Annotated in this window: 61 protein-coding genes (2 of these 61 cut by a window edge); 36 read left to right on the forward strand and 25 right to left on the reverse strand. The window is 60.0% G+C overall.

Features of this window, described 5'->3' with window-relative positions; translation table 11 throughout:
• The 5 genes in view from BB029_RS07095 to BB029_RS07115 are tightly spaced (each overlapping or abutting the next) and all read left to right on the forward strand, a layout consistent with a single transcriptional unit that may run on beyond the window.
• A protein-coding gene (locus BB029_RS07095; RefSeq protein ID WP_065938687.1) for an aspartate aminotransferase family protein crosses the window boundary here: on the forward strand, positions 1-727 show its 3' portion. Its footprint begins 668 nt before the window's first position; the window shows 727 of its 1,395 coding nt (coding positions 669-1,395); the start codon falls outside the window, past its left edge; the stop codon is at positions 725-727.
• Positions 724-1,713 (forward strand): carboxylesterase, encoded by a 990-nt coding sequence (locus tag BB029_RS07100; RefSeq protein WP_083236346.1) that lies wholly within the window; start codon positions 724-726, stop codon positions 1,711-1,713. Before BB029_RS07095 ends, BB029_RS07100 begins: the two co-directional genes overlap by 4 nt.
• Positions 1,710-2,834, forward strand: a complete 1,125-nt coding sequence (locus BB029_RS07105; protein ID WP_065938688.1) for a GNAT family N-acetyltransferase — start codon at positions 1,710-1,712, stop codon at positions 2,832-2,834. The genes BB029_RS07100 and BB029_RS07105 overlap by 4 nt, the downstream gene beginning before the upstream one ends.
• Entirely contained in the window at positions 2,834-4,603 is a 1,770-nt protein-coding gene (locus BB029_RS07110) for a HAMP domain-containing sensor histidine kinase (RefSeq protein ID WP_065938689.1), read from the forward strand. Before BB029_RS07105 ends, BB029_RS07110 begins: the two co-directional genes overlap by 1 nt.
• Positions 4,593-5,990 (forward strand): sigma-54 dependent transcriptional regulator, encoded by a 1,398-nt coding sequence (locus BB029_RS07115; RefSeq protein ID WP_065938690.1) that lies wholly within the window; start codon positions 4,593-4,595, stop codon positions 5,988-5,990. Before BB029_RS07110 ends, BB029_RS07115 begins: the two co-directional genes overlap by 11 nt.
• Positions 5,991-6,114: 124 nt before the next feature.
• Here the strand turns inward: BB029_RS07115 and BB029_RS07120 are convergent, their stop codons facing one another.
• The 11 genes from BB029_RS07120 to BB029_RS07170 form a co-directional block, all read right to left on the reverse strand.
• Positions 6,115-6,453 carry a GlpM family protein gene (locus tag BB029_RS07120; protein ID WP_065938691.1) on the reverse strand — a complete coding sequence of 113 codons (339 nt, stop codon included), beginning with the start codon at positions 6,451-6,453 and terminating at the stop codon, positions 6,115-6,117.
• Entirely contained in the window at positions 6,453-7,790 is a 1,338-nt protein-coding gene (locus BB029_RS07125; protein WP_065926532.1) for a sigma-54 dependent transcriptional regulator, read from the reverse strand. The genes BB029_RS07120 and BB029_RS07125 overlap by 1 nt, the downstream gene beginning before the upstream one ends.
• Complete coding sequence (locus BB029_RS07130; protein ID WP_065938692.1) at positions 7,787-9,688, reverse strand: sensor histidine kinase; 1,902 nt, start codon at positions 9,686-9,688, stop codon at positions 7,787-7,789. The genes BB029_RS07125 and BB029_RS07130 overlap by 4 nt, the downstream gene beginning before the upstream one ends.
• A gap of 66 nt (positions 9,689-9,754) precedes the next feature.
• Complete coding sequence (locus BB029_RS07135; protein ID WP_027604602.1) at positions 9,755-10,489, reverse strand: amino acid ABC transporter ATP-binding protein; 735 nt, start codon at positions 10,487-10,489, stop codon at positions 9,755-9,757.
• Positions 10,486-11,157, reverse strand: a complete 672-nt coding sequence (locus BB029_RS07140; protein ID WP_027604601.1) for an amino acid ABC transporter permease — start codon at positions 11,155-11,157, stop codon at positions 10,486-10,488. The genes BB029_RS07135 and BB029_RS07140 overlap by 4 nt, the downstream gene beginning before the upstream one ends.
• Entirely contained in the window at positions 11,157-11,903 is a 747-nt protein-coding gene (locus tag BB029_RS07145; protein ID WP_024073702.1) for an amino acid ABC transporter permease, read from the reverse strand. The genes BB029_RS07140 and BB029_RS07145 overlap by 1 nt, the downstream gene beginning before the upstream one ends.
• A 194-nt stretch (positions 11,904-12,097) precedes the next feature.
• Positions 12,098-13,024, reverse strand: a complete 927-nt coding sequence (locus BB029_RS07150; protein ID WP_027604600.1) for a glutamate/aspartate ABC transporter substrate-binding protein — start codon at positions 13,022-13,024, stop codon at positions 12,098-12,100.
• Positions 13,025-13,336: 312 nt separating this feature from the next.
• Entirely contained in the window at positions 13,337-14,875 is a 1,539-nt protein-coding gene (gene glpD / locus BB029_RS07155; RefSeq protein WP_065938693.1) for a glycerol-3-phosphate dehydrogenase, read from the reverse strand.
• A gap of 235 nt (positions 14,876-15,110) precedes the next feature.
• On the reverse strand, positions 15,111-15,866 hold the full coding sequence (locus BB029_RS07160) for a DeoR/GlpR family transcriptional regulator (protein WP_027604598.1): 756 nt from the start codon (positions 15,864-15,866) through the stop codon (positions 15,111-15,113).
• A 95-nt stretch (positions 15,867-15,961) separates the two neighbouring features.
• Entirely contained in the window at positions 15,962-17,467 is a 1,506-nt protein-coding gene (glpK, locus tag BB029_RS07165) for a glycerol kinase GlpK (RefSeq protein WP_027604597.1), read from the reverse strand.
• 76 nt (positions 17,468-17,543) lie between these two features.
• Complete coding sequence (locus BB029_RS07170; RefSeq protein WP_027604596.1) at positions 17,544-18,398, reverse strand: MIP/aquaporin family protein; 855 nt, start codon at positions 18,396-18,398, stop codon at positions 17,544-17,546.
• A gap of 326 nt (positions 18,399-18,724) precedes the next feature.
• Between BB029_RS07170 and ybaK the strand changes: the two genes are divergently transcribed.
• A complete protein-coding gene (ybaK, locus tag BB029_RS07175) occupies positions 18,725-19,195 on the forward strand; it encodes a Cys-tRNA(Pro) deacylase (RefSeq protein ID WP_027604595.1) in 471 nt (156 codons plus the stop codon).
• A gap of 63 nt (positions 19,196-19,258) precedes the next feature.
• Here ybaK and BB029_RS07180 read toward each other — a convergent pair whose 3' ends face one another.
• Together BB029_RS07180 and argF are read right to left on the reverse strand one after the other, a co-directional pair.
• The gene (locus BB029_RS07180; RefSeq protein WP_065938694.1) at positions 19,259-20,368 is read right to left on the reverse strand and encodes an ABC transporter ATP-binding protein; all 1,110 of its coding nucleotides are present in this window, start codon (positions 20,366-20,368) and stop codon (positions 19,259-19,261) included.
• Positions 20,365-21,285, reverse strand: a complete 921-nt coding sequence (gene argF, locus BB029_RS07185; protein ID WP_065938695.1) for an ornithine carbamoyltransferase — start codon at positions 21,283-21,285, stop codon at positions 20,365-20,367. Before argF ends, BB029_RS07180 begins: the two co-directional genes overlap by 4 nt.
• 431 nt (positions 21,286-21,716) lie before the next feature.
• Between argF and BB029_RS07190 the strand changes: the two genes are divergently transcribed.
• Together BB029_RS07190 and grxD are read left to right on the forward strand one after the other, a co-directional pair.
• Positions 21,717-23,825: a molybdopterin oxidoreductase family protein gene (locus BB029_RS07190; protein WP_065938696.1), complete on the forward strand. Its 2,109-nt coding sequence runs from the start codon at positions 21,717-21,719 to the stop codon at positions 23,823-23,825.
• An 86-nt stretch (positions 23,826-23,911) separates the two neighbouring features.
• Entirely contained in the window at positions 23,912-24,250 is a 339-nt protein-coding gene (grxD, locus tag BB029_RS07195; protein ID WP_027604591.1) for a Grx4 family monothiol glutaredoxin, read from the forward strand.
• Positions 24,251-24,321: 71 nt separating this feature from the next.
• On the opposite strand, the gene bfr is transcribed toward grxD, so the two are convergent.
• Both bfr and BB029_RS31865 read right to left on the reverse strand, forming a co-directional pair.
• The gene (gene bfr / locus BB029_RS07200; RefSeq protein WP_012722487.1) at positions 24,322-24,792 is read right to left on the reverse strand and encodes a bacterioferritin; all 471 of its coding nucleotides are present in this window, start codon (positions 24,790-24,792) and stop codon (positions 24,322-24,324) included.
• Between the two features lie 201 nt (positions 24,793-24,993).
• Positions 24,994-25,212 (reverse strand): bacterioferritin-associated ferredoxin, encoded by a 219-nt coding sequence (locus tag BB029_RS31865; RefSeq protein WP_074844072.1) that lies wholly within the window; start codon positions 25,210-25,212, stop codon positions 24,994-24,996.
• A gap of 244 nt (positions 25,213-25,456) precedes the next feature.
• Here BB029_RS31865 and BB029_RS07205 point away from each other — a divergent pair, with 244 nt between their 5' ends.
• On the forward strand, positions 25,457-26,059 hold the full coding sequence (locus BB029_RS07205) for a peroxiredoxin (protein WP_003172097.1): 603 nt from the start codon (positions 25,457-25,459) through the stop codon (positions 26,057-26,059).
• Positions 26,060-26,124: 65 nt separating this feature from the next.
• Here BB029_RS07205 and rnt read toward each other — a convergent pair whose 3' ends face one another.
• Positions 26,125-26,799 (reverse strand): ribonuclease T, encoded by a 675-nt coding sequence (rnt, locus tag BB029_RS07210; RefSeq protein ID WP_027604590.1) that lies wholly within the window; start codon positions 26,797-26,799, stop codon positions 26,125-26,127.
• Positions 26,796-27,842 carry a dihydroorotase gene (gene pyrC / locus BB029_RS07215; RefSeq protein WP_027604589.1) on the reverse strand — a complete coding sequence of 349 codons (1,047 nt, stop codon included), beginning with the start codon at positions 27,840-27,842 and terminating at the stop codon, positions 26,796-26,798. The genes rnt and pyrC overlap by 4 nt, the downstream gene beginning before the upstream one ends.
• A 156-nt stretch (positions 27,843-27,998) precedes the next feature.
• On the opposite strand from pyrC, the gene BB029_RS07220 reads away from it, so the two are divergent.
• The 3 genes from BB029_RS07220 to BB029_RS07230 all read left to right on the forward strand — a co-directional run bounded on the left by BB029_RS07220 (position 27,999) and on the right by BB029_RS07230 (position 31,482).
• The gene (locus tag BB029_RS07220) at positions 27,999-28,907 is read left to right on the forward strand and encodes an OmpA family protein (protein WP_065938697.1); all 909 of its coding nucleotides are present in this window, start codon (positions 27,999-28,001) and stop codon (positions 28,905-28,907) included.
• Between the two features lie 129 nt (positions 28,908-29,036).
• A complete protein-coding gene (locus BB029_RS07225; RefSeq protein ID WP_012722490.1) occupies positions 29,037-30,254 on the forward strand; it encodes an argininosuccinate synthase in 1,218 nt (405 codons plus the stop codon).
• 595 nt (positions 30,255-30,849) lie between these two features.
• A complete protein-coding gene (locus BB029_RS07230) occupies positions 30,850-31,482 on the forward strand; it encodes a response regulator transcription factor (protein WP_027604587.1) in 633 nt (210 codons plus the stop codon).
• An 84-nt stretch (positions 31,483-31,566) separates the two neighbouring features.
• Here BB029_RS07230 and BB029_RS07235 read toward each other — a convergent pair whose 3' ends face one another.
• From BB029_RS07235 to metG, 4 genes are all read right to left on the reverse strand, one after another.
• Positions 31,567-31,749 (reverse strand): PA3496 family putative envelope integrity protein, encoded by a 183-nt coding sequence (locus tag BB029_RS07235; RefSeq protein WP_027604586.1) that lies wholly within the window; start codon positions 31,747-31,749, stop codon positions 31,567-31,569.
• A 107-nt stretch (positions 31,750-31,856) separates the two neighbouring features.
• On the reverse strand, positions 31,857-32,495 hold the full coding sequence (gene nth / locus BB029_RS07240) for an endonuclease III (protein WP_027604585.1): 639 nt from the start codon (positions 32,493-32,495) through the stop codon (positions 31,857-31,859).
• Positions 32,496-32,577: 82 nt separating this feature from the next.
• Complete coding sequence (gene rsxB / locus BB029_RS07245) at positions 32,578-33,540, reverse strand: electron transport complex subunit RsxB (RefSeq protein ID WP_065938698.1); 963 nt, start codon at positions 33,538-33,540, stop codon at positions 32,578-32,580.
• 114 nt (positions 33,541-33,654) lie between these two features.
• The gene (metG, locus tag BB029_RS07250) at positions 33,655-35,706 is read right to left on the reverse strand and encodes a methionine--tRNA ligase (protein ID WP_027604583.1); all 2,052 of its coding nucleotides are present in this window, start codon (positions 35,704-35,706) and stop codon (positions 33,655-33,657) included.
• Between the two features lie 172 nt (positions 35,707-35,878).
• On the opposite strand from metG, the gene apbC reads away from it, so the two are divergent.
• Positions 35,879-36,973: an iron-sulfur cluster carrier protein ApbC gene (apbC, locus tag BB029_RS07255; protein ID WP_065938699.1), complete on the forward strand. Its 1,095-nt coding sequence runs from the start codon at positions 35,879-35,881 to the stop codon at positions 36,971-36,973.
• A gap of 496 nt (positions 36,974-37,469) precedes the next feature.
• Here the strand turns inward: apbC and fdxA are convergent, their stop codons facing one another.
• From fdxA to BB029_RS07275, 4 genes are all read right to left on the reverse strand, one after another.
• On the reverse strand, positions 37,470-37,793 hold the full coding sequence (gene fdxA, locus BB029_RS07260) for a ferredoxin FdxA (RefSeq protein WP_065938700.1): 324 nt from the start codon (positions 37,791-37,793) through the stop codon (positions 37,470-37,472).
• 142 nt (positions 37,794-37,935) lie between these two features.
• Positions 37,936-40,527, reverse strand: a complete 2,592-nt coding sequence (mutS, locus tag BB029_RS07265) for a DNA mismatch repair protein MutS (RefSeq protein ID WP_065926522.1) — start codon at positions 40,525-40,527, stop codon at positions 37,936-37,938.
• Positions 40,528-40,741: 214 nt separating this feature from the next.
• A complete protein-coding gene (locus BB029_RS07270; RefSeq protein ID WP_065938701.1) occupies positions 40,742-41,068 on the reverse strand; it encodes a DUF2388 domain-containing protein in 327 nt (108 codons plus the stop codon).
• A gap of 134 nt (positions 41,069-41,202) precedes the next feature.
• Positions 41,203-41,418, reverse strand: coding sequence for a hypothetical protein (locus BB029_RS07275; protein ID WP_065938702.1), 216 nt, complete (start codon positions 41,416-41,418; stop codon positions 41,203-41,205).
• Between the two features lie 261 nt (positions 41,419-41,679).
• Here BB029_RS07275 and BB029_RS33160 point away from each other — a divergent pair, with 261 nt between their 5' ends.
• From BB029_RS33160 to BB029_RS07380, 23 genes are all read left to right on the forward strand, one after another.
• Entirely contained in the window at positions 41,680-41,832 is a 153-nt protein-coding gene (locus tag BB029_RS33160) for a hypothetical protein (protein WP_168166799.1), read from the forward strand.
• Between the two features lie 90 nt (positions 41,833-41,922).
• A complete protein-coding gene (locus BB029_RS07280) occupies positions 41,923-42,657 on the forward strand; it encodes an XRE family transcriptional regulator (RefSeq protein WP_005785382.1) in 735 nt (244 codons plus the stop codon).
• 597 nt (positions 42,658-43,254) lie between these two features.
• A complete protein-coding gene (locus tag BB029_RS07285) occupies positions 43,255-43,599 on the forward strand; it encodes a phage holin family protein (protein WP_027604569.1) in 345 nt (114 codons plus the stop codon).
• A gap of 20 nt (positions 43,600-43,619) precedes the next feature.
• On the forward strand, positions 43,620-44,135 hold the full coding sequence (locus BB029_RS07290; protein WP_065938703.1) for a hypothetical protein: 516 nt from the start codon (positions 43,620-43,622) through the stop codon (positions 44,133-44,135).
• 3 nt (positions 44,136-44,138) lie between these two features.
• Positions 44,139-44,750, forward strand: a complete 612-nt coding sequence (locus BB029_RS07295) for a phage baseplate assembly protein V (protein WP_065938704.1) — start codon at positions 44,139-44,141, stop codon at positions 44,748-44,750.
• A 9-nt stretch (positions 44,751-44,759) separates the two neighbouring features.
• The gene (locus BB029_RS07300; RefSeq protein ID WP_065938705.1) at positions 44,760-45,092 is read left to right on the forward strand and encodes a phage baseplate protein; all 333 of its coding nucleotides are present in this window, start codon (positions 44,760-44,762) and stop codon (positions 45,090-45,092) included.
• Positions 45,089-46,084 carry a baseplate J/gp47 family protein gene (locus BB029_RS07305; RefSeq protein ID WP_065938706.1) on the forward strand — a complete coding sequence of 332 codons (996 nt, stop codon included), beginning with the start codon at positions 45,089-45,091 and terminating at the stop codon, positions 46,082-46,084. Before BB029_RS07300 ends, BB029_RS07305 begins: the two co-directional genes overlap by 4 nt.
• A complete protein-coding gene (locus BB029_RS07310; protein ID WP_065938707.1) occupies positions 46,081-46,719 on the forward strand; it encodes a phage tail protein I in 639 nt (212 codons plus the stop codon). The genes BB029_RS07305 and BB029_RS07310 overlap by 4 nt, the downstream gene beginning before the upstream one ends.
• Complete coding sequence (locus BB029_RS07315) at positions 46,716-47,258, forward strand: phage tail protein (RefSeq protein ID WP_065938708.1); 543 nt, start codon at positions 46,716-46,718, stop codon at positions 47,256-47,258. The genes BB029_RS07310 and BB029_RS07315 overlap by 4 nt, the downstream gene beginning before the upstream one ends.
• A gap of 68 nt (positions 47,259-47,326) precedes the next feature.
• Positions 47,327-48,079 carry a hypothetical protein gene (locus tag BB029_RS07320; RefSeq protein ID WP_065938709.1) on the forward strand — a complete coding sequence of 251 codons (753 nt, stop codon included), beginning with the start codon at positions 47,327-47,329 and terminating at the stop codon, positions 48,077-48,079.
• A gap of 9 nt (positions 48,080-48,088) precedes the next feature.
• The gene (locus BB029_RS07325; RefSeq protein ID WP_065938710.1) at positions 48,089-48,325 is read left to right on the forward strand and encodes a tail fiber assembly protein; all 237 of its coding nucleotides are present in this window, start codon (positions 48,089-48,091) and stop codon (positions 48,323-48,325) included.
• Between the two features lie 83 nt (positions 48,326-48,408).
• Positions 48,409-48,600, forward strand: a complete 192-nt coding sequence (locus tag BB029_RS07330; protein WP_065938711.1) for a hypothetical protein — start codon at positions 48,409-48,411, stop codon at positions 48,598-48,600.
• Positions 48,601-48,602: 2 nt separating this feature from the next.
• The gene (locus BB029_RS07335; protein ID WP_065938712.1) at positions 48,603-49,769 is read left to right on the forward strand and encodes a phage tail protein; all 1,167 of its coding nucleotides are present in this window, start codon (positions 48,603-48,605) and stop codon (positions 49,767-49,769) included.
• Positions 49,769-50,275: a phage major tail tube protein gene (locus BB029_RS07340; RefSeq protein ID WP_065938713.1), complete on the forward strand. Its 507-nt coding sequence runs from the start codon at positions 49,769-49,771 to the stop codon at positions 50,273-50,275. The genes BB029_RS07335 and BB029_RS07340 overlap by 1 nt, the downstream gene beginning before the upstream one ends.
• 50 nt (positions 50,276-50,325) lie before the next feature.
• A complete protein-coding gene (locus BB029_RS07345) occupies positions 50,326-50,898 on the forward strand; it encodes a phage tail assembly protein (RefSeq protein WP_065938714.1) in 573 nt (190 codons plus the stop codon).
• A complete protein-coding gene (locus BB029_RS33645) occupies positions 50,895-51,020 on the forward strand; it encodes a hypothetical protein (RefSeq protein ID WP_017844653.1) in 126 nt (41 codons plus the stop codon). The genes BB029_RS07345 and BB029_RS33645 overlap by 4 nt, the downstream gene beginning before the upstream one ends.
• 5 nt (positions 51,021-51,025) lie before the next feature.
• The gene (locus BB029_RS07350; RefSeq protein WP_065938715.1) at positions 51,026-52,489 is read left to right on the forward strand and encodes a hypothetical protein; all 1,464 of its coding nucleotides are present in this window, start codon (positions 51,026-51,028) and stop codon (positions 52,487-52,489) included.
• On the forward strand, positions 52,489-52,872 hold the full coding sequence (locus BB029_RS07355; RefSeq protein ID WP_065938716.1) for a phage tail protein: 384 nt from the start codon (positions 52,489-52,491) through the stop codon (positions 52,870-52,872). Before BB029_RS07350 ends, BB029_RS07355 begins: the two co-directional genes overlap by 1 nt.
• Positions 52,865-53,077 (forward strand): tail protein X, encoded by a 213-nt coding sequence (locus tag BB029_RS07360; protein WP_027604555.1) that lies wholly within the window; start codon positions 52,865-52,867, stop codon positions 53,075-53,077. The genes BB029_RS07355 and BB029_RS07360 overlap by 8 nt, the downstream gene beginning before the upstream one ends.
• A gap of 9 nt (positions 53,078-53,086) precedes the next feature.
• On the forward strand, positions 53,087-54,097 hold the full coding sequence (locus tag BB029_RS07365; RefSeq protein WP_065938717.1) for a contractile injection system protein, VgrG/Pvc8 family: 1,011 nt from the start codon (positions 53,087-53,089) through the stop codon (positions 54,095-54,097).
• A gap of 22 nt (positions 54,098-54,119) precedes the next feature.
• Entirely contained in the window at positions 54,120-54,677 is a 558-nt protein-coding gene (locus tag BB029_RS07370; RefSeq protein WP_065938718.1) for a glycoside hydrolase family 19 protein, read from the forward strand.
• Positions 54,665-55,165, forward strand: coding sequence for a lysis system i-spanin subunit Rz (locus BB029_RS07375; protein ID WP_065938719.1), 501 nt, complete (start codon positions 54,665-54,667; stop codon positions 55,163-55,165). Before BB029_RS07370 ends, BB029_RS07375 begins: the two co-directional genes overlap by 13 nt.
• An 81-nt stretch (positions 55,166-55,246) precedes the next feature.
• On the forward strand, positions 55,247-55,390 hold the 5' portion of the coding sequence (locus BB029_RS07380) for a CinA family protein (RefSeq protein ID WP_027604550.1). It continues 357 nt past the right edge of the window; only the first 144 of its 501 coding nucleotides appear in the window; the start codon lies at positions 55,247-55,249; its stop codon lies off the right edge, out of view.

Here is a 55,390-nt window from a genome sequence, read left to right on the forward strand (position 1 = left end):
GAGTGAGTACGCCGCGTTCTACGTCGAGCCGATCCAGGGCACCGGCGGCTACGTGATCCCGCCGATGAACTTCTATCGCGAACTCAAGCAGGTACTGGACCAGCACGGCATCCTGATGGTGTCCGACGAAATCCAGATGGGCTTCTACCGCACCGGCAAACTCTGGTCCATCGAGCACTTCGACGTCCAGCCGGACGTGATCGTGTTCGGCAAGGCGCTGACCAACGGCCTCAACCCATTGGGCGGCATCTGGGCCCGTGAAGAGTTGATCAACCCGAAGATCTTCCCGCCAGGTTCGACCCACTCCACGTTCGCCTCCAACCCATTGGGCACGGCGGTGGGCCTGGAAATGTTCAAGATGACCAACGAAGTCGACTACGGCGCGATGGTCATGGCCAAGGGCAAATTCTTCCTCGAAGGCCTGCAGGACCTGCAGAAACGTTTCCCGATCATCGGCGACGTCGACGGCCTGGGCCTGGCCCTGCGCTGCGAAATCTGCGGCCCGGACGGCTTCACGCCGGACAAGGCGACCCTGGACTACATGGTCGAAGAAGGCATGAAAGGCGACATGGTCGTCGATGGCCGCAAACTCGGCCTGATCCTCGACGTGGGCGGCTACTACAAAAACGTGATCACCCTGGCACCGTCCCTGGAAATCAGCTACCCGGAAATCGAACTGGGCCTGAAGCTGCTCGAGCAACTGCTGGTACGGGCGACCCAACGGTGAGCGCCGCCGGGATCGACCTCGGTGAAGGCAGCGCCGGTTTCGTTCTCGGTGAAGGTCCGGTCGGGATCCTGTTGATCCACGGCCTGACCGGCACCCCGACGGAATTGCGCCAGGTCGCCAAGGGACTGGCCAAGGCGGGTAACTGCACGGTGTACGTGCCCACCCTGGCCGGGCACTGCGGTGACAACAGCGACCTGCAGGCCACCGGCTGGCTGGACTGGTACGAGGGCGTGCGCAAGACCTTCGTGCAGGTCAGGCAACGCCACGAGCAGGTGTTTGTCGGTGGCTTGTCCATGGGCGCGGTGATGTCGATGTACGTGGCTGCCGAGCACCCTGGGCAAGTTGCCGGGCTGTTGATGTATTCCACCACCCTCAAGTACGACGGCTGGAGCATCAACAAGCTGGCATTCCTCACGCCGTTGCTGATGAAGATTCCGTTCGGCGTGCACATCTGCCGCTTCGAAGAGAAGCCGCCCTACGGCATCAAGAACGAACGCCTGCGGGCAATCGTCGAGCGGCAGATGAAGGAAGGGCAGAGCAGCGAAGCCGGTTTGCTGACCATGGAAGGCATCACGGTGCGCGAATTGCACCGCATGAACGCCGTGGTCAGGAAACGCATGCCCAAGGTCAAGGTGCCGGCCCTGGTGCTGCACTCCCTCGAGGACGACATCACCAGCCGCTGGAATGCCGATTACGTGGAGCGTCACCTGGGCGGCCCGGTGACCAAGATCCTGCTGGACAACTGCTACCACATGATCACCGTCGACCTGCAATACCGCCGGGTGATCGAGTTGAGTGCCGACTTTGTCGAACGGCACACCGCGTTTGTGGACGCCGGCTTACTGGGTGGCGAGCGTGCTTGTTGTGTTGAGCTGGCTTGCTGTTGTGGTGAGCGTGCTTGTTGTGGTGAGCGGGGCAAGCCCGCTCACCACAATGAGCCGCTCACCACAGCAAGCTCGCCAGCCATAACAAGGGAAACGATGTGATCACCACCCAAGCCTTCCCGACCATCCGGGCCCTCCAGCGTAGCGCCTGGAACGACTGTTTTCCCGGTGCCCTGGAAGACTGGGATTATTACGTCGCCGTGGAAAATGCCGCCATCGATGATTTCCAATGGCGCTACCTGGCGGTTTATGACAATGGAACGCTGGTGGCCGTGGCTGCCGCGTTCATCACCCATTATCGCCTCGACACCACGGTGTCGGGCGCCGGCAAGCGTTTGGCCGAACGTGTGGAGCGGCTGTGGCCGGGTGTTTTGCAATTGGGCCTGTATGCCATTGGCTCCCCGGTGGCCGAGCGTTGCGACGCCGGGGTGGCCAGTGGCGTGCCCGAGTCGCGTCGCCCGTTGTTGCTCAAACACTTGCTGGAGGCCGCGCGCCGGGATGCCGATGATTTCGGTATCGGCCTGCTGGCGGTCAAGGATGCACCCAGCCAGGACCCCCATTGGCTCGACAGTTGCCGGGTGGCGGGTTTTCAAAGCATGCCGGGATTGCCCACCGGGGTGTTGCCGCTGCCATACGGCTCGGTGGACGCCTACCTCGGCTCGCTGGGCAAATCCACCCGCAAGGACTTGCGCCGCAAGCTGCGTGCACCTGGACCGCGGGTGGAGTGGCGCGGCAATATCAATGACGTGCTGCCCGAGATCATGCGCCTGTATGAAGCCACGCTGACGCGCGCCGAGTTGCAGTTCGAACGCCTGCCTGCCGGCTATTTCACCGGCGTGCTGGAACGTCTTGGCGATCGCGCCGTCTGTGTTCTTTACTGGGTCGACGAGCAGTTGGTGGCGTTCAACCTGCTGCTGCTGGACGAGCACCGGCTGGTGGACAAGTTTTTCGCCCATGACGTTGCGTTCACCCGTGACTACAACCTGTACTTCCGCAGCTGGCTGACCAACGTCGACTACTGTATTCAACACAATATTGCGGTGTATGAGTGCGGCCAGGCCGGCTATGCCAGTAAGCTGCGCCTGGGCTGCGAGTTCCAGGGCAACAGTGTGTTTTTCCGCCACCGCAACCGGCTGGTCAACGGCCTGCTCACGCTTGTAAAACTGTTTATTCGACCGGATCGTTCCGACCCTGCCATGGCTGCTGCGATAAGCGAAACCTGATGATCACCAAGACCCGCCAGAAAGCCCGCCCCTTTGCCATTTCGCGCTGGAGCGTCCAGCGCAAGCTGGTGCTGGCGTTCTGGCTGGTCAGCGTGATTCCCACCATGATCGCGGCGGAGCTGGCGGCGACCACGCTGTCGCAGATTTTCGACAGCAACGTGCGTATCTGGCTGCAGGAATCGACCAAGATCGTCAAGGACGAGATCGGCGACATCCTTCACGACAACGCGCGCATGGCCAAGCTGTTCCTGCGCTACACCAGCCCGCCCTCGAGCCGGCAGGCGGCCAAGCATGACCGGCTGACCGCGGACATCGCCGATGCCACCGACATCGACGTGGTGGCGCTGATCCGCACCAGCGATCAAAAGGTGGTGTTCAGCACCGCCTCCGATGACATCGTGAAACAGATCAGCCTGACCAGCAATGCGGTGCTGCAGACCGTACAAGTGGCGGGGGTGAGCACCGGGATTGTGGTCTCGACCTTCGAAACCAGCCAGGACGGGGTCGACTACCGCCTGTTGGTGGCGACCTACCTGGACAGCAGCTTTCTCACCAGCGTGGCCGATGTGCATTCCCTCGACCTGCGCCTGTACCTGGCCAACCCCGAGGGGTTCTCGGAGATATTTTCGACCCAGCGCTTCGTGGACCATCCTGCGCGCATTCCGAAAAGTGTCGAGACCGCGATGCGCAGTACCAAGCAGCCCAGCGAGCAGTTCACCAACAGCTACAGCGGGTTGTACTGGCCGATCTTCAATGACGCTGGTGACCTCCAAGGCGTGATTTTCAGCGGCCTGCTGCGCCATACCAGCCTGGTGGGGCTGGTGAACCAGAGCAATCTGTTCGTGCTGATTTTCCTGCTCAGCTCGGCGCTGTCCCTTGCGGCGGGGGTGCTGGTGTCACGGCGCCTGACCAAGCCGTTGCGGGACTTGTCCGAAGGCGTGGGCGCGGTGATCTCAGGCAACTACACGCACCGCGTGCTGGTCAGTGGCGGCGATGAACTGGCGCAATTGAGCAGCACCTTCAACCATATGACCGAGCGCCTGGGCGAGCTGCACCACCTCGAAGCCCAACTGCGCCGGCGCGATCGCCTGCATGCCCTGGGTGAAGTCGCCATGGGCCTGGCCCATGAGATCCGTAACCCGTTGGGTATCATCAAGACGGCCACCCAGTTGTTGCACCGCCGCGCAGACTTGCCGGACGCCGACAAGCGTCACCTGGAATATGTGATCAGCGAAGTCAGCCGCATCAATGACTTGATCACCGAGTTCCTCGACTTTGCCAAACCCAACCCACCGTTGCGCGTGCTGCAGCCGGCCCGTCCGCTGGTGGAGGAGATCCTGGGCTTCTGCGCGCCGGAACTGGCCAGCCATAACATCGACGCGCAGATCGACGACCAGGCGCCGGGGGCGACGATCTACGCCGACGCCAAGCAACTCAAGCAGGCCTGCCTCAACCTGATTCTCAACGCCATCGATGCCATGCCTGAAGGCGGGCGCCTGACCCTGGGCATCCGCAGCGTGGGCGACAACACCGTCATCGCCATCGCCGACACCGGCCAGGGCATCGCACCGGAGATGATCGAGCGTATCTTTACGCCATTCGTCACCACCAAGGCCTCGGGCACGGGCCTGGGCCTGGCCAAAGTCTATTCGATCATGGAAAGTCACGACGGCAGCATCGAATGCGCCAGCGAAAACGATGCCGGCGCCACCTTCAGCCTGTACATTCCAGCGACAGGCGAAGACGACGAGGACAGTCATGACGCATAACATTCTGGTAGTCGACGACGAACCCAAACTCTGCGACCTGCTGGCGTCGGCCCTGGGCCAGAACAACGTGCAGGTGTTCATTGCGGGCAACGGCCTGCATGCGCTCAAGGTGCTGGAACAGGAAGACATCGACCTGGTGATCAGTGACTGGCGCATGCCGGGCATGGACGGGCCGGCCTTGCTGGCCGAGATCAAGGTGCGTTACCCCCACGTGCCGGTCATCGTGATGACCGCCTACAGCACGGTAAAAAACGCCGTGCAGTCGATGCGCAACGGTGCCTACGACTACATTGCCAAACCGTTCGATATCGACGAGCTGGACATCACCGTGGCCAAGGCCCTGCAGTTTCGCGACATCATGCGCGACAACGCGCGCCTGCGCGCCGAGCTGGATGAGCAGGCGCAGTTCGACAGCCTGGTGGGCGACAGCCCGGCGTTTCGCAAAGTGCTGCAGGCGGTGGATTCGGTGCGCGACAGCAGTACCACCATCCTGCTGACCGGCGAAAGCGGCACCGGCAAGGAAATGGTCGCCCGCGCCATCCACAAGCACGGCAGCCGTGCCGACAAGCCGTTTGTGGCGGTCAACTGCGCGGCGATCCCCGAAGGGTTGCTGGAAAGCGAAATGTTCGGCCATCGCAAGGGCGCGTTTACCGGCGCCGTGTCTGACCGGGTCGGGCGCTTTCAGCAGGCCGACAAGGGCACGCTGTTTCTCGATGAAGTGGGCGATATGCCCCTGGCATTGCAGGCCAAGATCCTGCGCGCCTTGCAGGAGCGGGTGATCGAGCCGGTGGGCGACCCCCGCGAGCGCAGGGTGGATGTGCGGGTGATCGCCGCCACCAACAAGAACCTGCTGGAGGCGGTGGCCAACAAGGAGTTTCGCGAAGACCTGTATTACCGCCTCAATGTGTTCCCGATCCCGCTGCCGGCCCTGCGTGAACGCGTGGAAGACATCGCGCCCCTGGCCCGTCACTTTGCCCGGACCCTCAGCGCCACTGCCGGCAAGCGTATTACCGGCTTCAGCCCTGAAGCGTTGCAGGCCATGGCCGCGTATCACTGGCCGGGCAATATTCGTGAGCTGCAAAACTGTGTGGAGCGCGCGACCATCGTGGCAGCCACGCCCGTGATCGAAGACGTTGATTTGCCAGGTTATCTGTTTGCTTCCAAACCCAGCGAAGGCGGCGTGACCGCGATCCTCAGCGACGGGCCGGGGATTCCCCAGGACCTGGATGCGGCGCTGGCGGAGGTGGAGAAGGCGTATATCCTGGCCGCCTTGCAGGAGAGCAACGGCGTGCAGGCTGCGGCGGCGGCGAAGATCGGGATTTCCGAGAGAAGCTTCTGGTATCGGTTGAAGAAGCTGGGCATCCAGGTCGACAAAATAGTCCGCTGACACGCCTCGATTAAAAGTGTGGGAGGGGGCTTGCCCCCGATAGCAGTGGATCAGTTAAAGATGAGCGGACTCACACACCGCTATCGGGGGCAAGCCCCCTCCCACATTGTTTGACCGAGTCGGGTCAGGTATGGATGCGTACCCAGATACTCACCAGGATCGTCGCGGCCATCAGCCACGCTACCGCCGCGACGGCTAAAGAGGCCTCCAGCCGCATGCGGTCCACCATCACATACAACGTCCCCAAATACACAAAGTAGGGAATGATCGACCACATCCCGAACAGGATGGTGGTCTTCAAATCGTCCAGCGAGCGGCCCTTGCCGACGATGTAATGGGCGATCAACGCAAAGGTCGGAAACAGCGGCACCAGCCCGGCGATGTAGTAGTTCCTGGTCTTGGCCAGCGCCGCCAGGATCAGCACCACCGCCGCGCCCAGGGCGGCTTTCAAAAAAAGATCCATCAGTGGCTCAACCCGTATTTCTTGACCTTGTCGAACAACGTGGTCTTGGCCATGCCCAGTTCCTGGCTGGCCTGGGTCAGGTTGCCGCCGCTGCGTTGCAGGGCATCGCTGAGCAGGTTGCGTTCAAAGGCTTCCACCGCTTCGGTGAACGCCAGGCCTTGGCTGCCGCTGCTGGCACCGCTTTTCTTGAAGGCGGGCAGGCCGAGGGCGAAGCGTTCGGCGACGTTGCGCAGTTCGCGTACGTTACCGGGCCAGTCGTGGCTCATCAGGCTGGAGAGGGTCTGGTTGTCCAGTTCCGGCGCGGTGCGGTCAAAACGCAGGGATGACTGCTGCAGGAAGTGTTCGAACAGCTGCAGGATGTCTTCGCGGCGCTCGCGCAGGGGCGGCAGTTCCAGGGTCACCACGTTGAGGCGGTAGTACAGGTCGCTGCGGAACTGGCTGGCGCGACTCAGTTCGTCGAGGTCGGACTTGGTGGCGGCGATCACCCGGCAATCCACGGCCACGCTCTGGTTCGAGCCCAGGCGTTCCAGGGTGCGCTCCTGCAGCACTCGCAGCAATTTGATCTGCAGGTTGATCGGCATGCTTTCCACTTCATCGAGGAACAGCGTGCCTTCATGGGCGTGTTCGATCTTGCCGATACGCCGCTTGCCGGCGCCGGTAAAGGCATTGGCTTCGTGGCCGAAAATCTCGCTTTCGAACAGGTTCTCCGGCAGGCCGCCGCAGTTGAGGGCGACGAACTGGTGGGCGTGCCGGCGGCTGAAATCATGCAGGCAACGCGCGACCAGCTCCTTGCCGGTACCGGTCTCGCCTTCGATCAGCACGTTAGCCGAGGTGTCCGCGACGTTGGCGATCAGCTCGCGCAGGTTCTGCATGGCCGGCGAGCGACCGATGATGCGGCCTTCCAACGAATCCCGCTCAGCCAACTGGCGGCGCAGCGACCAGACTTCCCGCGCCAGCCCGCGTTGTTCCAGGGCGCGGCGTGCGACGTCGACCAGGCGCTCGGGGGAGAAGGGTTTCTCCATGAAGTCGTAGGCGCCATTGCGCATGGCGCCGACGGCCATGGAGATGTCGCCATGCCCGGTGATCAGCACCACCGGCAGGCTTTTATCCAGGGCCTTGAGACGGGTGAGCAGTTCCAGGCCGTCGATGCCCGGCAGGCGAATGTCGCTGATCACAATGCCGGCGAAGTTCTCGCCGATGCGTTTCAACGCTTCTTCGGCACTGCCCACGCCCACGCTGGGGATATCTTCCAGCGCCAGGGCCTGTTGGCAGCCGAGCAGCACATGGGGGTCGTCTTCAACGATCAGCACGGTGAGGTCTTGAGGATCAATATTCATGTCGACTCAGCTTGTTGAGCGCCCACCAGCGGCAGGCTCAGGACAAAGGCAGTGCCACCGCCGGCCGGGTGCTCCACGGCCAGGGTGCCGCCGGTGGCCGCCGCGAGGCTGGCGGAGAGGGTCAGGCCCAGGCCCAGGCCTTGCTCGCCGGGTTTGGTGGTGAAGAAGGGTTCGAACAGATGCTTGCGCGCCTCGGCGTCGATGCCGTGGCCGTTGTCGCGCACCAGCAGGCGGTATTTGCCCTCGGCGACGCCGCCTTCCAGCCACAACTCGGGAGCCGGTTGTGCCTGCATGGCGTCGAGGGCGTTGCCGATCAGGTTGACCAGGATCTGTTCCAGGCGGGTCTGGTCGATCTGCAATTGGGCCGGGGCAAAGTTGCAGTGCAGGCTCAGCGGCAGGCTGTCCAGGCGTGGGCCGAGGACCTGGAACGCGGCGTCCACGGCCTTGGCCAGGCTGGCTTCGCCCTGGTCATCACCGCGTCGGGCAAAGGAGCGCAGGCTGGCGGTGATACGGCCCATGCGGTCGATCAGCTCGTTGATGGTCTTGAGGTTGGCGCTGGCGGTGTCCAGCGCGCCGCGTTCGAGGAAGCGCACGGTGTTGCCGGACAAGGTGCGCAGCGCGGCCAACGGCTGGTTCAGTTCATGGGCGATGCTGGTGGACATCTGGCCGATGGCCGCCAGCTTGCCGGCCTGTACCAGTTCATCCTGGGCGCGGCGCAGGGTTTCCTCGGCCTGGCGCCGTTCGCGGATCTGGCCCTTGAGCCGCTCGTTGCTGGCGCGCAGGTCGGCGGTGCGTTCGGCGATCCGCCGTTCCAGCTGGCTGTTGGCTTCCTGCAAGGCTTCCCGCGCAGCGAGGCGGGTGGCGATAACTTTGCGCCGCTCGTTCCAGGCAATCAGCAAAAACGCGACGAGGCCAAACGCGACTGCCACCAGGATGCCCTGGTTGATCGCCGCGCGGCGCAGGTCGTTGAGCGGGGTGAGCAGGGTGAAATTCCACGGTGTGTCGTTGAGTGGACGGGTTTGCGCCAGGTAGCTGACTTCGTGCTCGTCGTTGACCACTTCAGTGTTGGCCGGGAAGGTCAGCTTCTCGCTGCGTTCATTCAAGCGCTCACGGGCCAGGGGTTCCAGTTCGTTGAGCGTGGCCCAGTAATATTGCAGGCTGTGGGCCAGGCGATCCTTGGTCTCGTCGCTCAGCGGTCGCACCGCCTTGAGGCGTCGAGCCGGGTCGCTGGAGAGAATGATGATGCCGTTCTCGTCGCTCACAAAGGCTTCGAGGCGCGCGCGTTGCCAGCGCTCTTCCAGGGCTTCGAGGCGCACTTTAACCACCGCTACGCCGATGATCTTGCCGTGTTCTTCCAGGCCATGGGCCAGGTAGTAGCCGGGTTCGCCGTTGGTGCTGCCGATGCCGTAGAAACGCCCGGGCTGGCCGCGCACGGCATTCTGGAAATAGGCGCGAAAGGACAGGTCTTCACCCTGGTAACTGTCGGCATCGCGCCAGTTACTGGTGGCCAGCACGCGGCCGGTGGTGTCCATCACGTAGATGGCCCGACTGCGACTGCGTCGGTTCAGGCCTTCGAGGTAGTCGTTGACCGTTTTGCGGGTTTCCTGGTTCGGCTCGGCCAGCAGCTTGGAGACGCTCGACTCCAGCTCCAGCAGGCTGGGCAGGTAGGTGTATTTGCTGATTTCACTTTCGACGGTGCGGGCATGCAGCTCCAGCTGGCGTTCGCCGTTGTCGCTGAGGGTGCGGATGCCGTAGTACTCACTGATCCAGAAGCCGATATAACCCAGGCCGATCATCAGGGCGATGATCAACGGCGGCAGGAACAGTTGGCGAATCAGACGAGGTTTCACGGCAAGTGATGGCGGTGCGGCGCGATAGAGGTTGGGGTCGCATTTCATCACAGATGCCTTGGGTCAACCAGTTGTGGCGAAGGGGGGCGCCCCTTCACCACAGCTGGGTGGTACTTAGTGCTGCAGGATTTTCTCAAGGAAGTGCTGCGCGCGCTCGGAGCGGGCGCTGATGTCGCCGAAGAACTCTTCCTTCGGGCAGTCTTCGATGATCTTGCCGGCGTCCATGAAGATCACGCGGTCGGCCACTTTGCGGGCAAAGCCCATTTCGTGGGTGACGCACATCATGGTCATGCCTTCCTGGGCCAGTTGCACCATCACGTCCAGTACTTCGTTGACCATTTCCGGGTCGAGGGCCGAGGTCGGTTCGTCGAACAGCATGACGATCGGGTCCATGGCCAGGGCGCGGGCGATCGCCACACGTTGCTGCTGGCCACCGGAAAGCTGGCCCGGGTGCTTGTGGGCGTGCGCCGACAGGCCGACGCGCTCAAGCAGTTGCAGGCCTTTCTTGGTGGCTTCTTCCTTGCTGCGGCCGAGCACCTTGATCTGTGCGATGGTCAGGTTTTCGGTGATGGTCAGGTGCGGGAACAGCTCGAAGTGCTGGAACACCATGCCCACGCGCGAACGCAGTTTCGGCAGGTTGGTCTTCGGGTCGGCGATGGAGGTGCCGTCGACGATTATGTCGCCTTTCTGGAACGGTTCCAGCGCGTTGACGCACTTGATCAGGGTGGACTTGCCCGAGCCCGATGGCCCGCACACCACGATCACTTCGCCTTTTTTAACCTCGGTGCTGCAATCGGTCAGCACCTGGAAGTCGCCATACCACTTGTTGATGTTCTTGATCGAGATCATACGGCAAACCTTTTTTGCAGACGCTTGACCAGCAGCGAGGCGGAAAAGCTGATGATGAAGTAGACGACACCGGCGAAGATCAGGAACTCATTGGAGCGCCCGATGATGTCGCCGTTGGAACGGGCGGAGTTGAGGAAGTCCACCAGGCCCACGGTGTAGACCAGCGAGGTGTCCTGGAACAGGATGATCGACTGTTGCAGCAGCAACGGGGTCATCTTGCGGAACGCCTGGGGCAGGATGATCAGGCGCATGGTCTGGCCATAGGTCATGCCCATTGCCTGTGCCGCCGCCATCTGGCCCTTGGGGATCGACTGCACGCCGGCCCGCACGATCTCGCAGAAGTACGCCGCCTCGAACATCATGAATGCCACGACGCAGGAGGTGAACGCGCCGATCGGGGTGTCTTCGCCGGTGATCCAGCGCAGCACGAACGGCACCGCCAGGTAGAACCAGGTGATCACCAGCAGCAGCGGGATCGAGCGGAAGTAGTTCACATAGGCGCCGGCCACCCGGGACAGCAGTTTGCTGGACGAAAGGCGCATCAGTGCGAGGATCGTACCCAGCGCGATACCGCCGATCACGCCCATGACCATCAGCTTCAAGGTCATGACCATGCCGTTCCACAGGCCCGGGATGGCGGGGATGATGCCGCTGAAATCGAGTTCCATTATTTACCCCCCACGGAGATCAGGCCGGGCACGGCGACTTTCTTCTCGACCACGCGCATCAGCAGCATCAGGCTCATGTTCAGGGTGAAGTAGATCAGGGTGGCCAGGGTGAAGGCTTCAAACAGGTTGGCCGAGAACTCGGCGGTCTGTTTGGTTTGCGCCAGCAGTTCCATCAGGCCGATCAAGGACGCCACGGAGGAGTTCTTGAAGACGTTGAGGAATTCCGAGGTAAGCGGCGGAATGATGATCCGGTAGGCCTGGGGCAGCAGCACGTTCCAGTAGATCTGCGGCAACTTGAAGCCCATGGCACGTGCAGCGGCCTCTTGGCCCCGTGGCAGCGCCTGGATACCGGTACGCACTTGCTCGCACACACGGGCAGCGGTGAACAGGCCCAGGCACACGACAACGCTCAGGTAGGCCGAGGTGGTCGGGTTGAGGTCCTGCTTGTACCAGTCCTGCAGGTTCTGCGGCAGCAGGTCGGGTATCAGGAAGTACCAGATGAACAGCTGCACCAGCAGCGGCACGTTACGAAACAGCTCCACGTAGCAGGTCGCGATGCCTGATACGAGGCGGTTTGGCACGGTGCGCATGACCCCCAGAATGGAGCCCAGCAGCAAGGCGATAATCCATGCCACGACAGCGATGGCGATGGTCCAGCCCAGGCCGGCGATGTACCAGTCGAGATAAGTCTCGCTGCCCACGCCGGTGGACTTGAAGAACACGCCCCAGTCCCAGTTGTAATTCATTAGGGTCTCCCCTCGAGATCGATCGATGTACAAGCACCCGCTTGGGGAAAGTCCATTCCCGCCCGGCGATGAACGCCAGGCACACGCGATCGGCTCGAAAACCGCCCGGTCGAGTGTTCCAAAGTATAGCCAGCAGGTAGTAACAGACGCCTGAGGGAGGGTAGGCTCCCTCAGACGATAAGGTTAGTCAGGAATCAGATTTTTACTTCAGGCGCCGGCTTGTCGGTCGGGTTCTTGATCAGTTCCTTAACCTTGTCGCTCATTGGGAAGTTAAGGTTCAGGTTTTTTGGTGGGATCGGGCTTTCGAACCACTTGGCGTAGATCTTGTTGATTTCGCCGGACTTGTACAGGCCAACAATGGCGTCATCCACCGCTTTCTTGAAGGCAGGGTCTTCTTTGCGAACCATGCACGCGTAGGCTTCGAAGGACTGTGGAGTACCGGTGATGACCCAGTCATCCGGCTTCTTGGCCTTGGCTTCTTCACCGGCCAGCAGGGCGTCGTCCATCATGAAGGCTACGGCACGGCCGCTTTCCAGCATCTGGAAGGACTCGCCATGGTCTTTGGCGGAGATGACGTTCATGCCCATCTGCTTGTCAGCGTTCATCGCCTTGATGATGCGCTCGGACGTGGTGCCGGCGGTGGTCACGACGTTCTTGCCTTTCAGGTCGGCGAAGTCGGCGTAGCTAGGCTTGCCTTCCTTGTCTTTCTTGACCAGCAGGCGAGTGCCGATTTCGAAGATGTTGGTGGTGAAGGCGACTTGCTGGGCGCGTTCGGCGTTGTTGGTGGTGGAACCGCACTCGATGTCGACGGTGCCGTTCTGAACCAGCGGAATACGGGTCTGCGAGGTGACCAGGTTGTACTTGGCCTGCAGATCGGGTTTGTTCAGGTCTTTTTTCAGGGCTTCGACGATGGCCAGCTGAATGTCGTGGGAGTAGCCCACAGGTTTGCCCGAACCATCCGCAATGTAGGAAAACGGAATGGAGCTGTCGCGGTGCCCGAGGGTGATGGTGCCGGAGTCGTTGATTTTCTTCAGTGTGCCGGTGAGTTCGGCGGCAAAAACTGGAGTGCTGATCAGAGCAGCAGCGATAGCTGCGCCCAGGATATGGGGAACGATGCGCATCAATACTTCCTCGACATTTGTTTTTTTTATGAAGCCGGCTAGACGGCTCTCTTGTACAGCGAATGCCCGTGACGGCTCCTGAAGCGTCCCAGGCAATCGTCTGGGAGTGTAGAGCATGAGTCGTGCCAGACCGAAAATAAAAGCTTAACAAGTTGATTTATATGAGGATTAATTTTGTATGACGACAAATATGTAACCGTTTGATCCGGTAAACCGAATAGGCTTGCCTGTGGCGTTCGGAAAACCGAATGCCTGGCGCTACAAAAAAGCCCCTGGGCCTTACGGCGCAGGGGCTTTTGTGCGATGGGCCTGTCAGGCCGCTTCGATCTTGCTGCGGGTCTGCTCAACCTTGGACAGGTAGCGTTGCACGTTATCCTGTTCCTGTGGGGTGGTGAACAGGCCGAGTTTGGTCCGGCGCCACAGCACGTCCTGGGGCTGGGTTACCCATTCCTCGGCACACAGGTAGTCGACCTCGCGGGTGTACAGGCCGCCCCCCAAATGTTCACCCAGGTCAGCCAGCGACTGCACGCCTTCGAGCAGGCGCCAGGTGCGGCTGCCATAGGTGGTGGACCAGCGGCGCGCGATCTCGTTCGGCAACCAGTCGAATTTGCTGCCAATGGCCTCGGCCAGGGCTTCTGGCGTGGTCATGTCCTCGCCGCCGGGCAGGCTGGCGGTGGCGGTCCAGCTGGGACGCATCTGCGTGAAGTACGGGGCCAGTTGCGCCATCGCCGATTCGGCGAGCTTGCGGTAGGTGGTCAGCTTGCCGCCGAACACCGACAGGATCGGCGCCTCGCCCGTACCACCGGACAGCGACAGGGTGTAGTCACGGGTGATGGCCGACGGGTTGTCCGACTCGTCGTTACACAATGGACGCACACCTGAGTAGGTGTGGACGATGTCGTCGCGGCTCAGCTGTTTCTTGAAGTGCGCGTTGACCACCTTGAGCATGTAGTCGGTTTCACCTTCGGTGATCGCCACTTTCGCCGGGTCGCCGGTGTATTCGCGGTCGGTGGTGCCGATGATGGTCAGGTGGTTCAGGTACGGAATGGTGAAGACGATGCGCTGGTCTTCGTTCTGCAAGATGTGCGCGTGGGCGCCTTCGTACAGTTTCGGCACGATCAGGTGGCTGCCCTGGATCAGGCGGATACCGTAGGGCGAGTCCAGCTTCAGGTCGTCCTTGATGAACTTGGCGACCCACGGGCCGGCGGCGTTCACCAGGGCGCGGGCACGGATCGAGAACAGGCTGCCATCGGCGCGTTCCATGTTCATGTCCCACATGCCATTGCTGCGATGGGCACTGATGCAGCGGGTCTGGGTATGGATATGCGCACCCTTTTCACGGGCGGCCATGGCGTTGAGGACGACCAGGCGGGCGTCGTCGACCCAGCAGTCGGAGTATTCGAAGCCTTTGGTGATTTCGCTTTTCAGCGGGCTGTCAGGGCCGAACTTGAGGCTCTTGGAACCGGCGAGTTTCTCGCGCTTGCCCAGGTGGTCATAGAGGAACAGGCCGGCACGGATCATCCACGCCGGGCGCAGGTGGGGGCGGTGTGGCAGGACGAAGCGCATCTGCTTGACGATGTGCGGGGCCTTGGCCAGCAGCACTTCACGTTCAGCCAGGGCTTCGCGTACCAGGCGGAATTCGTAATGTTCGAGGTAGCGCAGGCCGCCGTGGATCAGCTTGCTGCTGGCGGAGGAGGTGTGGCTGGCCAGGTCGTCCTTTTCGCAAAGGAATACCGACAAACCGCGACCGGCTGCGTCTGCTGCAATGCCGACGCCGTTGATTCCGCCACCGATTACGGCAACGTCATAGACTTCGGCAAGCGGTGGAGCAGGCAAGGTAGAAGGGTTCATCGACTGGCCTCGGGAGCTTTTTCGTATTGGAATTCGAACATTAATGTTCATTTGCGAAAATGGTAGCTGATAAACGTGGGCACAGCCAGTCGACTTCGATTGAAAAAACTCATCGAAGGGCGGGAAAAGGAAAATTTGTGAACATGAAACCGCGGCAGGCTTAAGAAATGGCCTGTCAGACAGATCGCCATCGGGGGCAAGTCGGATCGTCGCCCCGATGGCGTCAGTGCAGGCGCTATACGACTTCCAGGCGAACCTTGTGCTGGTTCAACAACTGCACCAGGGCCGGCACCGGCTCCTGATCCGTCACCAGGCAGTCCACCAGGCTGATCGGTCCCAGGCGAATCATGGCGTTGCGCCCGAATTTGCTCGAGTCCGCCGCCAGGATCACCTGGCGCGCATTGGCGATGATCGCCTGGGAAACCCGCACTTCCTGGTAGTCGAAGTCCAGCAGGCTGCCGTCCTCGTCGATGCCGCTGATACCCACCAGCGCGAAGTCGACCTTGAACTGGTTGATGAAGTCGACACTGGCCTGGCCCACCACGCCGCCGTCACGGCGCACATTACCGCCGGTCAGCAACACATCGAAGTCGTCCTTGGCGCTGAGCATGGTGGCGACGTTGAGGTTGTTGGTGATGATTTTCAGGTGGTTGTGGTTGAGCAGCGCACGGGCAATGGATTCCGTGGTGGTGCCGATATTGATGAACAGCGAGGCGTGATCGGGAATTTGTGCCGCGATGGCTTCGCCGATGCGTTGTTTCTCATCGCGCATCTGGTCGGCGCGCATGGCATACGCGGTGTTCTCGACGCTGGAGTCATAGGCCGCGCCGCCGTGGTAGCGGCGCAGCAGATTGGCGTCCGCCAGCTGGTTGATGTCGCGGCGGATGGTTTGCGGGGTGACAACGAATAGCTGCGCCATTTCCTCGATACTGACGTAGCCGCGTTCGCGGACCAGTTCGAGGATTTGCTGCTGGCGGGGAGGCAGATTCATGGGGCGTCCTTTGGGCTGCCATACAAAAGTGGCCCATGATGACGCAGGAATCTGCTCCCTGCCAGTTTCAACCCGATATAGGGCTGGCGCTTGGCTTATTCGGCGCCTTCGTGGGGCTCCCAGTCACGGGTGCGGCTCACCGCTTTTTGCCAGCCGGCGTAGAGTTTTTCCTTGGCGGCTTCTTCCAGTTGCGGTTCGAATTCGCGCTCGATCACGGCCTTGCCGCGCAGCTCGTCCAGGCTACCCCAGAAGCCGCAGGCCAGACCGGCCAGGTAGGCGGCGCCGAGTGCCGTGGTTTCACGCATTTGCGGACGTTCGACCTGGGTGCCGAGGATATCGGCCTGGAATTGCATCAGGAAGTTGTTGGCCACCGCACCGCCGTCCACACGCAGGGCCTTGAGGCGTTCGCCCGAGTCCTGTTGCATGGCGTCGAGTACGTCGCGGGTCTGGTAGGCAATCGACTCCAGGGCGGCACGAATAATGTGATCCACGCGTACGCCGCGGGTCAGGCCAAACAGTGCGCCACGGGCATACGGGTCCCAGTACGGGGCGCCCAGGCCGGTGAAGGCCGGGACCAGGTACACGCCATTGCTGTCCTTGACCTTGCCGGCGAAGTATTCGGTGTCGGTGGCATCGGCGATGATTTTCAGCTCGTCACGCAGCCATTGCACGGTGGAGCCACCGTTGAACACTGCGCCTTCCAGCGCATAGGCCACTTCGCCACGGGGGCCACAGGCGATGGTGGTGAGCATGCCGTGCTTGGATTTCACTGCTTTATCACCGGTGTTCATCAGCAGGAAGCAGCCGGTGCCGTAGGTGTTCTTGGCCTGGCCGGCCTCCACGCACATCTGGCCGAACAGTGCCGCTTGCTGGTCACCGGCGATACCGCCGATGGCGATGCCGCTTTTGGTGCGGCCGTAGATCTCGGAGGAAGACTTCACTTCCGGCAGCATTTCCCGCGGAACGTCGAGGATCTCCAGCATCTTCGCATCCCACTCCAGGGTGTGGATGTTGAAGAGCATGGTGCGCGAGGCGTTGGTGTAGTCGGTGACGTGGGTTTTGCCGCCGGTAAATTTCCAGATCAGCCAGCTGTCGATGGTGCCGAACAGCAGCTCGCCGTTGCGCGCGCGCTCGCGGCTGCCTTCGACGTTGTCGAGGATCCACTTGAGCTTGGTGCCGGAGAAGTACGGGTCGGTGACCAGGCCGGTGGTGTCGTTAATGTATTGCTCGTGGCCGTCGCGCTTGAGCTGCTGGCAGATCTCGGTGCTGCGGCGGCACTGCCAGACGATGGCGTTGTAGATCGGGCGGCCGGTGATCTTGTCCCAGACCACGGTGGTTTCACGCTGGTTGGTGATGCCGATGGCGGCGACCTGGTCATGGTGCAGGCCGGCTTGTGCCAGGGCCTCGACCATCACTGCGCTCTGGGTGGCGAAGATTTCCATCGGGTCATGTTCGACCCAGCCGGCTTGCGGGTAGTGCTGGGTGAATTCACGTTGGGCGGTGCAGACCACGTTGGCGTCGCGATCGAAGATGATCGCCCGGGAACTGGTGGTGCCCTGATCAAGGGCAATGATGTAGTTCTTATTCTCGATGTCGGTCATGTCAATTGCCTTGGACGAAATAAGGAAGTCAGAAATCAGCCGGGGCCGCGAAGGGCAGGGGACCAGGCTGGCGCTTTCAGGAAATACGAGTCTTGCCGTTGACAGCCGTGTCAGTTGTTTCCGCTATAGCAGGTGCGGCGCTCGGCAAGTGGCGAGCAATCAGCCCGCGATAGGCCGCAGCACCGAGGCATGCGCCGACAATCGGCGCGAAAATCGGGACGAGGAAGTAAGGAATATCGCGGCCGCCAGTAAAGGCCATTTCACCCCAGCCAGCGAAAAAGGTCATCAGCTTGGGCCCGAAATCCCGCGCCGGGTTCATCGCAAAGCCGGTCAGCGGGCCCATGGCACTGCCGATGACCGCAATCAGCAGGCCGATCAACAGTGGCGCCAGCGGGCCGCGCGGCAGGCCGTTGTTGTCATCGGTGAGGGCCATGATCACGCCCATCAGGATCGCGGTAATGACCATTTCCACCAGGAAGGCCTGCGCCGTGCTCAGCAGTGCATGGGGGTAGGTGGAGAACACCGAGGCCAATTCCAGGCTGGCCTGGGTGCCGCGTACCAGATGGTGGGTTTGTTCGTAATCGAAAAAGAGATTGCTATAGAGCGTGTACACCAGCGCCGCCGAGCAGAAGGCACCGGCGATTTGGGCCAGGATGTAGAACGGCAGTTTGCGCTTGTCGAAGTCGGCAAAAATACACAGGGCGATACTGACCGCCGGATTGAGGTGAGCCCCGGAAATACCGGCGCTCAGGTAGATCGCCATGCTGACGCCGATCCCCCAGATGATGCTGATTTCCCACAACCCGAAGCTGGCACCCGCGACCTTGAGCGCAGCAACGCAGCCTGTACCGAAGAAGATCAGAAGCGCAGTCCCCAGGAACTCGGCCATGCATTGGCTCGAAAGTGAAGGCTGTTGAAGAGCAGTTGTCATGGAAAACCTCGATTGTTGTTCTTGTCTGGCGCACTGCCTCAACGGGCGGTTGCGCGATTTTCACCGTGACGAGGATCCCCATCCAAGACACGGCTTACTGCTGGAACGCTGCAGGTGTATTCCTACAGTATTCGGAAACGAAAAAATATAGACAAGAATGACGGCTGTCAAAGGTCGAAAGTGAACTGTCGGTCACTTTCCAACTATTGGTTTGATGAATGATCACGCTCGCCACGTTAAGTATTGTCGACGGGGAGGGCGGACTAGAGCGTTTTATGCGGGCTTGGCCTAGAATTGGCCGTCTGTTTGCCACGCTCGGAGAGGTCATGACGCCCGCATTGGATTTGTTGAAAAAAGTTCGCGCCGAACATCGCATCCACAGTTATGAACACGACCCCAAGGCGGCCTCCTATGGCCTGGAGGCCGCAGAAAAATTGGGCCTCGACCCGGCGCAGGTGTTCAAGACCTTGTTGGCCAGCAGCGAAAAAGGCGAATTATTGGTGGCTGTGGTGCCGGTCGTCGGAAGTCTGGACCTCAAGGCTCTGGCTCATGCGGCGGGTGTGAAAAAAGTCGAAATGGCTGATCCGGCGGCGGCGCAGCGTTCCACCGGTTACCTGCTGGGAGGCATCAGCCCATTGGGGCAGAAGAAGCGTTTGCGCACATTTATCGATGTGACGGCGCAGCCGTTTGCGACAATTTTTGTGAGTGCGGGGAGAAGGGGACTGGAAGTGGAGTTGTCCGCCGCGGTGCTGGCGGAGCATACCCAGGCCAAATTCGCAGAAATTGGCCGGGCGTAATCCCGGTATCCTGGATAACCAATGTGGGAGGAGGCTTGCCCCTCCCACACGTTGATCATTGACTCAGCCAGCCGGGCTGTAGCGCCGTACGCCGGATTCGGCGTGAGGAACCTGCGCCGCGACGCTGCCTGAGGCCTGGAACAGCACCAGATGCTCCGCGGCCACGCGAATGCCCACTTGTGCGCCCACCTGATGGTCGGCATGGCTGGGGAAAATCGACTCCAGCTGCGCGCCGGTCGGCAGTTGCAGGCGGTACAGGGTCGATGCGCCGAGGAAGGTCTTGCCGACGATCCGCGCTTTCAAGGCACTGTCCGGCGCGTAGACGATGTCGTCCGGGCGCAGCAAGACGTCCACCGCCCCCCCCGTAGGCCAGGTGTAGGCGCGGTTTCCGCGCAGGTCGCCCAGTTCGGTGTGGACGGACTCGGGCGAACTCAACTGGCCACGAATGAAATAACCCTGGCCGATAAAGCTGGCGACGTAAGGCGTCAGGGGTTCGTGATAGAGGTTGTAGGGGGTATCCCACTGCTCCAGGCGGCCTTCCTTGAACACCCCGACATGATCACTCACGGCGAATGCCTCTTCCTGGTCATGGGTGACCAGGATCGCACTGGTGCCCCGTGCCTTGAGAATGTCGCGTACCTCGTGGCTGAGCTTGCGCCGCAGTTCGCCGTCGAGGTTGGAGAACGGTTCGTCCAGCAGCAACAGCTGCGGCTCCGGTGCCAGGGCGCGGGCGAGGGCGACGCGTTGTTGCTGGCCGCCCGACAGTTCGTGGGGGAAACGCTTGCCCAGGTTCTTGAGGTTGACCAGTTCCAGCAGTTCGGCGACCACACGGTCTTTTTGCGGGTGCTTGCGAATGCCGAAGGCGATGTTGTCGGCCACGCTGAGGTGGGGAAACAGCGCGTAGTCCTGGAACACCATGCCGATACGACGTTTCTCCGGTGCCAGGGTAAAACCGGCGCTGGAGATCACTTCGCCCGCCAGGCTGATTTCGCCTTCGTGCACCGGCTCAAAACCGGCAATCGCGCGCAAGGTCGTGGTTTTGCCACAGCCCGAAGAGCCCAGCAGGCAGCCGATATCGCCCGTGTTGAGGTGCAGATTGAGGTTCTGCACCACCCGTTGATCCTGGTAGCCGCATGCCAGATTGCGCAAGTTCAGCAGTAATGGCTGGCTCATGCGTGGTGGTACGCCGGTTCGACGAGGAATTCGAGCAGGGCTTTTTGCGCGTGCAGGCGGTTCTCTGCCTGGTCCCAGGCCACGGAGCGTGGGTCATCGAGCAGGTCGAGGCTAATTTCCTCACCACGGTGGGCGGGCAGGCAGTGCATGAACAGCATGTCCGGCGCGGCCATGTCGAGCAGGGCGCGGGTCACCTGGAAGGGCGCGAACAGGGCCAGGCGCTTGGCGGTTTCGTCTTCCTGGCCCATGGAGGTCCAGACGTCGGTGCTGACCAGGTGGGCGCCGATCGCTGCGTCCTTTGGATCGCGCAGGATCTGCACACGGCCATCGGCCTTGGCCAGGAACTCGGCGGCCGGTTCGAAGCCTTCCGGACAGGCGATGCGCAGGTGGAAGTCGAACTGAATCGCCGCTTCTATATAGCTGTTGCACATGTTGTTGCCGTCACCGATCCAGGCCACGGTCTTGCCCTGGATCGAGCCACGGTGCTCAAGGAAGGTCTGCATATCGGCCAGCAACTGGCACGGGTGCAGGTCATCGGACAGGCCGTTGATCACCGGCACGCGCGAGTTGGCGGCGAATTCGGTCAGGGTGCTATGGGCGAAGGTACGGATCATCACCGCATCGAGCATGCGCGACATGACGATCGCGCAGTCGCTGATCGGCTCGCCACGGCCCAGTTGGGTGTCACGCGGCGACAGGAAGATGGCCTGGCCTCCCAGTTGGATCATGCCGGCTTCGAACGACAGGCGAGTGCGGGTCGACGACTTCTCGAAAATCATCCCGAGCACGCGGTTTTTCAAAGGCTCGAACAGTACGCCGCGATTACGCAGGTCTTTAAGCTCAATGCCTCGACGGATCACGCTGACCAGCTCTTCGGGCGTGCAATCCATCAGGGAGAGAAAGTGCCTTGCGCTCATCATTAACTACCTTTTTGCAACAGACCGCAGATACTCAAAGCCTTGTTTATTGTGACAACGGGCGAGACCTGCGGCGAAAGCCGCACGGGGCGACGAAATAGGGGAAGGCGCGATCTTATAATTAAATGTCGCGTCTTACCAATAGGGCTACGGTTTTATGGGTGTTCAAGAAGGGCGCAAGAGCGCATTCGAAGACGGTTTCCAGACAGCAGCAGGTCATTTGTACACTGGCCTCGCAACCATTTGCAATGTGCAGGGGCGGGCCCAGGCCGGGCTGTGTCGGTTTTAGACGGGGGTTACAGGCTCTGTAACATTTGCTCATGTTTGCGCATGGCCTGGCCTGATGGCTATCGATTCACAGGACGAACGATGCTGGCGCCTGTCATGGTCACGGCCCATAGTCAGGCCAAAGCCCAATAAAGAGACTGGCCATGACCAAGACTCTCCACCACCGTGCCTGCCACCTGTGTGAAGCCATCTGTGGCCTGACCCTGGAAACCACCCAAGCCGAAGACGGCAGCCTGGCGATCACCTCGATCAAGGGCGACACGCTGGACAGCTTCAGTCGCGGCCACATCTGCCCCAAGGCCGTGGCGTTGCAGGACATCCAGAATGATCCTGACCGCCTGCACCAGCCTATGTTGCGGGTGGGCAGCGAATGGCAGCCAATCCCGTGGGATGAGGCGTTTGCCCTGGTCGCCGAGCGGCTCGCGGGCATCCAGGCGCGGCATGGGCAGCATGCGGTGGCGGTGTATCAGGGCAACCCCAGCGTGCACAACTATGGGCTGATGACCCACAGCAACTACTTCCTCGGCCAGCTCAAGACGCGCAACCGGTTTTCTGCCACCTCCGTAGACCAGTTGCCCCATCACCTCACCAGCCACCTGATGTACGGCCACGGCCTGTTGCTGCCGATTCCGGACATTGACCACACCGACTTCATGCTGATCCTGGGCGGCAACCCGCTGGCCTCCAACGGCAGCATCATGACCGTGCCCGATGTGGAGAAGCGTCTCAAGGCCATCCAGGCGCGGGGTGGCAAGGTGGTGGTGGTCGATCCTCGGCGCAGCGAGACGGCGGCGATCGCTGATCAGCATCTGTTTGTGCGGCCTGGCGGGGATGCGGCGTTGCTGTTCGGGGTACTCAACACGCTGTTCACCGAAAACCTGACGCGTGACAGTCATTTGCCGGTAGAGGGCCTTGAGGATGTGCGCCGTGCGATCCTCGGCTTTACCGCCGAAGCCATGAGCCGCCAGTGTGCCGTACCTGCCGAGCAGATCCGCCAGTTGGCACGGGATTTCGCTGCTGCGGATAGAGCTGTTTGCTACGGGCGCATGGGGGTGTCGACCCAGGCGTTCGGCACGCTGTGTCATTGGCTGGTGCAGTTGATCAACCTGGTCACGGGCAACCTCGACCGCGAGGGCGGTGCGTTATGCACCAGTCCGGCGGTGGATTTGGTCGCGTCCACCGGTGGCGGGCATTTCAATCGCTGGCAGAGTCGCGTGTCCGGGCGCCCGGAGTACGGCGGCGAGTTGCCGGTGTCTGCATTGGCCGAAGAAATGCTCACCGGCGGCGAAGGGCAGGTCCGCGCGCTGGTGACGGTGGCGGGCAACCCGGTGCTGTCGACCCCCAATGGCCGTCAGTTGGAGCAGGCGCTGGACGGCTTGGAGTTCATGGTCAGCATCGACCTCTATATCAACGAGACCACGCGTTATGCCGATCTGATCCTGCCGTCCACTTCGGCGCTGGAAAACGACCACTACGACACCACGTTCAACATGTTCGCCGTGCGCAATGTCACCCGTTTCAATCGCGCGATCCTGCCCAAGCCTGAGGGGGCGTTGCATGACTGGGAGATTTTTGTCGGCCTGGCCACGGCATTCGCTGCGCACACCGGTAGGGCGCTCAAGCCCACCATGCCGCCTGCGCAAATGATCGACTTCGGCCTGCGCGCCGGTGCTTATGGTGATGCGTCGAGCCATCAGTTGTCGGTGGCGAAGCTGGCGGATCATCCCCATGGCATGGACCTGGGGCCGCTCCAGCCAAATCTCGCAGCGCGGTTGAAAACCGTGGATGGCAAGGTTCAGGCGGCACCGGCAGTGATTCTGGCGGATCTGGCGCGCTTTGCGGCGCAGCCGATGCCTGTGGCTGACGAGTTGCTGCTGATCGGCCGTCGCCATGTGCGCAGTAATAATTCCTGGATGCATAACTATCACCGGCTGGTGAAGGGCAAGCCTCGGCACCAGTTGCATATGCATCCCGACGACCTGGCCAGTCGCCAGTTGGCAGATGGACAGCGGGTGCGCGTCAGTTCACGTATCGGCATGATCGAGGTAGAGGTGGTCGCCAGCCTGGACATGATGCCCGGCGTGGTCAGCCTGCCCCATGGTTGGGGCCACGCCCGTCCTGGGGTCCAGATGACCATCGCCAGCGAGCAACCGGGGGCGAGCGCGAATGACTTGACCGACGAGCGGCAATTGGATGAGTTATCGGGCAATGCGGCATTGAATGGCGTACCGGTCCAAGTCGCTGCCGCATAAGGAGCCCGAGCACCGCGTTGGAATTTTGCGTTACAATGCGCCACCGTGCCGACCTGTGAGTCGCAAAGTTCCAGCCGAGGTGTTCCATGGATATCATCGAAACGATCAAAGAGCAGATTGCCAACAACACCATTCTGCTTTACATGAAGGGCGCACCTAACGCTCCTCAGTGCGGTTTCTCCGCGAAGGCTTCCCAGGCTGTGATGCAGTGTGGCGAGAAGTTCGCTTACGTGGATATCCTGCAAAATCCGGAAATCCGCGCCAACCTGCCGAAGTACGCCAACTGGCCTACCTTCCCGCAACTGTGGGTAGCCGGCGAGCTGGTCGGCGGTAGCGATATCATCACCGAAATGGCGGCTGATGGTTCGTTGCAGGCGTTGATCAAAGATGCAGCGGCAAACGCGGCGGCCAAGACCGACGCTTGATTCGCCTGCAATAAAAAGCCCCGCTTCTCGTGAGAGAGCGGGGCTTTTTTGTACCTGAGAGAGCGACGGTATTATTCGCCCATCTGCGATTGCAGGTAGTTTTCCAGGCTGACTTTATCGATCAGGCCCAGTTGGGTTTCCAGCCAGTCGATATGTTCTTCCTGGTCTTCGAGGATGTCTTCCAGCAGCTCGCGGCTGCCGAAGTCGCCTTTGGTCTCGCAATGTGCGATGGCGGCCTTGAGGTCGCTGTGGCTCTTGCGTTCAAAGCCCAGGTCGCTGCTGATCATTTCCTGGGTGTGCTCGCCGATGTTCAGCTTGCCCAGGTCCTGTACGTTCGGCAGGCCTTCGAGGAACAGGATGCGCTTGATCAGCGCGTCGGCGTCCTTCATGGCCTTGATGGATTCTTTGTATTCACGCTTGCCAAGCTTTTCCAGGCCCCAATCGTCGTACATGCGCGCATGCAGGAAGTACTGATTGATCGCGACCAGTTCATTGGCAAGGATTTTGTTGAGTTGCTGGATGACTGAGATGTCGCCTTTCATGACTGGGGTCCTGCCCTGTAGTAGCTGTGTATAAGGCGGAGTTTGAGCGGCGAAAACCCTAGTGTCAAACCTAAGTTATTGAATAATAAATGAAAATTAATCGGAATAAGAATGTTTGTGTTCCGCGTCTTAGCGCTAACTAATTGAATTACAGGCATAAAAAAACCGGACACGAGGTCCGGTTCTTCAAAACACGCCTATTTAAGCGTGTGTAAATTCTGCTGAGTAGGGAACAGCGGCCTGGGCTGTTTGCAGCTGCGTCAGGGTTTCCCGTACCACTTGCTTGGCGAGGCAAGCACATTTACCACATTGACTGGCAACGCCGGTGGTTTCACGCACTTCCTTGTAGCTGCAGCAACCTTCATAGATTGCTTCGCGGATTTGTCCGTCGGTGACGCCGGTACACAGGCACACATACATAAGGGAGAACCGTCGCGGGTTTAAGGCTTAAGTGCGATGGATCTTAATGTTAACGAGAATGATTGTCAAAGTAGATTCGTAGGGTATTCGCCTGCACCGCCCTCACGCTGACGAACGGTTTTTTCAGTGTATGATGGTCGGTCTTCACGAAGCGTGACTGCGTCACAGGGCTGTCGCTTGAATGCGGCAGACTCAAGGCCGGTCCTTTTACTTCAATCGTCACCCTTACATCAGGAGATACCCAATGAGCGTACTCGTCGGCAAACAAGCCCCGGATTTCGACGTACCTGCCGTGCTCGGCAATGGCGAAATCGTTGACAGCTTCAAACTGTCTGAAGCCATCAAAGGCAAATACGGCCTGGTGTTCTTCTACCCGCTGGACTTCACCTTCGTCTGCCCTTCGGAGCTGATCGCTCTGGACCACCGCATGGACGATTTCAAAGCGCGTAACGTTGAAGTGGTTGCCGTTTCCATCGACTCCCATTTCACCCACAACGCCTGGCGCAACACGGCCATCAACGATGGCGGCATCGGCAAAGTCAAATACACCATGGCTGCCGACATGAAGCACGACATCGCCAAGGCCTACGACGTTGAGTCCGAAGGCGGCGTGGCGTTCCGTGGCGCGTTCCTGATCGACGACAAGGGCGTTGTGCGCTCCCAGATCATCAACGACCTGCCGCTGGGCCGTAACATGGAAGAGCTGATCCGTCTGGTCGACGCCCTGCAATTCCACGAAGAGCACGGCGAAGTCTGCCCTGCCAACTGGAAAAAAGGCGACAAAGGCATGAACGCTTCGCCAGAAGGCGTTGCGGCTTACCTGACCGAGAACGCTGGCAAGCTGTAAGCCGGATTCGCGGGACAAAAAAACCGGCCTGAGAAGGCCGGTTTTTTCATGCGCGGGATTTGACCTCAGTCGCCGAAGTCTTCCCAGCCGCCCATCTGCTTCCAGCGGTTGACGATGCCGCAGAACAGCTCGGCGGTCTTCTCGGTGTCGTAGCGGGCCGAGTGGGCTTCGCGACCGTCGAAGTCGATGCCGGCCGCCTGGCAGGCCTTGGCCAATACGGTCTGGCCATAGGCCAGGCCAGCAAGGGTGGCGGTGTCGAAACTGGAGAACGGGTGGAACGGGTTGCGCTTCATGTCCAGCCGCGTCACGGCGGCGTTGAGGAAACCCAGGTCGAAGCTGCTGTTATGCCCGACCAGGATCGCGCGCTTGCAGCCATTGGCCTTCAAGGCCTTGCGCACGCCACGGAAGATATCGGTGAGTGCCGCTTCTTCGCTGACGGCCATGCGCAGAGGGTGATCGAGCTTGATCCCGGTGAACTCCAGGGCTGCCGCTTCGATATTGGCACCTTCAAACGGCTCGACGCGGAAGAAGTGGGTGTGCTCCGGATACACAAAGCCCTGTTCGTCCATGCCGATAGTCGTTGCGGCGATTTCCAGCAGTGCATCGGTGGCGCAATTGAAGCCGCCGGTTTCTACGTCGACAACGACAGGCAGGTAGCCGCGGAAACGTTCGGCCATCGGGTGGCGCGAACCACCACCGCCACCGTGTTCCTGGTCGTCATCGTAATGGTCTTCACTCACTTGCTTTCCTCCAGCAGGCGCCAGCGCAGTGTTTCACCGGCGCGCAGCGGGATAACGGTCAGCTCGCCAAATGGCAGGCTGGCGGGGGCGGTCCAGTCTTCACGGACCAGGGTGATACGGTCGGTATTCGCCGGCAGGCCATAGAATCGCGGGCCATTGAGGCTGGCGAAACCTTCGAGTTTATCCAGGGCGTTGCGCTGTTCGAACGCTTCGGCATACAGCTCGATGGCGGCAAACGCGGTGTAGCAACCGGCACAACCGCAGGCGGCTTCCTTGGCGTGCTGGGCGTGAGGCGCAGAGTCGGTGCCGAGGAAGAACTTCGGATTACCGCTGGTCGCGGCATCCAGCAAGGCCACCTGGTGGGTATTGCGCTTGAGGATCGGCAGGCAATAGAAGTGCGGCCGAATCCCGCCCACCAGCATGTGGTTGCGGTTGTACAGCAGGTGATGGGCGGTGATGGTTGCGCCGACGTTGGCCGAGGCCTCGGTGACGAACTGCACGGCATCGGCCGTGGTGATGTGCTCGAACACAACCTTGAGGGTCGGGAACAGCTCGACCACGCGGCGCATGTGCTCATCGATGAAGATTTTTTCGCGATCGAAGACGTCCACGTCGCCACGGGTGACTTCACCGTGGATCAGCAGCGGCATGCCGACTTCGGCCATGGCTTCGATGGCCGGCAGGATCTTGTCGATACTGGTCACGCCGGAATCGGAGTTGGTGGTCGCGCCGGCCGGGTACAGCTTGGCGGCGTGCACGAAACCGCTGGCCTTGGCCTGGCGAATTTCTTCGGGCTGGGTGCGGTCGGTGAGGTAGAGCACCATCAACGGTTCGAAGCGGCTGCCGGCCGGCCGTGCAGCGAGGATGCGCTGGCGATAGGCGTCGGCTTCGGCGGCGTTACGCACCGGTGGTACCAGGTTAGGCATGATGATGGCGCGGCCAAACGTACGCGCTACATCGGCCACGGTTTGGGGCAACGCAGCACCATCGCGAAGATGAATATGCCAGTCGTCGGGACGCAGCAGGGTCAGGCGGTCGGACATTGGGGATTCCAGGCGGGTCAATCTGGTGGGAATGCTACCGGAAAAGACTCTTGCAGGCACTCGCTATCAAGTTTTGCAGGATGCATCCGATAGCCTTTCGTATGCCTTATCGATGTATGACGCTTTGAAGTGTTGTAGAAACCAGTGGAGCCTCCCGTGCGCCAGCATTATCTAGCCCTGCTCAGTGTGTTCGCCAGCCTGCCTGCTATGGCCCTCACGTTCCAGACTCGTCTGGAGAACATTGAGTGGAAGGTGGAGGGGGACAAGTTCGAGTGCCGCCTGACCCAACCGATCACCGACTTCGGTTCGGGTGAGTTCGTGCGCCGGGCCGGCGAGCAGGCGACGTTTCGTCTGAAAGCCTATAACGGATCGCTGGGTGCAGGGTCGGCCACCTTGTTGGCCGCCGCTGCCCCCTGGCAGCCAGGTCGGGGTGACATCAATCTCGGTGCCGTACGTGCCGGCAGCGGTGATGTGCTGTTCAACAGCTCTCAGGCCCAGGCCGGGCGTCTCTTCAACGGTTTGCTCGATGGACGCTCGCCCACTGTGCGGCACTATGGACGCGAGGGTGGCTATTCAGAGATTCGCCTGCTGCCGGTGAAATTCAACAAGGCCTACAGCGACTATCAGCTGTGCACCGCCAAGCTGCTGCCGATGAATTACGATCAGGTCAAGCAGACCGAAGTAGGCTTCCCCGGTGGCGGCATTGAGCTGGACGCTGCGGCAAAGCAGAAGCTGGCGGTGATTCTCGAATTCATGAAGGCGGACCCTACCGTCAACCATATCGAATTGAACGGCCACTCGGACAACAGCGGCAATCGTCTGAGCAACCGTGATGTTTCACGCCGTCGCGCACTGGCGGTGATGGACTACTTCAAGGCCAACGGTATTCCTGAGTCTCAGATCACTCTGCGGTTCCATGGTGAAAGCTACCCCCTGGCGCCCAACACCACTGCCGCCAACCGGGCCCGTAATCGCCGTGTGAATATTCAGCTCGAACGCGTGGCTGCCCCTGAGAAACCGGCCCCCCAGGCCACGGGCCCGAGTAACCCGGCACACACCTCCTGACGTGCGACCATCGGTCGCTCGTTCGACATAATCTGTCGCTTTATCTTCATTTGCTGTCGCGCCCCTGTAAATCCACGGTTTTGATCGGTAGAATCGACGCCTTTCCGTACAACCCCGTGGAGTGATGGCATGGCCGACGTAAACAAGGTCGTTCTCGCGTATTCCGGCGGCCTGGACACTTCGGTGATCCTCAAGTGGCTGCAGGATACTTATAACTGTGAAGTGGTGACCTTCACCGCTGACCTGGGTCAGGGCGAAGAGGTCGAACCTGCACGTGCCAAGGCGCAAGCCATGGGCGTGAAAGAGATCTACATTGACGACCTGCGCGAAGAATTCGTCCGCGATTTCGTCTTCCCGATGTTTCGCGCCAACACCGTCTACGAAGGCGAGTACCTGCTGGGTACTTCCATCGCACGTCCGCTGATCGCCAAGCGCCTGATCGAAATCGCCAACGAAACCGGCGCTGATGCCATTTCCCATGGCGCTACCGGCAAGGGCAACGATCAGGTGCGTTTCGAACTGGGTGCCTACGCGCTCAAGCCTGGTGTGAAAGTGATTGCCCCGTGGCGTGAATGGGACCTGCTGTCCCGTGAAAAGCTGATGGATTACGCTGAAAAGCACGCGATCCCGATCGAGCGTCATGGCAAGAAGAAGTCCCCGTACTCGATGGACGCCAACCTGCTGCACATCTCCTATGAAGGCGGCGTGCTGGAAGACACCTGGACCGAGCACGAAGAAGACATGTGGAAATGGACCGTCTCCCCGGAGAACGCTCCAGACAAGCCGCAGTACCTGGAACTGACCTACCGTAATGGCGACATCGTCGCGCTGGACGGCGTGGAAATGACCCCGGCCACTGTATTGGCGACGCTGAACCGTATCGGTGGCGAACACGGCATCGGCCGCCTCGACATCGTCGAGAACCGCTATGTGGGCATGAAGTCCCGTGGTTGCTACGAAACCCCGGGCGGCACCATCATGCTGCGTGCTCACCGCGCCATCGAGTCCATCACCCTGGACCGTGAAGTGGCTCACCTCAAAGACGAGCTGATGCCCAAGTACGCCAGCCTGATCTATACCGGCTACTGGTGGAGCCCTGAGCGTCTGATGCTGCAACAGATGATCGACGCCTCCCAGGCCCACGTGAACGGTGTTGTGCGTCTGAAATTGTACAAGGGCAATGTGATCGTTACTGGCCGCAAGTCCGACGACTCGCTGTTTGACGCCAACATCGCCACCTTCGAAGAAGATGGCGGCGCCTACAACCAGGCCGACGCAGCGGGCTTTATCAAGTTGAATGCATTGCGCATGCGCATTGCTGCCAACAAAGGTCGCTCGTTGTTCTGAGTGTTTAGCTCGTTGTAAAAAAATGGCCCCTTTTTCAAGGGGCCATTTTTTTTGGCCTGGTATTTTGATTAAGTCCACGTTGTTTAAACTTGTTTAATTGGTGACCCAACTATTGGATTGCTGGTTTTTTTTTTGCCGGGCGAATGATTTTTTATCATTTATGTAGGAACCAGTCTTACAGATAATTCACTCATATAGGTGCGAGGAGTACGTAAGAAGTAAAAAATCCTGTAGGAAATAAGGAAGTAAATAAATATGTTGAATGGAACTGAAACTACCGATTTTTCTCTGCCAGCTCCGGTACCTGCAGTCGACGGGCAAGGGGCATTTCCTGATAGTGGTGTGCGGCACGTTTACCTTATCCCCTGGGGACCTTGGAAATTTCACTCAAAATATGTGATGCCCCGGAAAGTTCTGAAAGGCTCCATAAAACTGGAAACATCTGAATCGGTGTTTTTTTGTAGGGAATTTCCTTTATCGCTGTGGGTTGGGTCTCTGCTTGCTGTTGCTCGGGGGGGAGCGCTATGCCAACTAGGAAACGACTAGGCTATTGTGTTTGCTCTAAATAATTCGAACAGCGAAATTGGACTTTCTCATGAATAAAGTGCTGATCGTAGATGATCATCCCGTCATTCGTCTTGCTGTGCGTATGCTAATGGAACGTCATGGTTATGAGGTCGTTGCCGAGACCAATAACGGTGTCGATGCATTGCAACTTGCGCGGGAGCATATGCCGGACATTGTCATACTGGATATTGGGATTCCCAAGCTCGATGGCCTGGAAGTTATTTGCCGGCTTTCGTCCACCAAACAGGCGGTACCGTTCAAGGTGCTGGTGCTCACCTCCCAGGCCCCTGGTCACTTTTCCATGCGTTGTATGCAGGCGGGCGCTGCGGGCTATGTGTGCAAGCAACAGGACCTGACCGAGTTGCTGAGTGCGATCAAGGCGGTTTTGTCGGGCTACAGCTATTTTCCAAACCAGGCACTCAACTCGGTACGCTCCACCATGGGCAATGCCAGTGAGGCCGATATGGTCGAGCGTCTGTCCGGCCGGGAAATGATGGTGTTGCAGCAATTGGCTCGGGGCAGAACCAACAAGGAAATCGCCGACGGGATGTTTCTCAGCAACAAGACCGTCAGTACCTACAAGACTCGTCTGCTGCTCAAGCTCAATGCCCGCTCTCTCGTTGACCTGATCGAGCTGGCCCAGCGTAACGGCTTGGTATAGGTGAGGGCATAGCACTGCATACAGGCCGCGTAACCGGCAGAAAAAAGCCTCCGTCAGGGAGGCTTCCGGCCGTCGACCGCTTGATCAGAGGTCGAAGTCGTAGTCGGCCAGTTGTTTTTGCAAGCGTCGTTCTTCCAGAAGGTTGTCGATAGTACGGCGTTTGCTCAGATTGGTCTTGGCGACCTCTGCCACAGGTGCTTCCACGCCATCGTCCTCCGATTCAACGAGGTCGTCTTCCACATCCAACTGTTCTTTGTCAGTGCTCATAACGTTAACTCCGGAGTAAGACTGCCGTTGGCGCTCCTTATAACGATAATCCATGAATGGGTAAAAAAGATTTTTTCAATCGACTGATCGAGAAAACCAATGAACCCTCAATCGTCCGACGTCTTGTCCTTGTATTCGCACAGGTCTTCAATGCGGCAGCTGCCGCAGCGCGGCTTGCGGGCCTGGCAAACATAGCGTCCGTGCAGGATCAGCCAATGGTGGGAGTCGAGCAGGTATGGCTTGGGCACGAACTTCATGAGCTGCTTTTCCACTTCGACCACGTTCTTGCCGCGTGCTATGCCGGTTCGATTACTGACCCGAAAAATATGGGTATCCACGGCCATGGTGAGTTGCCTGAATGCGGTGTTGAGCACCACGTTGGCGGTTTTACGGCCCACCCCCGGCAGGGCTTCCAGCGCTTCGCGGGTTTCTGGCACTTCGCTATTGTGCCGTTCTATCAGCAAGCGGCAGGTCTCGATGACATTCTTGGCCTTGCTGTTGTACAGGCCGATGGTCTTGATGTACTCCGACAACCCGTCCACACCCAGGGCATAAATCGCCTCTGGCGTGTTTGCCACGGGATACAGCCTGGCCGTGGCCTTGTTGACGCCGACGTCCGTGGATTGGGCCGACAGGATCACGGCAATCAGTAACTCGAACGGCGAGGAGTAGGCCAGTTCGGTCTTGGGTTCCGGATTGTCTTCGTGAAGCCTGCGGAAAATTTCCAGGCGTTTTGCGGCGTTCATGGGGCGGAAGGTTCCTTTCGGGCAGTCAGCGTAGTTTCGAATAGTGGGTCCAGGCCTGAAGCCCTGCAAGCAGGATTATCGGTCATGTACCAAGGGTGTCTACTTGGCGCTGCGCCTCATCGAGCTTGTGTTGCGCGTCGGCTAATTGTTGCGGATCAGCCTGTTGGTCCAGGGCTTTCTTCAACTCGGCACGACGCATCGCCAATTGGATTTTGGCGCGCTTGAGGTCGGCGTTGTTGATGGCAGGCAGCGGTGTTGGCGCGGCGTGATTCTGGTCCAGGGCTGCCAATGCCTGCTCCGCTGCCTCGAACTGCTGTTGCAGGGCGATCAGTTGGGATTGTTGTTCAAAGGTCGGCGGGTGCCCGAAAGCCTTCAAGGATTTGTGCAATTGGGCACGGCTCATGGCCACATTGATCTTGGCTTTTTTTACCTCCGCATCCTGGGCGGCCCGCGCTGCGTCAAGTTGCAAAGGGGGAGTTGGTGCTGAACGCTGAGGCCGCGCCACACGCTGGGCAATCCTGTGCGCTTCTTCCCGTTGCAGTCGCGCATTGCGTTGTTCAAAGCGTTGCCGGGCACGATCGCGCTTGAAATCTCGTTCACGGCGTTCGTTTTCGTTCGCTGCCAGGCCGCCGACGATCGGCAGCCCTGTGACCAGTGGGCGCAACTCAATGCAGTCGACGGGGCAGGGCGCGACGCACAGGTCGCAACCCGTGCACTCATCGACGATGACGGTGTGCATCAACTTGGCGGCGCCGACAATCGCGTCCACCGGGCAGGCCTGGATGCATTTGGTGCAGCCGATGCACTCGGCCTCGCGAATGTAGGCCACCTGGGCAGGAGCTTCCCCGCGGCTGGTGTCCAGTTCCAGAATGGGGACTCGCAGTAATCGCGCAAGGCCAGTAATTGTCTCCTGTCCTCCAGGCGGGCATTTGTTGATTGCCTCACCCCGGGCGATACCCTCGGCGTAAGGCTTGCAGCCCGGGTGCCCGCACTTGCCGCAGTGTGTCTGCGGTAGCAGCGCGTCGATACGTTGAATCAGATTCATGGAGTGATCATTGGCGTGCCGGTTGAACAAACAGGGTTTGATTATCCGGCAAGCGAGAAAGGGGACTAGTTGAAAAGCCCCGTCGCGGAAAACGACGGGGCTGTTTTGCAGGGCTTACTTGATACGTTGACCCGGTTTGGCGCCGCTGTCCGGGCTCAGCAGGTAGATCTCTTCGCCGCCAGGGCCCGCCGCCATCACCATGCCTTCGGAAATACCGAACTTCATTTTCCGCGGCTTGAGGTTGGCAATCATCATGGTCAGGCGACCATTGAGCTTGGACGGGTCGGGATAGGCGCTCTTGATTCCGGAGAACACGTTGCGTTGTTCGTCACCAATATCCAGGGTCAGGCGCAGCAGTTTGTCGGCCCCTTCCACGGCTTCGGCCTTGATGATCAGTGCCACGCGCAGGTCCACGGCAGCAAAGGCGTCAAAGTCGATTTCCGGGGAAAGCGGGTCCTTGGCCAGCTCGCCGTTACCGGCCGGTTTCGATTCGCCGGTATCGGTCTGGCTGGCGGCCAGGTCTTCTTTCGAGGCGTCGGTCATGGCCTGGACCTTGACGGGGTCGATCCGGGTCATCAGAGGCTTGAATTCATTCAACTGATGGTTGCTGAGCAACGTGGCGTGGTCGTTCCAGGTGAGCGGGGCGACATTGAGGAACGCCTCGGCGTCGGCGGCCAGCAATGGCAGCACGGGCTTGAGGAAGATCACCAACTGGCGGAACAGGTTGACGCCGGTGGCGCAGATCGCCTGGACCTCAGCCTGCTTGCCTTCCTGCTTGTTCAGCGACCATGGCGCCTTGTCGGCGATCCAGGCGTTGGCGCGGTCGGCCAGGCCCATGATCTCGCGCATGGCACGGGCAAAGTCACGGGCTTCATAGGCGTCGGCGATGCTTGGCGCGGCAGCCAGGAACGCGTCGGTCAGTTCCGGCGCGGCGTTCTCGGCCACCAGCAGGCCGGCGTTGCCCTTATGGATAAAACCGGCGCAGCGGCTGGCGATGTTGACCACCTTGCCAACCAGGTCCGAGTTGACCTTCTGGACAAAGTCTTCCAGGTTCAGGTCCAGGTCGTCGACGCCACGGCCCAGCTTGGAGGCGTAGTAATAGCGCAGGTATTCCGGCGACAGGTGGTCCAGGTAGGTGCGTGCCTTGATAAAGGTGCCACGGGACTTGGACATCTTCTGGCCGTTGACCGTCAGGTAGCCGTGTACGGCGATGCCGGTTGGCTTGCGGTAGCCCGAACCTTCGAGCATCGCTGGCCAGAACAGGGCGTGGAAGTTGACGATGTCCTTGCCGATGAAGTGGTACAGCTCGGCGGTGGAGTCCTTGCCCCAGAACGCATCGAAGTCCAGCTCCGGCGTACGGTCGCAGAGGTTCTTGAAGCTGGCCATGTAGCCGATCGGCGCGTCCAGCCACACATAGAAGTATTTGCCGGGCTCGCCTGGGATCTCGAAGCCGAAGTACGGCGCATCGCGGGAGATGTCCCACTGTTGCAGGCCTGCATCCAGCCATTCGGCGATCTTGTTGGCCACGGCGTCCTGCAGGGTGCCGCTGCGCGTCCAGGTCTGCAGCATCTGCTGGAAATCCGGAAGCTTGAAGAAGAAATGCTGGGAATCCTTGAGTACCGGGATGGCGCCGGAGATCGCCGAGCGTGGGTTCTTCAGGTCAGTCGGTGCGTAGGTGGCACCGCACTTCTCGCAGTTGTCGCCGTACTGGTCTTCAGTGCCGCATTTCGGGCAGGTGCCCTTGATGAAGCGGTCGGCCAGGAACATTTTCTTTTCCGGGTCGAAATACTGCGTGATCGAGCGCGTGGCAATGTGCCCGGCGTCCTTCAAGCGCAGGTAGATCTGGCTCGACAGCTCGCGGTTTTCGGCGGAGTGGGTCGAGTGGAAGTTGTCGAAGTCCACCAGGAACTCGGCAAAGTCGGCGCTGTGTTCAGCCTGCACATTGGCGATCAGTTGTTCCGGGGTGATGCCTTCCTTTTCGGCGCGCAGCATGATGGCCGAACCGTGGGCGTCGTCCGCGCAGACATAGATGCATTGATTGCCGCGATGCTTCTGGAAGCGCACCCACATATCGGTCTGGATGTACTCAAGCATATGGCCAAGATGGATGGAACCATTGGCATAGGGCAGGGCGCTGGTGACGAGGATCTTGCGTGGCTCGGACATGGGGCTCGGCTACTTGATGAAACGGAGGTCGGCCACTATAAAGCGCCGGGAAATTTATTTCACCCCGTGGTGCTGTTTCAGAATCTTCCGCACCTGCGAAAGCATGCCGTAACGCTGCTGGAACGGTTAGGATAGCCGCCTGTTTCAGTCAGTCTTTTTTCGGGAGTTGCCCATGAGCGCCGTCAATCGCGCAGCGGTGGAAGCCGTTCTTCGCCAGTACACCGACCCCTATTTGAACCAGGATCCGGTCAGCGCCGGCTGTGTACGCGCCATCGAGGTCCAGGGTGACCAGGTCTCGGTCCAACTGGAGCTGGGTTATGCCGCCGGCCTGTTCAAGAGCGGTTGGGCGCAGATGCTGCAAATGGCCATCGAGGGCCTCGACGGCGTGCGTGCCGCCAAGGTCGATATCCAGTGTGTGATCGCTCCGCACAAGGCTCAGGCGCAGATCCCGGGCCTGGCCAACGTCAAGAACGTGGTGGCAGTCGCTTCCGGCAAGGGCGGCGTGGGCAAATCCACAACAGCAGCCAACCTGGCCCTGGCCCTGGCCCGTGAAGGCGCGCGCGTGGGTATTCTCGACGCCGATATCTACGGCCCGAGCCAGGGCGTGATGTTCGGTATCGCCGAAGGCACGCGGCCGAAGATCAAGGACCAGAAGTGGTTCGTGCCGATCGAGTCCATGGGCGTGGAGGTCATGTCCATGGCGTTCCTGACCGATGACAACACGCCGATGGTGTGGCGCGGGCCGATGGTGTCCGGCGCGTTGCTGCAGTTGGTCACCCAGACTGCCTGGGGCGACCTGGACTACCTGGTGATCGACATGCCGCCAGGCACCGGCGATATCCAGCTGACCCTGGCACAGAAAGTCCCGGTGGCGGGCTCGGTGATCGTGACCACGCCCCAGGACCTGGCCTTGCTGGACGCCAGGAAGGGCGTGGAGATGTTCCGCAAGGTCAACATTCCAGTGTTGGGTGTGGTGGAAAACATGGCGGTGCACATCTGCTCCAACTGCGGCCACGCAGAGCATCTGTTTGGTGAAGGCGGTGGCGAGAAGCTGGCGACCCAGTACGGCGTTGAGCTACTGGCTTCGTTGCCATTGTCGATGGGCATTCGTGAACAGGCCGACGGCGGCAAGCCCACCGTCGCGGCAGAGCCTGATAGCCAGATCGCTATGATCTATCAGGAATTGGCTCGTCATGTGGGGGCCCGGATCGTCCTGCAGGAAGCGGCGGCCCCGGCAATGCCGACCATTACCGTCAGCGACGACTGAACTCGCTGAAGGACAAGAAGCCTCGACTTGTCGGGGCTTTTTCTTGTCTGGAGATCGGTCAATGGAGGGCTTTTACGCTTTTACGCAATGGCGCGTGTAAGCATTCACTTACTTTCTCGTAAGTGTTTGGTTTTTTTGTTAGGTGTGTGCGTCTCGAATCTTTGAAGGAGTTTTCTATCTGTTTGAAAGATAACAATTAATTATCTTTGTCTGGGGGCTGGAGCCTGTCAGTGCCCGGTTTGGATCCCGTTGAACTTCCCTCGGAACTCTCTAACATCAGCCCTGTGTCCACGGATTGACACAGCCATCAAGGAACGATGGTTGAAGGAACGTCGCAGGATGCGATTCATCAGGATGATGAAAAGGAACACAGGGACTAGGGAAAAAATGTGGGCGGGTCATACCGCCCCTTTTTTCGTCTATAGAAAAGTGAATGCGTTCCCCGGAACGCAAAAAAGGCCCTTGAAGGGCCTTTTTTATTGGGCAGCGGCGCTTTTTAGCGCTCTAGTTGCTCAATCTTGTTGGGTTTGCCATCCCATTCGGCGGCATCCGGCAACGGATCTTTCTTCTCGGTGATGTTTGGCCAGATTTCAGCCAATTCAACGTTCAACTGAATGAACTGTTCCATGCCCGCCGGGACTTCGTCCTCGGAGAAAATGGCGACGGCCGGGCATTCAGGTTCACACAGGGCGCAGTCAATGCACTCGTCCGGGTGGATGACCAGGAAGTTCGGGCCTTCGTAGAAGCAGTCCACCGGACATACTTCTACGCAGTCGGTGTACTTGCACTTGATGCAGTTGTCGGTGACGACGAAGGTCATTTCTAATTCTCTCCTCAGGCGGCGGCAGCGAAACCCTTTGTGGTAGGGCTCGCGAGGTTCGGGAGCGATAGTCTGCAGGCCAGGCTAAGAGCCAGCAGCATCCCAAACCGCGCGAGAGTCTATCAGCTTGCAAGCGTGAGCGTTATATCCGAGTCTTCAGTGCATATAACATTTCCAGCGCTTTTCGCGGCGTCAAGTCGTCCAGGTCAAGCTTTGCCAACTCATCCAGCACCGGATGGGGCAGGCTGGCGAACATATCGCTCTGATGCGGCGCAGCAGGTTTGCGGCTGGCCTTGGCAGGGCTGGCCACCACGGTTTCATGGGGCAAGGCCGTGGTTTCCAGGCGGCTGAGGTGTTCGCGGGCACGGGTGATCACGTCGTTCGGCACGCCGGCCAATTGCGCCACGGCCAGCCCGTAACTCTGGCTGGCCGGCCCTGGCAGCACGTGGTGCAGGAACACGATGCGCTCGTTGTGCTCGGTGGCATTCAGATGCACGTTGGCCACCAGCGGCTCGCTTTCCGGCAGCACCGTCAGTTCGAAGTAGTGGGTGGCAAATAGTGTATAGGCACGCAGGTGCGCCAACCGTTCGGCCGCCGCCCACGCCAGGGACAGGCCGTCAAACGTACTGGTGCCGCGACCCACTTCGTCCATCAGCACCAGGCTGCGCTCGGTGGCGTTGTGCAGGATATTGGCGGTCTCGCTCATTTCCACCATAAAGGTCGAACGGCCACCGGCCAGGTCATCGCTGGAGCCGATCCGGGTGAAGATGCGATCCACCAGAGACAGCTCGCAACTGGCTGCCGGCACAAAACTGCCGATATGCGCCAGCAGTACGATCAACGCGGTTTGACGCATATAGGTGGATTTACCACCCATGTTCGGCCCCGTAATCACCAACATGCGCGTATCGTCGTCCAGCGACAGGTCGTTGGCGACGAACGGCGTGGTCAGCACCTGCTCCACCACCGGGTGACGCCCCTGCACGATGCGCATGCACGGCTCACTGACAAACCGTGGGCAGTTCAGGTCGAGATTCAGCGCCCGTTCGGCGAGGTTGCTCAGCACATCCAGCTCCGCCAGGGCGGCGGCGGTGTCCTGCAGCGGCGCCAACTGGCTGATCAAGTCTTCCAGCAACGCCTCGTAGAGCATCTTTTCCCGGGCCAAGGCACGGCTCTTGGCCGACAGCGCCTTGTCTTCAAACTCCTTCAGCTCCGGGGTGATAAAACGCTCGGCACCTTTGAGTGTCTGGCGGCGTTGATAGTCGATGGGCGCCGACTCGGCCTGCTTGCTCGGCAACTCGATAAAGTAGCCATGCACGCGGTTGTAGCCCACTTTCAGGTTGGCCAGGCCGGTGCGGGCTTTCTCGCGGGCTTCCAGGTCGATCAGGAACTGCCCGGCGTTTTCGCTCAGGGACTGCAGTTCGTCCAGTTCGCTGTCGTAGCCGGTCTTGAGTACACCGCCGTCACGGATGATCGCCGGCGGGTTGTCGATAATGGCCTTTTCCAGCAGCGCGGCCAGTTCCGGGTAGGTACCGGCCGTTACGGCGAGTTGTTGCAGGTGCGGCGTGTCCAGTTCGGTCATCGCCACTTGCAGTTGCGGCAGGGCGCTGAGGGCATCGCGCAGACGCGCCAGGTCACGGGGCCGCGCATTGCGCAGGCCGATCCGCGCCAGGATGCGCTCGATGTCGCCGATCTCCTTCAACTGCGGCTGCAGCTTTTCAAAGCGATAGCCGTCCAGCAGGCAGGTAATCGACGTCTGGCGCGCCTGCAGCACCGTCAAATCCCGCAACGGACGGTTCAACCAGCGGGTCAACAGACGGCTGCCCATGGCGGTTTGGCAGCGGTCGACCACCGATTGCAGGGTGTTATCGCGCCCGCCGGACAGGTTGGTGTCCAGTTCCAGGTTGCGACGGCTCGCGCCATCGAGCACCACGGTGTCGTCCAGGCGCTCGTGGCGCAGGCTGCGCAGGTGCGGCAGGGCGGTGCGCTGGGTTTCCTTGGCGTAGCTGAGCAGGCAACCCGCAGCGCCGATGGCCAGGGTCAGGGTTTCGCAGCCGAAGCCTTTAAGGTCCTGCACCGAGAACTGCTGGCATAGACTTTTCAGTGCCGAGTCACGCTCGAAATCCCACGGCGCACGACGCTTGGTCCCACGGCGTTTTTCCGCTGGCAGGTCTTTGGGCCAATCATCCGGGATCAACAGCTCCACCGGGTTGATGCGCTCCAGCTCCGCCAGCAGGTTTTCCCAGCCCTTGATCTCCAGCACGCTGAAATTGCCGCTGGTGATATCCAGTACCGAAAGCCCGAACAAGCGCTCATCGCCCAGCACCGCGGCGATCAGGTTATCGCGACGCTCATCCAGCAGCGCCTCATCGCTCACCGTCCCCGGCGTAATAATACGCACCACCTGGCGTTCCACCGGGCCCTTGCTGGTGGCCGGATCGCCGATCTGCTCGCAGATCACCACCGATTCGCCCAGCTTCACCAGCTTGACCAGGTAACCCTCCAGCGAGTGATAAGGGATCCCGCACATCGGAATCGACTGCCCCGCCGACTGCCCGCGCGCGGTCAAGGTGATGTCCAGCAACTTGGCAGCCTTCTTCGCGTCTTCATAGAAGATCTCGTAGAAGTCGCCCATGCGATAGAACATCAACTGATCAGGGTGCTGGTTTTTCAAGCGCCAGTACTGCTGCATCATCGGGGTGTGAGAGGACAGATCGGACGTGTTTTTACTCATTGGATAATAGGCAAATTCGTTGAAAGGAGTGGGGCAAAGGTGGGGCGCTCGGCCCTGCTGATTTTGCAATGGCTGCAAGGTTAACACGCGAGGTCGGCCCTTCGCAGGTCGCAAACGGATAGGTAAAACGCAAAGTGGGATGGCGCATTTGTTTAAATGCGCAACGCTTCTGCAGGGGCGTGTCGCTGTTGGCATGCAGCCGAAAATGCCTCCCTCAGTACGATGAGGCGATCGCCTTGGCCAGTTGCATGTCGGACATAAGAGGCGAGGCGTAGGTCGAGCGATAGTACCGAGTTGCCTGTTCGAACTCAGCACCGCGGATCTCGCCGTCCGAACCGATAAAGGCCAGGGCATCGGTTTTGGACGATGTGAAAAGCTTTGGCGCATCGGTCGTGAGAGCGCTGGCTCCCCCAATCAGGATCGTGGGCACGAACGTCGTGTACATCAGCGCTTTATCGAAAGGGTTGGCGTTTTCTGCGGCCACTGCTGGGGCGCCGATCAATACCATGGCAGCCATTGCCAGAGTCTTCCATGAGTCCATTCTTCGAAGCTTCCATTCTATAAGAGGGGGGCACGATAGTAGAGCTGGTCACTTTGCAGATATAAGGCGCCGTCGGCACTGGTGCGGGTTGCCATGCTTGACGGGGTGGTTTTTAACGCTGTGCTCTCGACTCATCAGTTCGCCCCATAGAAATGGTTCAGCACTATCAATTCAATCACCGCGACGAAACAGCACAGCACAATGAACCCGGGGCTGAAGACCCGCTTGCGATTAGAGCCCCCGCCGCCCAGCGAGCTGAAGTCTGCGCCGTCGGAGATCAACATTAGGAGCGCCAGCACGGCGTATATCCACGCCTTGCCCCAGAAGCTCTGATTTCTCCATTCGGTCATTCGTGGTCTTCCGCATACCGCTTTAAATTGAGGTGAATGGGCGTTGGCGGCAAGGTTAGCACGCAAGGTTGGGGGCTTCGCAGGTCATGAACGGATAGGTAGAACGTAAATAAAAGTGCGGGCGACCCTTTTTGTCCCTTAGCCCATCCTGATCAACGCTTCATTGCGTTGCACTGAGTGCGCAAATCGCTATTGCTGATGTTTTCGCAGCTGGAGCCACTTTGCTGGGCGTTGCAGTAGGCTCGTTGGTCAGAGTCGCTGATGCTGGTGCAACTTGCCGCAAATGTGTACCCATTGAACATCAACAAAATGGCAAGCACGAGTTTCATTGCTTTCTTCCTTGGCTCGCCAGGAATCAGCCTGGCGCTGTTTGAGCGCATCGCATCAAGTACCGCGGTGATCATGCCAAATTGACTTTATTTTGCCCGGAAGTTCCGCTGATGTGCATGGAATATGCAAATTAGCATTTGCCAACCCCGAAAACTCCCGTCAATATCGCCCGCTATGCAAAAACGCAACGTTTCTATCGTCTTAAGAGAACTGCTGGACCGCGACCGGATCTCCCCCACGGAGCTTCACCGGCGTACTGGCGTGCCTCAATCCACGTTGTCCCGGATTCTCAGCGGCAAGATCGTTGATCCCTCGGATAAACACATCTCGCGCATCGCCGAGTACTTCCGCGTCAGCACCGATCAACTGCGCGGGCGCGCGGCGGTGGGGGCTTTGCGCGATGACGGGCGCGACCCGATGCATTCGGAACTCAAGGATATAAGCCTGTGGGACGACGACACGCCCGTTAATGATGACGAGGTGTCGATCCCCTTTCTGCGCGAGGTTGAATTGGCTGCTGGATCAGGAAGATTCGTCATCGAGGAAAGCGAGAAGGCCAGCCTGCGTTTTGGAAAACGCAGCCTGCGGCATAACGGTGTGCAGTTCGACCAAGCCAAGTGTGTGACGGTGCGCGGCAACAGTATGTTGCCGGTACTGCGCGACGGCGCGACGGTCGGCGTGAATGCTGGCAAAAGTGGCATCGGCGACATCGTCGATGGCGACTTGTATGCCATCAATCACAATGGCCAGCTGCGGGTTAAACAGCTCTATCGCCTGCCTTCCGGGATTCGCCTGCGCAGTTTCAATCGCGATGAACACCCGGATGAGGACTACAGCTTCCAGGATATCCAGGATGAGCAGATCAGCATTCTCGGGCATGTGTTCTGGTGGGGGATGTACGCCCGTTAACCTCCTTGCGTAAGACCGCCCGCCATCGAGCGGGCTTTTTTTCGCCTGTGGAAAATCGCCAAACCCTTTGCCTGCAGGGCCTGAAATGCATCAGCGCATTAATCGCGTGAAAATAAATGCATTTGTGCATTGACTGTATATGCATACATGCATATTCTTCATCCCAAGCCAGCCAATAAGGCCTGGTGGAGGCGGCAAGGATGCTGCCAAGGAAGACAAGGAAGGCACGCAACATCGGCAAGGACGCCATCAGAGCGATGGCAGGGACGCCAGGCAACACCGGCAAGGATGCCGACGCTCTTTAGTTTCACAGCTTTGCAAGAACAGGCAGCGATGAACCGGCCTTGACGGTTCAGAGGGTTGGCAACTGACCCGGGTGTGCAGCGTAAAGCACCAGAAGCAGTTATCCGGCAGACAGGGATCGTGGTCGGAAAAACATCGAGGAAAGATCCGTACCGCGCCAGTAGCGCCGAAAGATCGACGCTGGACCGCATTACTGAAAAGCCTGGGCAACCGGGCTTTTTGGAATGCCTACCTATACATGGATTTACCCAAAAGCCGGTGTTTTGCCGGCATTGCTCAGCCAGGAGGCGTGACATGACAAACGAGCAGCAAGCGTTAGCGGAAATGCCTATCTGGCTGGTGATCGCACTGGCGCTGATTGGTGGTGTATCCGGCGAAATGTGGCGCGCCGACAAGGAGGGTGCCCGCGGTTGGTCGCTGGTTCGGCGCCTGGCCTTGCGATCCGGGGCGTGCATGGTCTGCGGGGTTTCGGCATTGATGCTGTGCTACGCCGCCGGCATGTCGATCTGGACCGCCGGCGCCATTGGTTGCCTGACGGCCATGGCCGGCGCGGACGTCGCCATCGGCCTTTATGAACGCTGGGCGGCCAAGCGCATCGGGGTCAACGAAGCGCCCACATCTCGCTCGGATCAGCAGTAACTGCTGCAAGGACGCAACTGATGACACTTATCGAAAAACCCTCCCAACTACCTGTAGCCATTGAGGGGGCGCTGAAGCGTGCCTTCCCGCAACTTCAGGTAGGCAACCATCAGGACGTTGGCGCCGCCGGGGATTACACCGGCGTGCTGATCAGCGTGGAACGCAACGGCCCCGGCGTGCGTTCCCGTGAAGGGCGCAAGGCGCATGCCTTGTCGGTATCACTCAGGGTTACGGTCGCCAGCGCGGCGGCGCCTTTTGACGCGTGCGACCTGGCCAGCCAATTGATGGACCTGGCCCTGGATAACCGCTGGGGCCTGCCGTCGGACCAGTGCGATTTACCCACGGCCGTCGTCGCGGCGCCCTCTGGGCTCGCCAACGCCGAAACGGACTACGACACCTGGACCGTTTCCTTCACTCAAACCCTCTATCTCGGCCCGTCGTTGCTCGAAGATCCCACCGGCACACCGCTGTTTGCCCGCACCTGGGAAGTCTCGGACATCGACGATCCGGATCAATATCGGCCCCTGCAGGAGTAGTCCATGTTCGACGCATTGTTACGCATGCAACTGGGGCCGATTGTCGAGCGCCTGGCGGAAATGGAAGCCCAGCTCGAAGACCTGTATCGCCGCGCGGACAGTTTCTGCCGCATTGGCGTGTGCCAGGAGGTCGACGCTGCCAGCAATACCTGCAAGGTCAGCCATGGTGAGTTGCTTACCCCGGCGATTCGGTTCTTCAACCCCAGCGCCGGTGCGCAGACCGAAACCCGTATTCCATCGGTGGGCGAACAATGCCTGCTGCTCAACTACGGCGGCGGGGAAGGGGGCGCGCAGTCGGTGGCGCTGTTCGGGCTGAACAGCAGTCTGTTTCCTCCCGTGTCCAGCGTCGCCTCGCTGACCCGGCGGCGCCATCAGGATGGCACCCAAAGCGACTACGACGATGCCAGCCATACCTTCAACTGGATTAACGGCCCAACCACGTTCAGCGGAACCCGCGAACAGGTCGACGTCAAGGTCGGTGCTGCCAGCCTGACCCTGAGCGCCCAGGGCATCATCCTGCAACTCGGCGCCACCGGCCTCTCGCTGGATGCCGCCGGCGTGCATTTGAGCGGCCCGCTGGTGGATCACCAGGGCCGCGTGATCAGCCGCGCATAAGGAGTTGCCATGATCGGAATCGATAGGAACACCGGGGCAGCCGTCGATGACTGGCTGCAATTCGTACAGCGTGCCACCCGAGCGCTGACCACCCCCTTGGGCACTCGCCAGAAGCGCCCATTGTACGGCTCGATGATCCCGCAACTGCTCGGCCAGAACCTTGGCGACGACCTGTTGATCCTCGCCCAAAGCCACGCCGCGCAAGCGTTCTACAACCGCCAGAACGGCATTGCCGACTTCCAGCCCCAGGTCATCGTCGCCACCCGCCAGGGCGCCGGGTTATTGCTGCGTTTTGCCGGCACCTGGAAAAACCGCCAACAATCCTTCGAGGTCGTGACATGAGCATGCTGATCCCAGGCCAGAACCAATTGGCGGAGCCGGCGATTATCGCGGTCGATGAGTTCGAACCGCTGCTGGCGGAGTTCAAGGCGTTTGTCGTCGACTACGTCGCCACCCGCGCGCCGCAGAGCGCGGCCAGACTCAAGGTCAGCCTCGACAACGAGAGCGAACTGCTGACCCTGGCCTTGGAAGCGTTTTGCGTGCGCCTGCAAACCCACGAACGCAAATACAACGCCCGCATCAAGCAGATGCTGGCGTGGTGGGCCACCGGCAGCAACCTGGATGCACGCCTGGCCGATATGGGCCTGGAGCGCCAAGTGCTCGACCCCGGCGACCCGGCGGCTTTCCCACCGGTGCCACCCACCCTGGAAAGCGACGACGACGCGCGCCTGCGCTATTACCTGGCACCCCATGCGCCGGCGGCGGGTTCGCGGATGCAGTATCGCCGCGAAGTCTTCACCCTCGGTGAGCGGCCGTCGGTCAAGGTGCAAAGCGCCACACCGGGCGTGGTGACCGTCAGCTACACCTTCGATCCGGACGGCTACGCGGCCCGGGTCAAGGATGGCAACGGACGGCGCACGGCGCCTGGCGAAGTAATGGTCACCGTGCTTTCAAGGGAAGGAGACGGCACGCCGTCCGCCGATTTGCTTGACGGCGTACGGCGACATTTCGCACGGCCCGATGTACGGCCTGAGACCGACCTGGTCACCGTCCAAGGTGCGCAAATCCTGCCGTACAAAATTCGCGTGGTGGCCAGGATCAACGCCGGTCCGGATTCCGGACTCACCCAAGTCGCCGCGCAGAAATTGCTGCAAGGCTATGCAGAGTCCTGCCATCGCCTGGAAGGCCGTGTGGACCCAAGTTGGATCGACTATGCGATCCACAGCGCCGGTGCCGCGCAATTGCAGATTCTCGAGCCGCTGGCGCCGATCATCAGCACGGCATTCCAGGCCCCGTATTGCACGGGCGTCGAGGTGGAGGTGCGCACGTTATGAGTGAACCCAAAGCGAGTTTGTTGCCCGCCAACAGCTCACCGCTGGAGAAGGCTTTGGACCTGGGGTTCGGTAAGTTGCTCGACCGGGTCATACCGCCGTTCCCGGCGTTGATGAACCCGCTGCAAACCCCTGCCGAGTTCCTTCCTTACCTGGCCGCCGATCGAGGCGTCAGCGAATGGGACGCCGATGCCAGCGAAAGCGAAAAGCGCCTTACTGTGGCCTTGTCCTGGCAGATCCAGCGTCAGGCGGGTACGCCAAAATCGTTGAACCATGCGGTGGAATCGCTGGGTTTCACCCCCAACATCAGTGCCTGGTATCAGCAGCGGCCATTGGGCGTGCCTTACACCTTTGATGTGCAGGCGATCATTGGGCGCAGTTGGTCCAGTGGTGATCACAATCGGCTGATTCGCCGTGTCAATGCGGCTCAGAGTGAACGGGATCGGGCCACGATCACTGTAGTGCATGAGACGTACGGTCAACTTGCCTTGACCGCAATTGTTCACGCCCCGTTCAGTGACAGCGAGTTAAGCCTGCAAGGTGCCCTACCTGAATGGGCATTGATTGCTCGACTAAACAGTGCAGGCGTCGCCCAGCACTACACCATTAACGATTACGACCTCAGGGCGCAGCCATGACAGATGACATTACGCGCCTGGTGCGCTTCACCTCCAAGGGTTTGGATGAAGTGCTGCAGGCAAAAAACCAGGGATTGAAAGGCGAAATCACCCATATCGGCGCCGGCACCGGCCGCTACAACCCTGACGGAACCGAACTGGCCTTGCGCGATGAGCGCCAGCGGGTTGCCATTGTGGATTACGAAGACCTGGGCGACCGCCAACTCAGGATGGCGGCACTGTTTGATGGTGACGGTGAGTATGAGATTGGCGAGTTTGGTTTTTACCTCGCCAGTGGGACTTTGCTGGCGGTGTATTCCGTGGCGGGGAGGTTGTTGACGTATAAAGCGGCGGCCGCGCGAGTACTGCAGAAGTTCACGCTGGATATTTCGCCGTTGCCGGCGGATAGCGTGACGATCACGGTGGGGAGTGAAAACCTTAACGTGTTGCTGGTCGATGAATTGGCGGCGCTGTCTGCCGCCAGCGTTGACAATATGGCCAGAGGTGTTGGGCTTTTGTTTCGAGTAATGAAACTCGAGAGCAAGAGTAGTGCTTTTTAGTCGTAAGTATTTTGGTGATGGCCAATAAGAGTTTACTGAGTAATCAGAAAAGATAAGGAGATCGTATTTTGAGTACAGAACAGCAATTGGCTGCCGTCGTCAGTGCGGCGAATAGTCTTACCACTGTAGTCACCGGCAAGGTCGGTGAGATTGATAAGGCGATAGCGGAGGCGCGGCGCGCCTACGATGCACAGCTTTTGGATCTGAAAAGCCGTTTGCCCAGGCTTGCGGTGACTAAAAACTTCAACTTGTATCCCAGCGCCGATGGAAAGTTGATCGACAACTGGGGAATTCATGGAGAGGTGGCTTGTAATAAACTGCGTTCTATCACCACCACCTCTCAAGCTACAGGCCGTCCGCAGGCGGATGTGGATTTTCTGCTGCAAGTCCAGGCCGATGTGCGCGAACAGTTTCCTGGCTTCAATATCAGAGCCAGCGAGTACTTTCGAACGATTTTAAACGTGTGGCAATTGAAGTGGGCAACCGCAGACATCAGTCCTTGGCTCGCTTTCCCTTATACGGTTGATACCGCACTTGCTAATGGAACGGGGGCGGTTCCGCTCAACTCCTATATCACATTGGGTGCGTTTGTCCGTGTCCTGGAGGGTTCAATTTCTGGTGCCTGGAGTGTCGGTGCAGAAAAAGGCAAGTGGCGCTGGTGCTCGACAGTTGTTGCGCCCAGTGAACTGTTTGGCGCCTATTATCACCTTCATCCGATGCGGACTTCTGCTTCGGGTATTGTCGAAGTGATGTTGGCAGGCGCCTGCACGGGTGTTGTTACCAGTCCAGGCGACTGGGGAACTATGTTGGCTTTGAGCTAAGGAGAGACCATGAAGCCCATTTTTGTACCTGCTGAACTTCATCCACTGATTAAGTGGCAAGTTATACGTAGCGCCCGTGATCAGGATTTGTCAGCCAGTGATTATGCGGCGATGCCCGACTATCCAATGTTGGATAAAAATAAAGCTGCGTTCTTGGCCTATCGCCAGGGCCTGCGAGATATTCCAGATCAAGGGAGCGATCCCGACACCGTTGTATGGCCTCCTAAGCCGGACTTCCTGAAGTAACCCTCCGCGAAAGCGGTTTTTTTTCGCCTCCCAAAGCCCCTTCCGTAGGGGCTTTGGCGTTTTCCATTCGGAGAATCCCACTCATGCACACCCGCCAAACCTACACCGTCCTCATCCCATTCCCCACCGGTGCCGGCCATTGGTCCACCGTCGGCGAGGAACTGGACCTGCTGGACGTCGAAGCATCCGCCCTGCGCACCGCCGGCCGCCTGGAACTGACCAGCGTCCTCAACGCCACCCCGGCCAAAAAGGCCACCACCAAGAAGGCTGACTAACCATGGCTGAGGTTCTGAACTTCGAGCACAACGGCATCACCGTGAATGCCACCGAATCCCCCGAGGCCATGGGTGGCCTTGGCGACAATGTGATCGGCCTGGTCGGCACCGCGCCGAATGCCCATGCGTCGATCCCGAAAAACGCGCCGTTCCGTATCAACAGCTTCACCACCCAGGCGCTGCTGGATCCTACTGGCGCGGAGACAGGCACGCTGTTCCACGCGGTCTACCAGATCCTCAAAGTGGTCAAGGTGCCGGTCTACGTGGTGATCGTGGAGGAGGGCGCCACCCCGGCGGACACCCTCAACAATGTAATCGGCGGCAACGAGCCGGTCACCGGTCGTAAGCTGGGCCTGGCGGCACTGGCCAGCGTGCCGGAAGACCTGACCATCATCGGCGCCCCTGGCTTCACCGGTACCAAGGCTGTGGCGGGTGAGTTCGCGGCCTTCGGCAAGCGCATCAAGGCCCGTGTGGTGCTGGATGGCAAGGACGCGGCGGTGGCCGACCAGGTGACCTACAGCGGCGAACTGGGCGGTGCCGAGCTTGGTTTCGACCGTTGCCTGCTGGTGCACAACATGCCGTCGGTGTACTCCAAGGCGGCGAAGAAAAACGTGTTCCTCGCGCCGTCATCCCTGGCGATCGCGGCGCTGGCCAAGGTCAAGCAGTGGGAAAGCCCGGGTAATCAGGTGACGTTCGCCGAGGACGTTTCCCGCGTGGTCGAGTACAACATCCTCGACACCTCCACCGAAGGCGACCTGCTCAACCGTTACGGCGTGAGCTACTACGCCCGCACCATCCTCGGCGGTTTTTCGCTGCTGGGTAACCGCTCCATCACTGGCAAGTTCATCAGCTATGTCGGGCTGGAAGATGCCATCAGCCGCAAGTTGGTCAAGGCGGGTCAGAAAGCCATGGCCAAGAACCTCACCAAGTCCTTCATGGACCAGGAGGTCAAGCGCATCAACGACTGGCTGCAAACCCTGGTCGCCGACGAAACCATTCCCGGCGGCAGCGTGTACCTGCACCCGGAGCTCAACAGTGTCGAGAAGTACAAGAACGGCACCTGGTTCATCGTTATCGATTACGGCCGCTATGCGCCGAACGAACACATGATTTATCAACTCAACGCCCGCGATGAAATCATCGAGCAGTTCCTGGAGGACGTTCTCTAATGTTTACCAACCGAGTCAGACAGGCCATTGCGGCCACCCTTCAAGGCCTGCCGTTGTCCGCGACGGTCGAGGAATTCACCCCGCCGAAGATCGAGTTCGACATGGAATCCATGTCCGGCGGGCGCTTTATCGCCGAGGAAATGGCCAAGAGCGGCAAGGTGCTCAATGCCACCTTGGTGCTGCAAGGTGCCGGCCCGGAAATCATGCTGGCCCTGGGCGTGCGCCTGGGTGATGACATCCTGCTGAACGTGCGGGAAGCCGGCCAGGATCAGGACGGCAAGACCTACTTCACCTATCACACGGTCGGCGGCAAGCTGAAATCCCTGGCCGAAGCCAAGTTGAAGATGGGCGACAAGGCTCTCACCACGCTTGAGCTTTCCTGCCGCACTTACAACCGCCTGGAAAACGGCATCCCGGTCATCGACATCGACGTGCGTACCCAGAAGTTCGTGCTCAATGGTGTCGACATCCTCGGCGATGCCCGCCGTGCGGTGCTGATGCCGTAACTCCCCGGGGGCGGGCGTGCTCGCCCCTTACTTCATCAAGGAATTGCCCCATGGCCTGGATGCCACCGCTGCACCTCCTGCTGTCTCCGATCACCGCCGACACCGGCGCGACGATCCAGCAGGTGCAACTCAAGCCGCTGTACTACGCCGCGCAAAAAGAAGCGCTGGCCCGGGCCGGTGATGACGAGGACGACCAGTTTTTCGAACTGGCGAAACTCGCCACCGGCCTGTCGGAAAAAGAACTCGACCAGCTCAAGCGCCCGGACTACGTCAGCATCGCCCAATACGTACACGAGATGTCGACACGCCCTACTTCGTTTTTCCTGGATGAGCAAGCGACGGCAACCCACGACCAGCCCGTCCAATTGTTGCTGCCTCTCGACGCGGCCGGCCGGACCCTCACTGAACTGCCCTTGGAAATGCCCGCCCTGCGTGCCACCAAGGTGATGAAAAAACTCGTCACCAACAAAGAGCGCGCCGAGTTCATTACCGCCCATTGCACCGGCCTGATGATCCCCGACCTCGCCAACCTGACCGTGCCCGACTGGACCGAACTGCAGGAGCGCATCGACGATTTTTTAAACAAACCGGCGGACTTCTTTCGGAGCGCGACATCGAAGTGATCCTCGATGTGGTGCCGCTGATCTATTCGGTCAATGAGGCGGAGATCCTCGACTGGGACGCCGGAAAAGCATTGCGCCGCTACGACATCGCGATCACTCGCCTTGGCGTTAAACAGGAGTAAGCGGGATGCAAGAGACTCAATATCAGACCAGGCTCGCCCAGGAAGACAAGCGCTGGATGATCGGCGATGTGGAACTTGGTAATGTGCTCGCGCCGTTTTCCGCAAGCCTTGCCACACCTCTGAGTCTGAAGGCGACGCCGCAGCCGCAGCCGGAACTCAGCTCGGCGCTGATCACCGTCAGTGTGGATATCAACGCCTTGACCCTGGAGCAAGTGCGGCTGCGTGAGACACTGGAAACGCTCAACAGCACGTTGTTCGTTACGAGCGGAGCACTGGCGGGCCCGGCTGGCGGCTCCATCAGCAGTGAAACGAAAAGCACGCCGGAAGGAAAAGCGTCTGCCGACGAATCCTCGATCACACAGTTGCTCAAGTGGTCGGGTGAAGGCCTGGCGGAGTCGGCCAGGACCAAGGTTTCAGACAAAGCACTTGAGGTGACGCTTGGTAAAATTCCCGGCGTCGGCGCGTTGTTCAAGGGCGCCAGCAAGGGGAGCGACGGTTGCTGCCCAGGCGTCAGCGAGGCGCTACGTGGGCGTGAGCGCTTCGGACCAAAGTACACGAGCGGGCGCAAAAAATCGGATAGACCAAGGTTGGCGAGGTTGGGGAACACTTCTACCTCCAGCAAAGCGACCAGTGGGTTTAACTCGACGGTGCGCAACCTGTTCGAGAAGGTGAGCAAGGTGTTGGAAGCCCCACGATTAGGCTTTCATGGCGGCGCAACAACTCAACGAATCTCCCCAAGCCCAAGCCCGCCGGACACTTGGCAGGGGAGCAATGTCGTGCGCAATCTGGCGTCAGGCAAGGGCGTCGGGTTAATTGACGCGTTGGAACGAGGCTTGGTTCCGATGCCCGTCCAAGTGGGCGTGAATACTCCCAACCCTATATCGCCCAGCCCTTTGAGGCATTCCACTGGGGAGGTTGCCCGCGTACCAACGCCGGCAACCTCCCGCCTGGCTGACACGATGATCCGGCTGGAGTCGGTCGGAGCCCGCCGTCTCGGTCCGCTGCGGTACGTCGACGCTGCACTCAATGTGGTTCAAGGTATACGCAACGGTGACGTAAACGCCGTCGGCTCAGGCCTCAGCACCGCCGGTGGTGCCTGGGCCGGTGCCTCCGCAGGCGCCGCTATCGGCACTCTGATTTTCCCCGGCGTTGGCACTGCTGTCGGTGGCGCAATCGGTGGTTTGCTCGGCAGCGAGGCAGGCAGTTGGCTCGGTGACAAACTGTTCGGCTCAACGGATCGCCTGCCTGCGCCCAATGCGGTGAGCAAGGAACTCAACAGTGCACGCACGGACAACGTGCAAGTGACCCTCGCCCCGAGCATCCAGATCACCGGCGTCAACCCCGCCGACGCCCAGCAGGTCGTCAACCAGGTAATCCAAGCCTTGCAGTTCCAATGCATGCCGATGGTCACCGACACCCTGGGCATCCGACGCAACGCGGCACTGGCCGATCCTCCAGGAGGTGATTGATGCGACAACAAATGGTACTCGGCGACTTTATTTTCGGCTTGTCTCGAGGATTCGCCTATTCCTCGTTGGTCCGTGCCAGCGATGGCGGCTGGAGTGACCTGGCGATTATTGCCAGCAAGTCGCAGTCGCGGCAGAGCGGTCAGAAGCTGGAAAAACTCACATTCGGCGGCACAGCCATGTACGGCGTAGGCATGCAACGCCTGGACGAATTGCGCGCGCTGCAAAATGCGCGAGCGCCATTGCCCCTGGTTGACGGTATCGGCCGTAACTGGGGCTTGTGGCGGATCAATTCGATTGTGGAAACCCAGAGCAATGTCATCGATGACGGCACCGCCATGGTCATGGCCTGGACGCTGGAGCTGGAGGAGTTCGTCAATGCGTAGAGTGCGAAGTATTGCCGGTGATTCGGTCAACCTGTTGCTTTATCGCGAGGTGGGCCGTTGCGACGACACGGCGGAGGAAACCCTCTGGCGCCTGAACCCCGAGCTTGCCGAATATGGCCCGGTGCTGCCGGCCGGCGTGTGGGTGATCGTGCCTGAACTGCACGCTCGGCCCGGAGCTGTGCGACCCGTTTTGGCCTGGGATTAAGGAGGCTGCATGGCACAGGGATTTACGCCTATCGTGGAGTTTTATGGCGCCAACGCGGCGCTGCTCAATCAACGCTTGATGCACTGGAGCCACACCGACGCCGCGGGCATTGAGACCGACCGGCTGGAGCTGACCCTCAATATCGAGGGGCTGGACGGTCTGCCCACGCTGAACGGCAAGATCGGTTTGCGTGCCGGTTACCTGGAATCGGGGTTGGTGGAAAAGGGCGAGTTTGTCGTCACCCAACGCACACCGGTGCTGTTTCCCATGCGCTTGATGATCGTGGCCACCGCAGCGCCCTTCAGCGTGGTCGATGCAACGGGTTACCGCCAGCGTCGATCCGCCAGCTACGGTCCGACCACCCTGGGCGCGCTGTTTCGCCAACTGGTCAGTCGTCACGGCTATTCACCGCGAGTGGCGCCGGCGCTGGAGGGGATTGCTATCGCGCACATTGACCAGTCCAACGAAAGTGACATGGCGTTCATTTCGCGCCTTGCCCGACTTTATAGTGCAGTCACCAAACCGTTCAACGAACTCTATGTATTGGCCGAAGCCGGCCAAGCCAAATCGCTCTCCGGCCAGCTGTTGCCGGAAGTGAAGCTGTCCGTGACGGATGACAATCGCCCCGGTGAACAAAGCTTTATCACCGCCAAGCTCGACGAAAAATCCCGCTCGAAATACGAAGGCTGCCGTGCCAGTTGGTGGGATGTCTCCGCCGGCAAGCAGCGCGTCGTCCAGGTGGGGAATGCACCGTTCAAAACCTTGCGCCAACGCTACCAGAACGAAGCCGAGGCCCGCGCCGTTGCCGAAGGCGAGCTACGCCGTGTGGGGCGTGAAAATTTGAAGTTGCTGATCGATTGCCCGGGCAATCCATTGTTGGCCGCGGAAGGCCTGTTAGTGCTGGATGAGAGCTGGCCCTCCTATATGCAGGGGCGCTGGTCGATAAAGCAGGTGGTTCATGTCGGCGATCCGGTGACGGGATACCGCAGTTCGATCACGGCCGGTGGGTTGTCGATATAGCTACTTTTCGAGAGTAAAACCAATGGTGATAACACTGCCCCAGCTGCTTGACGTTATGCCGGATGCCCGCCTTAGAGCGGGCGTTTTTTTAATGCCCTTGAATGCGGCGTTCGTTCGCTTCGAGATCAACCGTGCCAAACGCATTGCCGCCTTCCTCGCCCAGATCGGCCACGAATCCGGTGAGCTGCGTTACGTGCGCGAACTGGGCAGCGATCACTACCTGGGCAAATACGACACCGGCAGCCTGGCCGCACGCCTGGGCAATAGCTCCGAATCGGATGGCGATGGCCAGTTGTACCGCGGCCGAGGACTGATCCAGATCACCGGTCGGCGCAATTACCTGGCATGCAGCCAGGCGCTGTTTGGTGATGACCGTCTGTTACGGGAGCCGATGTTGCTGGAGCAACCGCAATGGGCGGTTGAGTCGGCCGCCTGGTTCTGGCAGGTCAATGGCCTGAATGAGCTGGCCGACAAGGACCAGTTCACCACCATTACACGGCGTATCAATGGTGGGTTGAATGGGCTGGAGGATCGCTTGCGGCTGTGGGCGCGGGCGAAGGCGGTGTTATGCGTTTCCTAGGGGCCTACCAATTGATCGGTGCTTGCCTGTTGGTGGCGGGGACCTGGCAGGTGCAGGCCTGGCGCTTGGGGGTACAGCTTGAGCGCCAGGCTTCCGCCCATGCACAGGCGCTCAGCCAGCAACGCCAGGCGGCCTTGCATCAACAACAGGCTGAACAAGACAAACGGCTGGCCCTGGAGCAACAGCTCAGTGCCAGCGACCAACAGCATGCTCGGGAGTTAAGCGATGCCCAACGTAACCAGGCTGCTCTGCGCGACCGCCTGGCCACTGCTGATGTGCGGTTGTCAGTCCTTCTTGACGCCACCGAACCCACCAGTGGCTGTGCAATGCCAACCGCCACCGCCACCACCGGCCTGGTTCATGCAGCCGCACGAGCCCGACTTGACCCGGCGCATGCTCAGCGAATTATCGGCATCACCGATGCCGGCGACCAGGGACTGATCGCGCTTCGCGCTTGCCAGGCGTATGTGCGCGCTGTCGCCCGCTGATCTCTTGTTCCAGCCTGTCGCTTGCATGAGCGATCTGCTCCTGTAGGGTAGGCAAACCCCCGCCCACTTCTGGAGACCGTCGTGAAGGAAATCACTCAACTTGCCGCTGACCTGGGCCGCCGCCTGCAGGTGCTCAATGCCCACGTCACCACCGCGGAATCCTGTACCGGTGGCGGTATCGCCGAGGCCATTACGCGGATCCCGGGGAGTTCGGCCTGGTTCGAG

The sequence above is a fragment of the Pseudomonas sp. S3E12 genome (assembly GCF_001702295.1).
In the GTDB taxonomy this organism is placed as follows: Bacteria; Pseudomonadota; Gammaproteobacteria; order Pseudomonadales; family Pseudomonadaceae; genus Aquipseudomonas; species Aquipseudomonas marginalis.

Excerpts from the sequence above, each read along its gene's own strand:
- BB029_RS07110 (WP_065938689.1), top strand. The coding sequence starts at position 2,834 with ATGATCACCAAGACCCGCCAGAAAGCCCGCCCCTTTGCCATTTCGCGC.
- BB029_RS07115 (WP_065938690.1), top strand. The coding sequence starts at position 4,593 with ATGACGCATAACATTCTGGTAGTCGACGACGAACCCAAACTCTGCGAC.
- BB029_RS07120 (WP_065938691.1), bottom strand. The coding sequence starts at position 6,453 with ATGGATCTTTTTTTGAAAGCCGCCCTGGGCGCGGCGGTGGTGCTGATC.
- BB029_RS07125 (WP_065926532.1), bottom strand. The coding sequence starts at position 7,790 with ATGAATATTGATCCTCAAGACCTCACCGTGCTGATCGTTGAAGACGAC.
- BB029_RS07130 (WP_065938692.1), bottom strand. The coding sequence starts at position 9,688 with ATGAAATGCGACCCCAACCTCTATCGCGCCGCACCGCCATCACTTGCC.
- BB029_RS07135 (WP_027604602.1), bottom strand. The coding sequence starts at position 10,489 with ATGATCTCGATCAAGAACATCAACAAGTGGTATGGCGACTTCCAGGTG.
- BB029_RS07140 (WP_027604601.1), bottom strand. The coding sequence starts at position 11,157 with ATGGAACTCGATTTCAGCGGCATCATCCCCGCCATCCCGGGCCTGTGG.
- BB029_RS07145 (WP_024073702.1), bottom strand. The coding sequence starts at position 11,903 with ATGAATTACAACTGGGACTGGGGCGTGTTCTTCAAGTCCACCGGCGTG.
- BB029_RS07150 (WP_027604600.1), bottom strand. The coding sequence starts at position 13,024 with ATGCGCATCGTTCCCCATATCCTGGGCGCAGCTATCGCTGCTGCTCTG.
- glpD (WP_065938693.1), bottom strand. The coding sequence starts at position 14,875 with ATGAACCCTTCTACCTTGCCTGCTCCACCGCTTGCCGAAGTCTATGAC.
- BB029_RS07160 (WP_027604598.1), bottom strand. The coding sequence starts at position 15,866 with ATGAATCTGCCTCCCCGCCAGCAGCAAATCCTCGAACTGGTCCGCGAA.
- glpK (WP_027604597.1), bottom strand. The coding sequence starts at position 17,467 with ATGACCGACATCGAGAATAAGAACTACATCATTGCCCTTGATCAGGGC.
- BB029_RS07170 (WP_027604596.1), bottom strand. The coding sequence starts at position 18,398 with ATGACAACTGCTCTTCAACAGCCTTCACTTTCGAGCCAATGCATGGCC.
- ybaK (WP_027604595.1), top strand. The coding sequence starts at position 18,725 with ATGACGCCCGCATTGGATTTGTTGAAAAAAGTTCGCGCCGAACATCGC.
- BB029_RS07180 (WP_065938694.1), bottom strand. The coding sequence starts at position 20,368 with ATGAGCCAGCCATTACTGCTGAACTTGCGCAATCTGGCATGCGGCTAC.
- argF (WP_065938695.1), bottom strand. The coding sequence starts at position 21,285 with ATGAGCGCAAGGCACTTTCTCTCCCTGATGGATTGCACGCCCGAAGAG.
- BB029_RS07190 (WP_065938696.1), top strand. The coding sequence starts at position 21,717 with ATGACCAAGACTCTCCACCACCGTGCCTGCCACCTGTGTGAAGCCATC.
- grxD (WP_027604591.1), top strand. The coding sequence starts at position 23,912 with ATGGATATCATCGAAACGATCAAAGAGCAGATTGCCAACAACACCATT.
- bfr (WP_012722487.1), bottom strand. The coding sequence starts at position 24,792 with ATGAAAGGCGACATCTCAGTCATCCAGCAACTCAACAAAATCCTTGCC.
- BB029_RS31865 (WP_074844072.1), bottom strand. The coding sequence starts at position 25,212 with ATGTATGTGTGCCTGTGTACCGGCGTCACCGACGGACAAATCCGCGAA.
- BB029_RS07205 (WP_003172097.1), top strand. The coding sequence starts at position 25,457 with ATGAGCGTACTCGTCGGCAAACAAGCCCCGGATTTCGACGTACCTGCC.
- pyrC (WP_027604589.1), bottom strand. The coding sequence starts at position 27,842 with ATGTCCGACCGCCTGACCCTGCTGCGTCCCGACGACTGGCATATTCAT.
- BB029_RS07225 (WP_012722490.1), top strand. The coding sequence starts at position 29,037 with ATGGCCGACGTAAACAAGGTCGTTCTCGCGTATTCCGGCGGCCTGGAC.
- BB029_RS07230 (WP_027604587.1), top strand. The coding sequence starts at position 30,850 with ATGAATAAAGTGCTGATCGTAGATGATCATCCCGTCATTCGTCTTGCT.
- BB029_RS07235 (WP_027604586.1), bottom strand. The coding sequence starts at position 31,749 with ATGAGCACTGACAAAGAACAGTTGGATGTGGAAGACGACCTCGTTGAA.
- nth (WP_027604585.1), bottom strand. The coding sequence starts at position 32,495 with ATGAACGCCGCAAAACGCCTGGAAATTTTCCGCAGGCTTCACGAAGAC.
- rsxB (WP_065938698.1), bottom strand. The coding sequence starts at position 33,540 with ATGAATCTGATTCAACGTATCGACGCGCTGCTACCGCAGACACACTGC.
- metG (WP_027604583.1), bottom strand. The coding sequence starts at position 35,706 with ATGTCCGAGCCACGCAAGATCCTCGTCACCAGCGCCCTGCCCTATGCC.
- apbC (WP_065938699.1), top strand. The coding sequence starts at position 35,879 with ATGAGCGCCGTCAATCGCGCAGCGGTGGAAGCCGTTCTTCGCCAGTAC.
- fdxA (WP_065938700.1), bottom strand. The coding sequence starts at position 37,793 with ATGACCTTCGTCGTCACCGACAACTGCATCAAGTGCAAGTACACCGAC.
- mutS (WP_065926522.1), bottom strand. The coding sequence starts at position 40,527 with ATGAGTAAAAACACGTCCGATCTGTCCTCTCACACCCCGATGATGCAG.
- BB029_RS07270 (WP_065938701.1), bottom strand. The coding sequence starts at position 41,068 with ATGGACTCATGGAAGACTCTGGCAATGGCTGCCATGGTATTGATCGGC.
- BB029_RS07275 (WP_065938702.1), bottom strand. The coding sequence starts at position 41,418 with ATGACCGAATGGAGAAATCAGAGCTTCTGGGGCAAGGCGTGGATATAC.
- BB029_RS33160 (WP_168166799.1), top strand. The coding sequence starts at position 41,680 with ATGCTGGTGCAACTTGCCGCAAATGTGTACCCATTGAACATCAACAAA.
- BB029_RS07280 (WP_005785382.1), top strand. The coding sequence starts at position 41,923 with ATGCAAAAACGCAACGTTTCTATCGTCTTAAGAGAACTGCTGGACCGC.
- BB029_RS07285 (WP_027604569.1), top strand. The coding sequence starts at position 43,255 with ATGACAAACGAGCAGCAAGCGTTAGCGGAAATGCCTATCTGGCTGGTG.
- BB029_RS07290 (WP_065938703.1), top strand. The coding sequence starts at position 43,620 with ATGACACTTATCGAAAAACCCTCCCAACTACCTGTAGCCATTGAGGGG.
- BB029_RS07295 (WP_065938704.1), top strand. The coding sequence starts at position 44,139 with ATGTTCGACGCATTGTTACGCATGCAACTGGGGCCGATTGTCGAGCGC.
- BB029_RS07300 (WP_065938705.1), top strand. The coding sequence starts at position 44,760 with ATGATCGGAATCGATAGGAACACCGGGGCAGCCGTCGATGACTGGCTG.
- BB029_RS07305 (WP_065938706.1), top strand. The coding sequence starts at position 45,089 with ATGAGCATGCTGATCCCAGGCCAGAACCAATTGGCGGAGCCGGCGATT.
- BB029_RS07310 (WP_065938707.1), top strand. The coding sequence starts at position 46,081 with ATGAGTGAACCCAAAGCGAGTTTGTTGCCCGCCAACAGCTCACCGCTG.
- BB029_RS07315 (WP_065938708.1), top strand. The coding sequence starts at position 46,716 with ATGACAGATGACATTACGCGCCTGGTGCGCTTCACCTCCAAGGGTTTG.
- BB029_RS07325 (WP_065938710.1), top strand. The coding sequence starts at position 48,089 with ATGAAGCCCATTTTTGTACCTGCTGAACTTCATCCACTGATTAAGTGG.
- BB029_RS07330 (WP_065938711.1), top strand. The coding sequence starts at position 48,409 with ATGCACACCCGCCAAACCTACACCGTCCTCATCCCATTCCCCACCGGT.
- BB029_RS07335 (WP_065938712.1), top strand. The coding sequence starts at position 48,603 with ATGGCTGAGGTTCTGAACTTCGAGCACAACGGCATCACCGTGAATGCC.
- BB029_RS07340 (WP_065938713.1), top strand. The coding sequence starts at position 49,769 with ATGTTTACCAACCGAGTCAGACAGGCCATTGCGGCCACCCTTCAAGGC.
- BB029_RS07345 (WP_065938714.1), top strand. The coding sequence starts at position 50,326 with ATGGCCTGGATGCCACCGCTGCACCTCCTGCTGTCTCCGATCACCGCC.
- BB029_RS07350 (WP_065938715.1), top strand. The coding sequence starts at position 51,026 with ATGCAAGAGACTCAATATCAGACCAGGCTCGCCCAGGAAGACAAGCGC.
- BB029_RS07355 (WP_065938716.1), top strand. The coding sequence starts at position 52,489 with ATGCGACAACAAATGGTACTCGGCGACTTTATTTTCGGCTTGTCTCGA.
- BB029_RS07360 (WP_027604555.1), top strand. The coding sequence starts at position 52,865 with ATGCGTAGAGTGCGAAGTATTGCCGGTGATTCGGTCAACCTGTTGCTT.
- BB029_RS07365 (WP_065938717.1), top strand. The coding sequence starts at position 53,087 with ATGGCACAGGGATTTACGCCTATCGTGGAGTTTTATGGCGCCAACGCG.
- BB029_RS07370 (WP_065938718.1), top strand. The coding sequence starts at position 54,120 with ATGGTGATAACACTGCCCCAGCTGCTTGACGTTATGCCGGATGCCCGC.
- BB029_RS07375 (WP_065938719.1), top strand. The coding sequence starts at position 54,665 with ATGCGTTTCCTAGGGGCCTACCAATTGATCGGTGCTTGCCTGTTGGTG.